Source organism: Terrimonas ginsenosidimutans (assembly GCF_022012415.1).
GTDB classification, from domain to species: Bacteria; Bacteroidota; Bacteroidia; order Chitinophagales; family Chitinophagaceae; genus Terrimonas_A; species Terrimonas_A ginsenosidimutans.
On record NZ_JAKLTR010000021.1, the window covers coordinates 1 to 57671 of the forward strand.

Here is a 57671-nt window from a genome sequence, read left to right on the forward strand (position 1 = left end):
ACCGTTGACCGTTGACCGTTGACCGTTGACCGTTGACCGTTGACCGTTGACCGTTGACCGTTGTTGGAAGCTAACTGCCTAAGGTAGGCTGTTTTTCAGGTCGTTTTTGAAATAGTTACTGACATCTTCATTCTTTTCATTGTATTTCGGACAACGGTCAACGGTCAACGGACAACGATCAACAGACAACGATCACCCTTCATGTTTTTTCCCTCAATTAGACTACATTCGGCTCCCGGTTAAGCGCAAGTATCACAGAGAAAAATCATCTAATCAAAAAACTGAATTGCAATGAGAAAACCCAAATTCCTGTACGAATTGGTTTTTGCGTGGGCTCTTGTTTCCGTAGCACCCAGCCTCTCCGCACAGGAAACCTTTCCTGTCAATGGAGTAGCTGATCCAAGACACGGACATTATGCCTTCACAAATGCCACGATCGTAAAAGATGGTTCTACAACCATCACCAATGCTACCCTTGTTGTTAAAGACGGAAAGATCACTGCGGTAGGCGCCGGTTTGAAAGTGCCTGCTGGTGCAGTGGAAGTAAACTGTCAGGGTAAGTATCTTTATCCATCGTTCATCGACATTTATGCAGACTATGGTATCCCCGCGGCACAACGTGCGGCTGCAGGTGGTGGCGGTTTCGGCGGCGGTTTTGGCGCCCAGGTGGCTACACCGGCAAAAGGACCTTTTGGCTGGAACCAGGCGATCAAGGCGGATGCTGATGCGACCAAACAATTCGAAGTGGATGATGCAAAAGCTAAACCTCTTCGCGATGCTGGATTCGGAACAGTGCTCACGCACGTTCGCGATGGTATCGCAAGGGGTACGGGTACCGTGGTCACACTGGCGAATGCCAAAGAGAACCTCGTGATCCTGAAAGACAAAGCTTCTGCACACTATTCGTTCAGCAGAGGAACTTCTACGCAGAGCTACCCAAGCTCCATGATGGGAACGATCGCATTGTTGCGTCAGTCTTATCTCGATGCACAATGGTACAAGTCCCAGCCTTCCAGCGAGGGATTCAACCTGTCGCTGAAATCCTGGAACGATAACCAGGGGATCCCCCAGATCTTCGAAGCCAATGATAAATGGAACAACCTCCGCGCTGACCGTATCGGCGATGAGTTTGGCGTTCAATACGTCATCAAAGGTGGCGGAAATGAGTATCAGCGTATCAGGGAAATGAAAGCGACCAACGCTACATTCATCGTGCCGCTGGAATATCCACAAGCACAGGATGTTGAAGATCCGACAGAAGCGCGCTTTGTTTCATTGAACACCATGAAACACTGGGAACTTGCTCCAACGAATGCAGCTGCATTTGAAAAAGCAGGCATTCCGTTTTGCTTAACTACTTCTGATCTCCGCAGCGTAAATACTTTCTGGGCAAATCTTCGCAAGGCGATGGACTACGGCCTGACTGAAACGAAAGCGATGGAGGCATTGACCAAAACTCCCGCTACCATTCTCGGGATCTATGATAAAGTAGGTAGCCTGGAAGCGGGTAAACTGGCGAACTTCCTGATCACATCCGGACCATTGTTCAACGAAAAAACAGTGATCCTTAAAAACTATGTACAGGGGATTGCTTATGGCGTTAAGGACGACGTAAGCGAGATCGCCGGAACTTATAACCTGACTGTTAACACGCCTGCCGGCCAGGAGAAATATACGCTTGATGTAAAAACAGCAAGTAATATCTCGATGTATGGTAAAGACACCATGAATGCCCGTTTTACGTTTGATGGCAAGCTGGTTAAACTGAGCTATGCCCCACAGACCCGTCGTCAGCGCCCTGCCGGTGCTCCTGAAGGTGGCGCTCCTGCTGGTGGTGGAAGACCTGGTGGCTTCGGTGGTGCCGGTGGCGGTGCCAATGCGGCATTGCCCGCAACAGCTGTTCGCCTGAGCGGTGTTGCAAATGGCACTGAATGGAACGGTACCGGTACGGATTCTTCCGGTACGGCTTTCAGCTGGACTGCTTCACTGATCAAAGCTGCAGAGATCAAACCTGATACAGCAACACGCAAACGCGAAGTTCCTGTTCTGGGTAAAGTGGTATTTCCTTTCGAACCATTTGGTTGGGAAGAAGACCAGGCTCCAAAACAGGAGACCATCCTGATCAGGAATGCTACCGTTTGGACGAATGAGAAAGATGGCGTTCTGCAGAATGCGGACGTTTTACTGAAAGGCGGTAAGATCGCTGGTGTAGGTAAAAACCTTTCTGACGCTGGTGCGCGTGTAATTGACGGAACAGGCAAGCATGTTACGGCTGGTATCATTGACGAACACTCACATATCGCCGCGGCATCAATCAACGAAGGTGGTCAGAGCGTAAGTGCGGAGGTTCGTATCGCAGATAACCTGAACCCTGATGATATCAATATCTATCGCCAGTTGAGCGGCGGTGTTACAAGCTCACATATCCTGCACGGATCTGCGAACGTGATCGGAGGGCAGACCCAATTGATCAAACTCCGCTGGGGAGCAAACGATGACGGTCTGAAATTCAAGAACTGGGATGGTCAGATCAAATTTGCATTGGGTGAGAACGTAAAACGCTCCAGCTCTACACAAGGCAATACCCGCTACCCGGATACACGTATGGGTGTTGAACAGGTGCTGGTTGATGCGTTCACACGTGCAAAAGACTACCAGAAAGCATGGAAAGACTATGATGCAAATAAGGGTAAGAAAGGATTTACCGGTGCTGCGCCACGTCGCGACCTTGAACTGGACGCATTGGTGGAGATCCTGAACAATAAGCGTTTTATTACTTGCCACTCTTATGTACAGAGCGAGATCATGGGATCTATCGAGGTGGCAAACAGAATGGGTTATAAATACAACACATTCACACACATCCTCGAAGGTTATAAAGTAGCCGACAAGATGAAGGAACATGGTTCTAACGCTTCTACCTTCTCTGACTGGTGGGCTTACAAAATGGAGGTTGAAGATGCGATCCCTTACAATGCAGCCATCATGCACAATGTTGGTTTGAATGTTGCGATCAATTCTGATGATGCTGAAATGGCGCGTCGTCTGAACCAGGAAGCTGCCAAGATCGTAAAGTACGGTGGTGTATCTGAAGAAGAGGCGCTGAAAATGGTAACCCTGAACCCTGCTAAAATGCTGCACGTGGATGACCGTGTTGGTAGCCTGAAAGTGGGTAAAGACGGTGATATCGTTGTTTGGAGCGATCATCCGTTGAGCATTTATGCAAAATCATTGTATACGATCGTTGACGGTACTGTATTCTTCGACCGGGCTAAAGATGCAGAATTGCAGAAACTGGTTGACGTTGAAAGAAACCGCCTGATCCGCAAAATGAACGGAGAAAAAAGAGGTGGTGCTGCGGTGATCCCTGCACAACCAAGCTACCAGCTGATGTTCACCTGCAGCGATCATGGTCACAGCCATGGTCTGCTTGTAGTGGATGCCGAAGAAGGTGACGTTTTAACTAATGAATAAAACAACTGAAATGAGAATATTATTCTTCATCTTATCAATTGGCCTGTTTGCCTCTGTTGCGAACAGCCAGTCAAACGTTCTGCCGGCCAAGCCGCAGACCGCGCCGATCTATATTAAGAATGCCACGATACACGTTGGTAATGGCAAAGTGATAGAAAATGGCACTATCAAAATTGTAGAAGGTAAGATCGCGGAAGTAGGGGCTGATGTAGCTGTTCCTGCCGGTGCGAATGTTACTGATGCAAAAGGCAAGCATGTATATCCTGGTCTGGTGCTGGCTTCCAGCAACCTTGGCCTGGTGGAGATCTCTTCAGTACGTGCATCATCGGACGTTCGTGAAATGGGAGATATGAACCCAAGCGTGCGCTCTATCGTTGCGTACAATACTGATTCAAAAGTGATCAACACGCTGCGTTCCAATGGTGTGTTAATGGCGAATATCGTACCCCAGGGAAGCCTGCTGGCAGGTTCTTCATCTGTGGTACAACTGGATGCCTGGAACTGGAAAGATGCGTCTTACGCAACTGATGAAGGTATGCATCTTTATATGCCAATGATGATGGCTCGTCCCCGTTTTGGCCGCGGCGGCGGTGGTGGTGGCCGGATGGGCGGTGGCCCTGATGGCAACACGGATCCGGTAAAAGCGGATCTTCAGAAAGTGGAAGAAGTAAAAAGCTTTTTCCGTGAAGCAAAAGCTTATAATGCGGCGACAACACATGAGGAGACCAACCTGAAACTGGAAGCAGTGAAAAACCTGTTTACCAAAAAGCAAAAGCTTTATGTACACGCGAGCACGGTTCGCCAGATGCTTGTTGCGATCGATTTTATCAAAGAGTTCGGATTTGAAGTGGTTATCGTTGGTGGCAGCGAAAGCTACCAGATCGCTGATCTGCTGAAACAGCATAATGTTTCTGTGATCCTGCAACAGCCTCACAGCCTGCCTACCGGCGAGGATGATGATGTTGATCAGCCTTACAAAACGGCTGCTGCACTGCAGAAAGCGGGCGTTCTGTTTGCGATCTCTGATGACGACAGCCAGACTCGTGGCCGCAACCTGGCCTTCAATGCCGGTACAGCCGCTGCATACGGCCTCGGTAAAGAAGAAGCCCTGGCTGCCATTACACTCAATGCTGCAAAAATGCTCGGCGTTGGTGACAAAACAGGAAGCATTGAAGTGGGTAAAGACGCCAATATCGTGATCAGTGAAGGCGATCTGCTGGATATGAAGAGCAGTAATGTGACAGATGCGTTCATTCAGGGCCGTAAGATCGATCTGAGCGATAAGCAAAAACAGTTGAACGACAGATACAATCAGAAATATAACCTGAAGAAACCGTTCTAAGGGAGATGTTAGTTTAAAAGTTTAAAGGTTTAATAGTTTAAATGTTAGCCGCGTCTTGGTCAACTTTTAAACTATTAAACCTTTAAACTTTTAACGACTTTCACGCGAACGCTCACAGGAGGAAAAAAGCAAAGGTCCCGCCAGATGGCAGGACCTTTGCTTTTTTTCAACCGTCCATTGTTGAATATGTTTAATTCCCGGAGGAATGCTTGATCAGTTTGTGTGTTATTCCGTGTTGCTGATACAAATGTATTGCAGGATTTACCATTGTGCAATAGGAAAATTACTATAAATAAGGGTTTTTCTGTACCATGTTGAGTTTCATCAACTAACAAACGTGAGATTTTTAAAAAAGATCTGATGCGGGTAGTAAAAGCTGTGTTAAAGTCTTGCTGGGGCTGAGTTTCGCCATTATTGATGGAATAAAAAAGCCCCCGGAAAGTATCCGGGGGCTTGATTTTTTCAACCGTCCATTGCTGAATATCTTGAAATCCGTGAGGATGTTTTCTTACTTATGTGCTAGTGAAATCTCGCATCGAAGGTAATGCAGAATTTACGGGTGTGCAATCGTAAAGTTACTATTTAAGGGAATTTTCTTAAAGGGAGAGACTACCTACTGTATACCATGGGCGGCCCACCACTGACTTTACTGTATGAAATGAACAACTTCCGAACCGGGAGCTTTCAGTACGGTCTGCGCGAGCTAGTCTATTGCTTGCAAACATCCGTGTACACGGTCGGGGGCTGGTGGTCCGCCTGCAGCCTTCCGTATATAAGCAAAGAGCCCCGCCAGAAGGGCAGGGCAATTTGTGTCGGTATGAAAATAAGCTTATTGTTTAACTACTCTTTCGGATGCGATCACAGTGTTTTCGCTGATCAACTGAACCAGGTACATACCTTTTGTCAGAGAAGCGGCTTCAGTGATAGCTATGTTGTTATATCCTGTAGTTACGTTGACTGCTTTGCTGGCCATTACTGCTCCATTCATGCTTACGATGCGAATGCTGATCTTTTCACGAACAGTTGAGTTATAACTGATGTTCAACTGGCTGGTGAAAGGGTTTGGAGAAGCCTGAACGCTCATGGCTGTTTTGTTAGCGAGACTCAGCGATCTTGTTTCAGAGATCGATACCTCGTTTGTTGTTTCTACTGCACGGATGCGGTAGTATACGGAGCGGTTATTTGTATTAACCTGTTTGTCTTCGAACCTGTAGTTTTTAACACCTTCGATGCTGTTGATCGTGCCGATCGTTGTGAAGTTAGCGGCATCATAGCTGCGCTGGATGTTGAATATTGTTCCAGAAGTTTGTTCTGAAGCCCATGTCAATACTGGTGTATTGTCTGTAAGGCTTGCAGTAAAGAAGTCCCATTTTACTGGTAATACGGTTGTTCTTGCTTCAGCAGCACAGGTTGACTGTGTGCGGGTAGTGTCTGGAGCAGCAAGGTTTGTCCATTTTGCGCTTGAGTTAACGTTACCGTTCTGGATGTCGAAGATGCGTGATGTGCTTGTCCTTGTCGCATCAAATATGTTCATTTTGTCGGTTCCACCGCCGTTTATACCTACAGTTCCGCTATTTTCAGTCACACCAGTGAAGTACCAGTCGCCAGTACCAGCCATTGTACCACTGTTCACGAAGTCAACACTTTTAACGACACCTGTAGAAGAGTTGGTGAGTGTACCCCAGTTAGAGATCCTGGAGTTGGAAGCGCCTCTTGCAGTAGTGCTCCAGAGAAGGCCGTTGTTATACAGGCTTGAGCTGTTTGTGATCGGGCCGTCGATAGCAAGTCCACAAGAGTTATTCAGCACGGCTCCGCTGTTGAAAGCGATGCCTTGTGACTTGAATTTACCGGCATTGTTAAGGGTAGAACCGTTTACGGCAAGGTCTCCGGCGATCTCCAACCTGTTGTTATTGGTGAGGGTCGCGTTGCTGTTCAATTGTACGGCACCGCCGCTGTACAAGGTACCTCTGTTCACTACAGTACTGGCATTGATGGCCACACCGCTTTCAAAGCGAAGGGTAGCGCCATAGTAGTTAGTCCATAACTGAGGGCCTTCATTCAGTTGCATTCCCTGTGCGAAGGTCATATTGCCGTAGTTTTCAACACTGAAGCCACCGTTAGTGCCAAACCAGTTATTGAATCTAACGGTACCAAGATTTTTCAGGGCTCCGCGTGGGTTATTGACACCGCTTGGTTGGAAGCTTGCGCCTGCGGCAACGGTAATTTTAGCACCGTTATCAAACTGGCCGATATAGCCCTGGTAAACGCCTGATCTGATGATAAGACTATCTCCTGCTGCAAGGTTATAGCTTGTGTAACCGCCATTATCTACGAGTGTGCGCTGACCGGCTGCGACAACTGTGCTTGTTAGTGCTATAGTAAGGGCAAAAAGGTTCCTGAGCGTAGAATTACACTTCATTTTCAATTTCTTTAGGGTTTCGAAAAAATTTACGGAGTTAAGTGGGTATGGTCTTTTGCGGCAGGATCTGGATTACTTATTACTTACTTCGTAATTATGGTGCAAAACTAGTGTGGGATTTACGGAGGCGCAAGAGTAAAAGTACGATTTGCCGGAAAAGATCATTTTTATTGACATTAGTCAATTAATAAGGGTAGATACTTAGTTTTTGATGGTTAACACTTAAAGAATATGGCATTTTTGTGGTCGTTCTTGGGTAGTATTTACGGTATTTTTACGGTCGTTGTTACACTATCAACGTTTAAACAATGATTTGTGGCATGCAATAATGTATTTTATATATGACCTCCGGTGGGTATGAAAAACCCCATTTTTGCGCCAGAACGACTGAGGATTTACCCTTAATGGATATTTCGGGTTTCATGTGTATGATGATGAAAGTGGTTTTAGCTGTCGGAGGGGCTGCGCAGGTTCGATCGACGGTGGGTTTATGCAGCGAAACGGGTGAGGAGCGGGGGGGACGGGATGGATGAAAGTTTAAAAGTTTAAGAGTTTAAAAGTTTAAGAGTTCACAGGTTTCAGAGGTTTCAGAGGTTTCATAGGTTCAGAGATTTAATGAAATCCAGGTGTTTATGCCTTGCCCGGGTGCGCGTTACTATTCCCGTCGCGCACTGATTCATTCGCATCCCCGCGCTGATTAAGTCATCGCCGCGCGCGCAGGCCAGAAATGGGCATACGACAGCAATCGCATTGCTGCGTTTGACTGTCGTCGCCCACTTTTCATTTGCATAATTCCACAATTCCTATCTCACTATTCCTTTTTTGATCATACTAATAAATGAAAAAAAACGCACCGCCCTTTTCAGGACTGCCCTCCTCCACCAGTCCTGAAAATGACGGTGACTAAGAAATTTCTCTGTTGTAAATATCGGTTTAGGCAGAAGGGAATCCATGGGAAAAAGACAAGATCTCCCGGGAAAATAACGGAAGTATAGCGATGAATAAACGCGCGCCAACAAAAGCTGAGAAGCTCATCTCCTGATTTTTACACCTGGTCTTTTACAAGTTCGGCCCAGTCGGTGCTGGCAATGTCGTTAAGGATCTTTCGGTATCAGATCGATGGCCGTTGGCCGTTTGCCGAAATCACGACAAAAGGAGATCTATTGAGTTTATCGAATTTCCCTGTAAGGAGAGGCCGCTTTTTTTCGGGGACTGTCAAACTGCGGAGCCGGCCATCGGCCATCGTTGATCGGCCATCGTTTGATCGGCCATCGAACAAACCCCAGACAACTCATCATTGAACTTAACGACATTGCTGTCCCCAGGGTGATCCATCCTGCGCGGCAACCTTTTACTTAGTTCATTTGAAGCGAAGACCGTGAGAAAAAGGATGTTCTTCTTTATCCGGCCCCATGAACTATACTTCCTGGCTGGGTGCGCGGGGAACGCGCCCGCATCGCTTGTTGCCGATAGTTGTGGTACGGCCAACCTTCAAGCTGTTGAACGTCCTTCCTTCAGTTTTAAACTTGATCCGTCTAATGACAACTGCATAAAAAAAACCTCCTGGTCAGGAGGTTTTCTTTATCGATGTATGTTCTTGTTTTATGACTTAAGCGTCTTTTCCATGGCAGTTTTTAAACTTCTTACCGCTACCGCAAGGGCAAAGATCATTTCTGCCAATCTTAGGCGCCACTTTAACCGGCTCCTGTTTTACAGTAGTATCAGGGCCGCCGGGCTCGAAGCGATCGCGTTCGTTTGCTGCGTAATCCTGGCCAGCCTGATCAACCTCTTCCTTATTTGCTTTCATCTTGCTATAGTCAGTCTTTTCCACGCGTCCTTCTTTCAGCGGAGCTTCCTGCTGCTGTACAGGGATGGAAGCATGCGTCAGGAATGATACGATGTCTTTATTCACATCGCCGGTCATATTCTGGAACTGCTGGAATGCTTCTACTTTATAGATCACCAACGGATCTTTTTGTTCAAGGTAAGCTGTTTGTACGCTTTGTTTAAGATCATCCATTGCACGCAGGTGCTCTTTCCATGCGTCGTCAATCACCGCGAGGGTGATCGTTTTTTCAAGGGAAGAAGTCAGCTCCACGCCTTCAGAATTAAGGGTCTTATCCAAACCAGCCAGTACGTTCAAACCTTTTCTTCCGTCAGTAAACGGAACAACTACATTCTCGATGTGAGCTCCCTGTGTTTGACGGATATTACGGAATACAGGAATTGCCTGTGTTTGTACAGATTGTTTGTGTGCGGTATAGGCAGCTGTAGCTTCGTCATACAGTTTATCTATTACCGTATTCAGATCGCCTTTTTTAAATTCTTCTTCAAGGATGGATGTATCGAGACCGAAGTTGACGATACAGGCCATTTTAAAGCCTTCGAAATCTTCCTGTTCACGGAATCCTGCGATCAGGTTTTCCGCAACGGAAGTGAAAGCGAAGTCGATATCGAGTGCGAGACGATCGCCGAATAATGCGTGCTGGCGTTTGCTATAGATCACGCTACGCTGTTTGTTCATCACGTCATCATATTCGAGCAGGCGTTTCCGGATCCCGAAGTTGTTCTCTTCTACTTTCTTTTGCGCGCGCTGAATGCTATTGCTGATCATGCTGTGCTGGATCACATCACCTTCTTTGTATCCAAGTTTATCCATCATGGAAGCGATACGTTCGCTGCCGAACATACGCATCAGGTCGTCTTCCAGTGATACATAGAATTGTGAGCTGCCCGGATCACCCTGGCGACCGGCACGGCCACGTAACTGGCGGTCTACACGGCGGCTTTCGTGGCGTTCTGTACCGATGATCGCCAAACCACCCGCTTCTTTCACCCCAGGCCCGAGTTTGATATCGGTACCACGACCAGCCATGTTGGTGGCAATGGTAACCGCTCCGGGGAAGCCGGCTTCGGCGACCACCTGTGCTTCTTTTGAGTGTTGTTTTGCGTTCAAAACATTATGCGGGATCTTCTTCTGCTGGAGCATGCGGCTGAGCAATTCACTGATCTCAACGGAGGTAGTACCTACAAGCACAGGTCTCCCTGCATTGCGTTGAGCCTCCACTTCATCAATGACCGCTTTATATTTCTCACGTTTTGTTTTGTATACAAGATCCTGTTTATCGTCACGAACCATTTTCAGATTGGTAGGGATATTCACCACATCCAGTTTGTAAATGCTCCATAGCTCTGCAGCTTCAGTTTCCGCAGTACCGGTCATACCACAAAGCTTGTGATACATACGGAAGTAGTTCTGCAGGGTAACGGTCGCATAAGTTTGTGTAGCCGCTTCGATCTTTACGTTCTCTTTTGCTTCAAGTGCCTGGTGCAAGCCGTCGCTGTAACGACGTCCTTCCATGATACGGCCCGTTTGCTCATCGACGATCTTGATCGCGCCGTCCATGATCACATACTCCACATCTTTTTCAAAGAGTGAATATGCTTTCAGTAATTGCTGTACCGTATGGATACGATCTGCTTTCTGAGAGTAGTCGTTCAGGATAGCTTCTTTGGTCTGCAGTTTCTCTTCCGCAGTGCCAGCGCCTTTTTCAATCTCAGCGAGTTTAACACCGATATCAGGGAGAACAAAGAACTCAGGATCTTCACCGCTGCGGGTGATTGCATTCAATCCTTTTTCAGTCAGGTCTACTGAATTTTGTTTTTCATCTATATGGAAGAGCAGGTCTGCATCAACGATGTGCATATTGCGCTGCTGATCCTGCAGGTAATAGTTCTCTGCTTTTTGCATTTTCACTTTGATCCCCGGCTCACTGAGAAATTTGATCAGCGGACCGTATTTGGGCAAGCCGCGGTATGCGCGGAAAAGTTGAAGGCCGCCTGTTTTAGGATCGTCTTCTCCTTTCTCGATCATTTTTTTTGCTTCATTGAGGGCAGTACGAACGATGCGTTCCTGCTCCGCGAACAGCTGCTGGATCCTTGGCTTGTGAATATGATATTGCTGATCTTCTCCGCGTGCAACAGGTCCGGAGATGATCAAAGGGGTTCTGGCATCATCGATCAGTACGGAGTCAACCTCATCCACCATTGCGAAGTGATGTTTGCGCTGTACCATTTCCTCAGGAGTATGCACCATGTTATCACGGAGATAGTCAAACCCGAATTCGTTATTGGTACCATAGGTGATATCTGCGAGATATGCCTGTCTTCTTTCCGCGCTGTTTGGCTGATGTTTATCGATGCAATCAACTCGCAATCCAAGCCATTCGAAAATAGGACCGTTCCATTCCTGGTCACGACGGGCGAGGTAATCGTTCACCGTAACCACGTGTACGCCTTCTGCCGCCAGTGCATTGAGGTAGGCTGGTAAGGTAGATACAAGGGTTTTACCTTCACCGGTCGCCATCTCAGAGATCTTACCGGAATGAAGAACTGCACCACCGATCAGCTGTACATCATAGTGAACCATGTTCCAGGTCACCTGTCCGCCGGCAGCAGTCCAGGAATTCTGGAACACTGATTTATCGCCCTGTATCGATATATAGTCTTTTTTTACACTAAGCTCTCTGTCGAGCTCTGTTGCGTTAGCAACAACTTCTGTATTTTCCTTGAAGCGGCGTGCGGTTTCTTTTACAGTTGCGAATGCTTCGGGGAGTAATTCGCCCAGCACTTCTTCGATCTTCTTATCGCGATCCTTTTTCAGCTTGTCTACTTCCTGGTAGATGGCGTCTTTACCGCCAAGATCACCAAAAGGCAGTTCTTCCGCCTGCTTGTTCTTAGCGGCAATAGCTTCATCTGTTTCCTTTAAATGTTCTTTAATGCGCTGACGGAACTCCAGTGTTTTATTACGCAGTTCATCATTACTCAACGAAGCATAGGAGGCAAAGAACTGATTGGTCTTTTCAACCAGGGGCGCGATCTTTTTTACGTCCTTATCTGATTTGTTCCCACCAAAAAGTTTCGAAAGAATACCAAGCATGATTTATCGGTTATGGGGTATTGTATGAAATCTTGTTATTTAAGCATTTAGCATGTCAAAAAAGGTGCTAATCAGGCCAATAGGCCAATTTGGCAGCTATTGGATGCGAAGGGCAAAGATAACGGGGATTTGTGGGATTTGTTGGATTAATGGGAGGAGAACGCAGCGTTCCTGCCGGTGGCAAAAAAACACCGGATCCCGCCTGCTTTTGCGGTAACTTGTGTCCCAAATCTCCCCTACTTGACAAGGCATTTCCATAAAGTTTGTTTCCCGCTGATCTTGCTGCTGACAGCCGTTTTGATCGCCTCCTGCAATAATGGTTCGCCACAGCGGGCAACTGATACGGCGGGTGATTTTTTATACCTTGACTATCAGGCGACTGGCGAAGATGGGGTAAAGGAGGCGGTTGTCCGGATCCAATTCCATCTTGCAGGGCCAGAAGGGCCTGCCTTACTGTTAGACACCCCTGCCATGGTGCTGTTTGACGGACTTCCCATGACGGAAGGCAAATCCAAAATGAATGGCGGCTATTACGAGGCGGCATTCCTGCTGGATGAAGAAAATAATGAGCATTTTATCACGTATCGCGATCAGGCGGGTCATATATATAATGATACTTTCAGCTTTCCCTTCTTCCGCGTAGTCAAAGAACTTCCTCAGGCAATAAGCCGATCTAAAGGTTTGCAAATCAACTTCTCAGCGCTTGATTCCGGAACGGAGATCCACTCGATGCTGACCGACACTTCGTTTTACGGCAGGGGAATAGACCGCGTCGATTCGGTAACCGGTAACCAGATACATTTTACTGAAACAGAACTTCTTGCGTTGGATAATGGCCCGATTCATCTCGAATTTTTCCGTGAAGAAGAGCATTACCTGCAGCGGAATGGGAGGCTGCACGGGCGTCTATACCTGTCCTATAATGTAAGCAGGGAGTTTGAGTTGGTGGGGAAGTGAGGGGAGGAGGGGTGAAGGTTTAGAGACTTTAGAACCTCCCAAACCTCCTAAACGTCCCAAACCTCATACCTTCCATTTTCCACATTCGTAAAATATCTTTTCCCTCACAAATATGGAAAATCACCATCCCGGGCATACCTTTGCGGCCATAAGAATGCAGTCCCCTGCATGGACTATTATAAACTGTTAAAGATCAACACGCAACATGCCCGGTCAGTTAAAAGAAGTACGTAACAGGATTCAATCAGTACAAAGTACACAGCAGATCACCAAAGCCATGAAAATGGTGAGTGCGGCAAAATTGCGCCGGGCTCAGGATGCTATCCTGCAGATGCGTCCTTATGCGAAGAAACTTCAGGAAATGCTGAGCAATATCGTGAGCAATAGTGAAGGTGAAGTTGGTATGTCCCTCGCGCAGGAGCGCCCGGTTGATAAGGTGTTGCTGATCGTGCTTACCAGCGACCGTGGTTTGGCCGGCGCATTCAACACCAACGTGATCAAGGCTACGAAAGCGACGATCGCTGCTAAATATGCAGCACAGCAGGCGGCAGGTAAGGTAACGATCTGGAACCTTGGTAAGAAAGGGTATGAACATTTTGCAAAACTCGGCTACAAGGCAGACGCAACCTATAAAGACACTTTCATCAACCTGTCCTTCGAGAATGTTCAGAAGATCGCTGCAGCGGCTATGAAAGCTTTCCAGGAAAAACAGTTTGACGTGGTAGAAGTAGTGTACAGCCAGTTTAAAAATGCTGCAACACAGCGTTTTGAAGTTGAACGTTTTCTGCCAATTCCGAAAGTTGAAAAGAAAGAAGGCGCCAAAAAAGCAGATTTTATCTTTGATCCTTCTCAGGAAGAGCTTCTTGCTGAGCTGATGCCAAAGATCCTTAATACCCAATTATTCAAAGCAGTACTTGATTCCCATGCATCTGAGCATGGTGCACGTATGACGGCGATGGATAAAGCGAGCACGAACGCCAATGAAATGCTTCGCAACCTGAAGATCTCTTATAACAGAGCCCGTCAGGCAGCGATCACTACAGAGCTGACAGAGATCGTGAGTGGTGCGGCCGCCCTTCAGGGATAATTAAAAAGTCAACATTAAGCATTAAAAAAGCTCCTGAGCCGGCAGTTAATCTGCCTTCAGGAGCTTTTTTAATGCTTAATGTTGACTTTTTAATTTGTTATGCACAAAGAGTCGATTTCAGCCTCAATTATGTGTATAATCTCATTTGCCCCGCTTGACATCGGTCTGTAATTTGCCCGACACTACAATAGAATTTTTGTTATGGAAATAACCAATCTGATACCGCATATTGAAGCGTTGATCTTTGCGAGCGATAAGGCGCTCACTTCGCTGGAAGTGACTGACCTTGTGAACAATGCATTCGGGTTTATGGAAGATAAGATCACCCTTGACCAGGTAGAAACTGCTCTTGAAGGTATTCAGGAGAAATACAATACCGAATTCTATCCGTTTGAAATCAGACAGAGTGGTGGCGGCTGGCAGTTCCTTACTAAAAAGGACTATCATAAAACTATCGCACAACTGAACGGCGATAAATTCCTGAAGCGTCTTTCTGCCGCTTCCCTGGAAACCCTTGCGATCATTGCCTACAAGCAACCGGTAACAAAAGGAGAAATAGAAGCTATCCGTGGGGTAAGTTCTGATTATGCTGTTCAAAAATTGCTGGAGAAAGAACTGATCGTGATCAGCGGCCGCAATGAAACTCTTCCGGGGCATCCGCTGGTATATGCAACATCCAAGAATTTCATGGACTACTTCGGGATCAATACAGCAGATGATCTGCCAAAGATCAAAGAAGTTCTTGCTGAACAATTTGTTCAGCCAACAGTGATCAAAGACACGATTGCGGAGGAAGAGGCCGGTCCTCAAAACACCGATACACCAGATGCAGAGAATGGCGAAACGCCAGCGTTTGAAAACATCAGTGGAGAAGGCGAACAAACAGAAGGGGACGGAGAAGATGAAATGATGCTGTCTGTGGCAGAAAATGGAGAATTGGTAGAGAAAAATGATGATGAGGAAGAGGATTAAGGATACTGCCGCGCCGGGTTAGCGGTTCACAAATCTTTACTTTCAGATTATCGTAATAGTATCGCAAAGAGCGCCAAGAAGTCGCAAAGAACGCAAAGAATTACCTTGCGGTTTCTGGGACTTCTTGGCGCTCTTTGCGATACTATTACGCCAAAGCACTACTGCCGGAACTTCGTTACAGGGATTTTTTTTTATCTTCGCGCGCTATGTCCGAACAACTAACTCCACAACAACTCATTGCCGCTGCGAAAGAATTCGGCACTCCCTTGTACGTTTATCATGCTGATAAGATCAAAGAACAGTATGGCAAGCTTACCACTGCTTTCAGCGGAAGTAATGTCAGATTTTTTTATGCCTGCAAGGCACTCACGAATGTGAATGTGCTCAGGTATATCGAATCGATCGGTGCATGTATAGATTGCAGCGCGATCAATGAAGTGAAACTTGCTTTATATGCAGGGTTCCCTGCCGAACGTGTGCTATACACATCAAATGGAATTGCGTTCGACGAAATAGCAGAAGCAAAAGAACTGGGTGTTAATATCAATATTGATAGCTTATCAAATCTTGAAAAGTTTGGTAAAGCTTACGGGCACACATATCCTGTAGGGATCCGTTTACGGCCCAATATCATGGCAGGAGGAAACCTGAAGATCTCGACAGGCCATGATAAGAGCAAATTCGGTATTCCTGTTGAACAGCTGGATAAGATCCTGACTGTCGTAAAGCAATACGACATTTTTATCGCTGACCTGCATATCCATACCGGCAGTGATATCAAAGATGCCGATGTGTTTGTGAAAGGCATTGAGGTTTTGTTTGATATCATCCCTCATTTCCCGGAATTGAAATCCGTCGATCTCGGTGGTGGTTTTAAAGTGCCTTACAAAGAAGGCGACGAAGAGATAGATATCAACCTGCTTGGGCGTAAAGTGAAAGAGGCATTTGACAGCCATCCGCAGGCGAAGAACCTGGAGATCTGGTTTGAGCCGGGCAAGTTCCTGGTGAGCGCGTGCGGTTACCTGCTGACGCAGGTGAATGTATTAAAGGAAACAAAAGCGACCACTTTCGCGAGTGTGAATAGCGGCTTTAATCACCTCATCCGCCCGATGTTCTATGATGCTTACCACCGGATCCAGAATATCAGCAACCCTGATGGTGCTGAAAAGAATTACTCGATCGTCGGTAATATCTGCGAAACGGACACTTTTGCCTGGGACAGGCCGATGAATGAAATCCGCGAAGGCGATTATCTCGTATTTTATAATGCTGGTGCATATGGTTTCGAAATGTCTTCCAACTTCAACTCCAGGTTCAAACCTGCAGAGGTGATGGTGAAAGGAGAAGTTATGTCTCTGATCAGAAGGAGAGATGTAATGGAAGATCTGTTGAGGAATGTGGTGGAGCAGGAAAGCGAAAGAGATTAAATGAACTGATTGGCGCAGGAATAACGCAAAGGACATAAAGAACCGCAAAGGTCGCAAAGAATATCATGATCGATAACCTTTGCGACCTTTGCGGTTCTTTATGTCCTTTGCGTTGCTCCTACGCAGTTAAATAAAAGACGGATCATTCATGTTATCCGGATTTACCACTACACCATTGCCGATGTTTACTTTTAACCCGTTTGCCCGAGATCCTCTCCCGGGTAATGTCGATTTAATTCCCCGGTCATTGTCGTTAAAAAAATTTTAATGTTATAAAACCAGTTGGTATATCAATTGCGTATGTACAATTACCAACTATTATCTCCCCTCTTTTCAACACTTACTTTTTTATCACATTCTAAATTTCTGCGTATGTCAAAGATCATTGAATCGGGCAAGGGCTTCGTATTGCCTGATGATAAAGTACAGCAGTCTGTATCGAGAAGAAAGTTCCTCGGTTATGGTGCTGCTGCTTCCGCGTTGGTAATCGGTATTGCGGCCTGCAATAAAGATGATGATAACATGCCCTCCAATGGAATAAACCTTGGTAGTGGTGATGCTGGCATTCTTAATTATGCGTATGCGCTTGAGCAATTGGAAGCTGCGTTTTATACGCAGGTGATTGCATCTCCGTATTCCGGAGGCTCTGTAGCGGAGATGGCGCTGATTAAGGATATCCGCGATCATGAGATCGCGCACCGTGAATTCTTTAAGAATGCGCTTGGCTCTGGGGCAATTCAGGCACTGGAGCCTGATTTCAGCTCAGTTAATTTTTCAAGTCGTGAAAGCGTGCTCAATACTGCCAAAGCATTTGAGGATCTTGGAGTATCCGCTTATAACGGAGCTGGTAAACTGATAGTAAAAGCAGATTACCTGGTTCTGGCCGGCAAGATCGTTTCTGTAGAAGCACGTCACGCTGCTTATATAAGAGATATTATCTCTAACGGAACTTTCGCAGACAACACCGTTGTAGATACCAACGGTCTTGATAAAAGCCGCACCCCTGCTGAAGTACTTACAATAGCAAACACATTCCTGAAAACAAAAGTTACCGGAAGTAATTTACCAACCTCTTAAACTTCATTATATGAACCTCAAACATATTTTCAACGAAATAGAAAAGGTGGATCCTGAAGTGTATGAGCGTCTGGACACCCGTCGCAGTGCAATGAAGCAGTTCAGCGGCATTGCCGGCAAACTCGCACTGGCAGCAGTTCCTATCGCACTGGGTAGTATGTTTAAAAAAGCATACGGGCAATCAAATTCTACCTTATTTAATATCCTTAACTATGCGCTTACGCTTGAATATCTTGAAGCAAAATTTTATTCAAATGCTTTGGCAGCTGCTACAGCGGGTAATCTGGCCATTCCCACAGGCGCTCCCCGTACCGCTATACAGACCATCGGTGCGCATGAAACCGCGCACGTTGCCTTTCTGAAAACCGCGATCACTTCATCCGGAGGAACAGCAGTACCTGAACCTACCTTTGATTTTTCTGCTGGTAATGGTTCGAATAACGGCCCGTTTGCAGCGGTATTCACCAACTACGCATTATTCCTTGCCGTTGCGCAGGTGTTTGAGGATACAGGCGTGCGTGCGTACAAAGGTCAGGCTGCCGAGCCAGCATTGATGGCTAATAATGATGTGCTGACTGCAGCGCTGAACATACATTCCGTGGAAGCCCGTCACGCTTCACATATCCGCCAGATGCGTAAAACAAACGGTGGGCTGGTGCCAGCTGGTGTGGACGTGAAACCTTGGATAACACTTAAGCAAAGTGGTGTGGATTCTGCGGCTGTTCAGGCAAGTTATGATGGCGAAGAAACGACCACACAAGCGACGATCCAGATCGTTAACATCAATGGTCAGACCATCTCTGCCAATGCTGCCTCTGAAGCATTTGATGAGCCGCTGACGATGCCGCAGGTGCTGGCTATTGTGGATCCTTTTATTGTGTAGGATCGTTGCACGCATGAGATTTTTTTGACCAAAGATTTTGCTGGTGTAACATAGGTGACAAATAAAAGTGCCGTCCCGGATCATACCGGGACGGCACTTTTCATTTAGTACATCTACATTTTTATCCGTTCAACTTTTGTTGTGACAGTTGTCTTGGCACTCATCGGCATACTGTTTCCCATTACTTCAGTTGCGCCATTAGAGTCTATATTGCAGATCTTCTCTTTAATGATACCGCTTGCCTTATCAGCAATGATCTGCCCGGTCATATTATTCTTCATCGTTGTGGAGGTTTCCATGCCCATCATTTCAGTAGTGGACGTAACGGTGGAAATTGTCTTGAAGTCAATGGTGATGGTAGAGTCGCTTACAGAGCTGAGCTTGTAGGTAGTAATGCCGGATTCGTTGGTCGCTTTAAACGTTTCCTGCCAGCTTTCGCCAACTGCAACACCGCCTTCGGGTAAAATGGCAAAAAAACTTGCCGAACCTTTCTGGGGAGCATATACAACGCTGGTAAGTTCTTTCAGCATATTGGCAATGATGGTAAAACGGGCATCGGGTTGTTCCAGCGCAATCTTCTCCGGTCTGACCATTAAGGTTTTACCATTTCTGTCGATGATCATATCAAACTCTTTTGATAAAATATCTTTGAATGGTTTTCCAAACTGTCCGTTCAGGTCCTTTTCATTATCTGAGTCGAACTTTCTTTTCTGGCCCATTCCATCAAAGTCGAACTGCATGCGTCTGATCTTGTGATGGAGTGTGGTATTGTCATCGGTGCTGTTTGACACTTTGTAATGGTGATCAGCGTTGCCGGCCACTTTGAAATCTATTGCCTGGCCCATCGCCTGCTGTGCGATCGTTTGGTCCAAAGAAACGTGGATGGCAATCGAGTCCCCCTGCTGGAAATCCAGTTTCGAAGTGATCTTCTGAGAAAACACCACGGAGGCGCCCAGGGTGAAAACGGATAAGGTAGCCAGTAGCTTTTGCATAATTCTCAAATTGGTGAATTATGCGAAATACGGGAATTACAGGGATATTATAGATTAGTATTTCTTAAAAGTGCCTGTCCCTGCCTGTATTATCGCGCCTTTAACGATTTGAAATCCCCTTTCTCTTTCCCTCAAACTTCTTACATTTAAGGTGCGCGAATCCTGGAACGCGTATTTCGCGATTGATGTCTTCACCTGGCGAAAATGAGTTTCCATACCGCAGTTCCCCTGATCCGTGAAATTAGCCTGTATTAACTAGCGTATTAAAATTGACGAGCATATGCCCATCCGAATGACTGATGATCCCAGGGATCCCAACCAGAATGACTACAATAATGACCGTGGCGGTAGAGGTCGCTCGAATTTTCCGGGTGGCGGAGGCCTGGGAGCGTTACTACCGCTGTTACTGGGTTTGTTCAAGGGAAAAGGAATTATAGTGCTTGTCATCCTTGCCGGCGCGGCTTATTTTTTTCTGGGCCGTGGAGGAGGTGGGTTTAATATCGGGGATGTAGCGCAGAACCTGTTTTCGCAAAGCGGATATAGTTTCAATCCTAAAGAGTTTGAAAAAGCTTCGATATATGAAGGTCAGGAAGACGATGCTTCGAAAAATCCTTTGCCGGAAGCGGTATCACTGCTGAAATTTGCCCCGCAGCGCGGTGATCAGGGACAACAGGGAAGCTGTGTTGCCTGGAGTAGTGCCTATGCAGCCAGAACTGTTCTGGAAGCGGCGTCTACGGGTGTTGATCCGAACCAGATCAAATTCAGCCCGTCTTTTATGTATAACCAGATCGGGCTGGATGATTGCCAGGGCTCCTATATCCAGCGGGCAATGGATCAAATGACCAGCCAGGGCGCATTGCCGTTAAGTGAGTTTCCTTATAACGACCAGAATTGCACCAATACGCCGAACAGCAGCCAGAAACAGCAGGCGGGCCAGTATAAGATCCACGGCTTTACAAGACTCACCAATGGTGATCGTCTTAGCTCCATTAATGTCCGCGCGGTAAAAGAGCACCTGGCCAAAGATGCTCCGGTCGTGATCGGAATGATGGTCGGGCAAAGCTTTATGCAGAACATGATGGGCCGGGAACTCTGGCAGCCGGAAGGAACGGACGCATCGCAGGTTGGCATGGGCGGTCACGCTATGTGTGTGATCGGTTATGATGACCGGAAATTTGGCGGCGCTTTCCAGATCATGAATAGCTGGGGGCCCAACTGGGGTAAAGATGGAGTGGGTTGGGTCCGCTACGGTGATTTCAAGAATTATGTAAAAGAAGCCTATGGTGTGGATCCGTTACCGAAAAGAGGGCAGGTAGCAAATATTCCACTGGAATGCACCATCGGTCTTGTGAACAATGAAGATGGCAGATATGTTCAGTTAAGGACAGCGGGTGCCAACAATTTTCAGACAGTAACACCGATCCGTCCGGGCACGCGTTTCAAAATGGCTGTAAGAAATGAAACCGAGTGTTATATCTATATTTTCGGACAGGATGAGAATGGATCGAGCTATGTGCTCTTCCCTTACCCTGAGAAAAATGGCGGTTCAAAATATTCACCCTATTGCGGGATCACCGGTTATCGTCTTTTTCCAAAAGACAAATCAATGGAAGCGGATACTATCGGAACGAGAGATTTTATAGCAGTCGTGGCAAGCAAAGAAGCATTGGATTATGATGAGATCAATGCGGCCATCAGCCGCAGCAGTCAGCCGACATATGCGGGCAAGGTAAATCAGGCCTTGCAAAAGATCCTGATCCGCTCTGCTTCTTTCAGCAACACAAATGACGGGCAGATCTATTTTAAAGTAGATGCAAACGATAACAAGGCTGTTGCGTCGATCGTGTCCTTTGATAAACAAAAATAAAAGAGTAATAATGATGAAGAAATGCATTTTAGCGCTGTCAATTTTTATCTGTGCATCAGCAGCACAGGCCCAGGACCTTTCAAAGTTCAATTTGTATAAACCAGATGAGGACGCAGAAAAAGCAATTGCAAAGACAGTAAAAGATGCGAAGGCTGCGGGTAAGCAGGTCTTTATTCAAATAGGAGGGAACTGGTGTATCTGGTGTTTACGTTTCAATGACTTTGTAAAGACTGATAAGTCGATCGATTCAATAGTAAACCAAAACTATATCGTTTATCATCTTAATTACAGCAAGGAGAACAGCAACAGCAAATTGCTGGCTAAATACGGATTCCCGCAAAGATTTGGGTTCCCCGTTTTTCTTGTACTGGATGGAAATGGTAAATTGTTGCACACACAGAACTCGAGTTATCTTGAAAGCGGTAAAACTTACGATGCAGACAAAGTGAAAGGATTCTTTTTAGACTGGACAAAGAAGTCGCTCGATCCTGCAGAATACAAAGAGAAATAATCATGAATGAACATACATCTTCGTTTATACGACTGCTGACAAACCCTTTGAAGTTCCGTTTGTTTCTATTGGCTAAATTGCCCAGTGCGTTTTTTTCCGGAGTGCGCGTTCGTTATATGGATGAAAAGCGTTGTGAAGCGAGTGTTCCTTATAAATGGTTTTCGCAAAATCCTTTCAGGTCAACCTACTTTGCCTGTCTCGCCATGGCGGGAGAACTGACCACAGGCGCATTGGGTATGGCGCATATCTATAAGAGAAAGCCATCCGTGTCAATGCTGGTGGTTAAAATGGAGGCGGCGTATTTCAAAAAAGCTACCGGCCGCACCACTTTCACCTGTGAAGATGGTGAACAATTTCGCCAGGCGATCGAAGATGCCATTGCTGCAAACGAATCGCGGACAGTAGAGGCTAAAACTACAGGGCGAAACAAAGAAGGGGAGGTTGTTTGTGAAATGATGGTCACCTGGTCATTCAAAGCCAAGAGCAAATAAAGAATTGCGCAGGCATTGCAGTATGCACTATAAAGTATCACTAAAAAACGAACAAGAATGAAAATTGCTTTCCATGGAGCCGCCCGTACCGTAACAGGCTCCAAACATCTGCTGACATTAAAGAATGGAACAAAGATCCTCCTGGATTGCGGAATGTTCCAGGGGCTTGGAAAAAATACTGATCCTCTTAACCGTGATTTTGGTTTTGATCCTGCCGAAGTAGATGTAATGATCCTCTCTCATGCGCATATCGATCATTCCGGTTTGATCCCCCGGCTTTGTAAAGAAGGGTTTCGCGGCAAGATATTTTGTACTCCGGCTACGCTCACTTTGGTCAACATCCTGCTGGAAGATTCAGGAGAGATCCAGGAAGATGATGTCAAGCATTCCAACAAGCGCCGCGCCGCGCAAGGGCTTCCTTATCTGCAACCGCTTTACACGGTCGAGGATGCGAAGCGTAGCATGGATCAGTTTGTAAAAAAGGAATATGGTAACTGGTTCCCGGTGATCGATGGAGTGGAAGCGATGTTCACGGATGCAGGCCATATCATCGGTAGCGCCTGTGTTCATCTTAAAGTAATGGAAAATGGGAAGCAGACAAGCCTAAGTTTCAGCGGTGATGTTGGGAGATACCGCGATGTCATTCTCAAATCTCCGGATGTATTTCCGCAGGCTGATTACATCCTGCTCGAATCAACTTATGGCAACAGTCTCCATGATCCGGGAGACAGCACGCCGGAGCTTTTGTTGAAGTGGATCAAATATACCTGTGGAGAAAAGAAAGGTAAGCTGATACTGCCGGCATTCAGCGTCGGCCGTACGCAGGAGATCCTGTTTGCACTGAACCAGCTGGAACTGGAGGGACATCTGCCTCCGTATGATTATTTCGTAGACAGCCCATTGAGTATAGAAGCAACTGAAGTAGTAAAAAGTTATCCTCAATACTTCAATAAGAATATCCAGAAAATACTTGCTTCCGATGATGACCCTTTCATGTTCAAAGGGCTGAAATATATCAAATCTGTTGAACAGTCAAAACTGCTGAACTATCGCAATGAACCGATGGTGATCATTTCTGCAAGTGGAATGGCAGATGCCGGACGTGTAAAACATCATATCAGTAATACGATCGAAAACAGCCGCAACAGTATTGTACTTACCGGTTATTGCGAGCCAACCTCTCTCGGCGGCAGACTGATGGCGGGCGCGAAAGAAGTAAGCATCTTTGGCGTGGAGCACCAGGTAAACGCGGAGATAGGATCGATCAGGAGCATGAGTGCGCATGGAGATTATGAAGACCTGAGCCAATGGCTTGCCTGCCAGGACCCCCGTCAGGTAAAGACGCTTTTCCTCGTGCATGGCGAGTACGATGTACAACAGGAATTCAGAAAACGGCTGGTAAAGAAAGATTTCCTTGACGTGCAAATTCCGGAGAGACATTATGAGATCGGATTAACGTAATACGTTAAGGAAACAATAAAGAGAATGAACATGCCGGGGCCTGCTGTCCCGGCTTTTTTCGTCCCTTACCGGTAAAAATTATCCGGTAAAACAACAAGTGCTGGAAGAAAGACCACAGTTTGCCACCCCGGGAAACTCCTGTGTATTGATATCCAATGACTAGCAACTTTCACAAGTTGTTAATAAACGCGGCACCATTTTTTTCGTTTATATACTGGACATTTTTCAAAAACAGTATTTAAAGGAAAAGGAGATTCTATGAAGAAGAGTTGGTCGCTGTGGAGCTTGAGTTTGGGTATTGTCTTCTTGCTTGCAAGTTGTACTCCCTCAGCGCATATTGAAAAAGACGATACGACTGATTTTACTCAGTACAAAACGTTTGCATGGATAGAAAAGGATGGAAAAGCAAAGGCTAACAACAACAATAGCCTGGCGGAACAAAAGATCAAAGATGCTGTCAACCAGGAACTTCAGAAGACAGCAGGCTGGAAGGAAGCAAAAAGAAACCCGGATGTGTTACTAAGCTATGATGTGTTGGTGGAAAGGTCTGTGAAACAAACAACAGATCCTGTGTATTCAAGACCTTTTACCCGTACTTTCTATAATCCATATTCACGCAGGTTTATTAATGTTTGGTATCCCTCGCAATTCATGGGGTATGATAACAGTGATGTGCCGGTGCGGGAAGGTACGGTCACCATCTCAATGATCGATGCAGATTCAGACAAGACTGTTTGGCAGGGCTGGTCAACTGCGGAAGTAGACAGCCGTAAAATGACGTCAAAGGAAATCCAAAGCAGTGTAAAAGCCATCTTCCGGAAGTTTGATATAGCTAAGAGATAGGAAAAGAGGATGGTTTAAAAAAAATTTCGACAAGGACGGTTTGATAAGCGAAGGGTAGGGAGTGAAATGAGGAATAAGAGGGTCGGTATACTCTTTTCCTTCTTTCTTCTCTTTACCCTTTTTGCATGTACAGGAGGGGAGAAATGAGTAAGAAAAATAAGAGGACGGCAAACTCTTTTTCTCTTTCTACTCTTTACCCTCTTTGCTTTATTTTTGTACGGATGTCAACCACAACTCCTATACTTGAGATCGGGAAATCTATAGCGAATGTTCCCTTCGAGATCCATACTATGGAGTGGCTGGAGCAGAACAGGTGGCAGCAGAATGCGATCCCACACCGGCACAACTACTATGTGGTGATCTGGGTGAAAAAAGGGACCGGTGTACATTTGATCGACCTGGATAAATTTGAATTGCAGGATAATACTGTCTATTGTATCTCTCCGGGGCAGGTTCATCTGCTCAAACAGAACGGCGATGCGGAAGGATATGTCATTTCTTTTACAAATGACTTTATGGGCACCGAAGAATCCAATCTTGAACTCCTCTTCAGCAGCGGGCTTTTTAATACGTTCTCGCAATCTCCCGTGATTAAAGTAGAGAAAGACCTTGCGGATGAATTGGACGATACGGTCCACCGGATGATGAAAGAGTTCGCGAATTTTTATATCCTCCGGTCGGAGATCCTGCGCGGCTTTCTCAAAATATTCCTGATCTACCTTACAAGGCAGTTCGAAAAATCAAGTCAGCAACCGGCACAGTCAAAGAATATTGACCTGATGCGCCGTTTCCTTGCATCGCTTGAAAAGAACTACACTACCAAAAGAATGGTGACGGATTATGCCGATGAACTTGTTGTTACACCAAATTATCTGAATGAGGTGGTGAAGAAAGTTTCCGGTTTTCCGGCAAGCCATCATATACAGCAGCGGATCATCCTGGAAGCAAAAAGACAGGCAGCCTATTCGGGCGTGACAATGAAAGAGGTCGCCTATCATCTCGGTTTTGATGATATGGCTCATTTCAGCAAGTTTTTTAAGAACGCGTCCGGTTTGAGTTTCACTGACTTCAAAAAGAGCCTGCAGGTGGCGTAACGTATGTTGTTGGTGAAGCGGGTCTCCCGATTTCTGCAGGTTTGCCTTACTGAAAGATATCGCTCAACAATTCCTTAAAGAAGATCAACAAAGCCAGCTGCCCAATGCGGCATAAAACTTGACTATTTCTAACGCAATATCCCGGGATGCGCTAATCTGACAAGGAAAGAACTGTTTGATGCATTTATTGTAAGATCCATTCGTCAGATCTTTGTACCAGGGAAGAAAAAATTCTTAAACAAGATCGTATGTTATCACCCGGAACAACAGCCCCAGACTTTACATTGTATTCAACGCCAGATCAAAAAGTATCTCTTAGCGAGTTTAAAGGAAAGCGTGTGATCCTTGCTTTTTATCCGGCAGACTGGAGCCCTGTTTGTGGCGACCAGATGGCTTTATATAATGAAACGCTTCGGTTCTTTCACAAGCATAATGCTGAAGTGATCGGCATTTCTGTTGATGGCAAATGGTGTCATCTTGCTTTCAGCAAAGACCGTAATCTTCATTTTCCTTTGCTCGCTGATTTTGAGCCAAAAGGAGCAGTGGCTGATCAGTACGGTGTGTTTGACGAGAAATTGGGTGAATGCAAACGCGCCTTATTCGTTATCGATGAGGAGGGGATTATCCGCTGGAGTTATTTATCCCCCGTCGGCGTAAATCCAGGAGCTGATGGCATACTCGATGCGCTTGAACAAATGGATGCAACTGTACAAAAATAAAAACTCAAATTATGTCTTTAAGGCCACCTGTGTCAGAACAGGATCATATCCAGGGTAACCCCGGGGCAGCAATCGAATTGGTTGAATACGGCGACTATCAGTGTCCTCATTGTGGTCACGCATATCCAATCGTTAAACAGCTGCAGGAAGCTTTAGGCGATAAACTGAAGTTCATCTTCCGCAACTTTCCTCTTTCCGAGATACACCCGGACGCAAGGCTTGCCGCAGTGGCTGCCGAGGCAGCATCCAGGCAGGGGAAATACTGGGAAATGCATGATATCATCTTTGAGAACCAGGAGCAGCTTAAAAAATCAAATCTTTTGGAATATGCCCGGCAGATTGGCCTGGATCTTCCCCGGTTCCAAACCGATCTTGAGTCCTCAGACCTTATGGACATTGTCGAAGAGGATTTTGAAAGTGGAGTCAGAAGTGGTGTGAATGGAACACCAACCTTTTTTGTGGATGGCCGTAAGTATGGAGGCAGCTGGGAGCCGGAAGCATTTGCCGCGTTCCTGAACTCCCGTTTGAAGGAAGCGTGAGGATCGAAAATTTTTGAAGTCTGCCGGTTTACAAGTTGCAAGTGCTTTTGATAATTCAAAGGCGGTAAAACTGGCAAACTATTGAACTTTTAAACATTTGTACCTTTGACCTGTTAACGGTAATCTTTCAGTACAAAATTCTCTCCCATGGCTCAGGTCCGCCTTCTTCGTCATGCTACACTTGTGATTAAAATAGACGGCTCAAGTTTTCTTGTAGATCCGTTGTTAGCAAAAAAGGATACGCTGGACCCGATCATCTGGACCAGCAATAATATCCGTAATCCTATGGTGGACCTTCCTGTTAGTGAGGCGGAATTGGCGGAGATCATTGATTCGGTGGATGGCGTGATCATCACTCATACACATAATGACCACTGGGATGATGCGGCACGTTCCCTTGTCCCTAAAGACAAACTATTGATCGGCCAGCCGCAGGACCGCCCGAAGTTGCTGGAGCAGGGCTATACAAATGTGACAAGCATCGACAAGGAAACAACCATCGGCGGCTTGCGGATCATCCGTACGGATGGGCAGCATGGAACCGGCGAGATCGGCGCAATGATGGCGCCCGTATCCGGATTTATCCTGCAGGGAAACAAAGAAAGTATATATGTCGCAGGCGATACCATCTGGTGTGATGAAGTAGCCCAGGCCATCCTGCAATACCAGCCAGATACGATCATTCTGAATGCCGGTGCAGCTCAGTTCGATAAAGGTGAGCCTATTACCATGACCGCAGATGATGTATTATCTGTTTGCCGGAACAGTAATGCCACCAGGATCATCTGCGTGCATATGGAAACGATCAATCATTGCTATCTGAAACGGGATACGTTGAGGAAAGCGATAGAAAAGGAAGGGCAGTCCGGCAGATGCATTGTGCCGGATGATGGAGAGATCCTGAAGTGATGTTCCCCTGCATCACCCTCCTGCTTTTTTCCCGGCTACCGGTCACCTCCACCGGTATTCGGCCCATTTTCCGGGACAACAGGCTGCTTTCCACTCTCAACGGACCTCAAACGATGATATATACAACGTTTACCAGAGTTTAGCAATTGCCGTCCTGCAGTATGGCTTTTAGTTTTGTGCTATCGAAATCAAACATCAAGCACATAATTAAAAGCACACAAAATGAAAAAGACTATCAAGGCATTATTAGCCCTCTCTATTCTCGCTACACTTTCAGTTACTGCTAAAGCACAGAAACCTTCTACGGATTTATTGAATCCCACGAATCATACACTGGTATTGATCGATCATGAAAGCCAGATGGCTTTTGCGGTTAAAAATATTGAGACAGAGATCCTGAAAAACAATACCGCGATCGTTGCCGGAGCTTCCAAGATCTTTAATGTTCCCACCGTTGTTACAACCGTTGCGGAAAAATCTTTCAGTGGCCCGGTATTCACAGAGATCCAGGACGTTTACCCTCAGGCAACTTCCAATTACATTGACAGAACTACCATGAATACCTGGGAGGATGTAAATGCACACAAAGCAATCACGGGAAAAGGTAAAAAGAAAATTGTACTCGCCGGCCTTTGGACAGGCGTATGTATCGTAGGTCCTGCGCTCTCTGCAAAAGCTGAAGGTTATGATGTGTATGTGATCACTGATGCAAGCGGTGATGTAAGCAAAGAAGCGCATGAAATGGCTATCCAGCGAATGATACAGGCTGGTGTAAAACCGATCACTTCTATTCAGTACCTGCTGGAATTACAGCGCGACTGGGCAAGATCTGAAACATATAAAGCCGTTACTGACCTCGTAAAAAAATACGGTGGAGCTTATGGCGTAGGAATCCAGTATGCGCATGAAATGCTGAAACACTAATCCCTTCTTTGAGACTAAACAAGGGCGGCAAACACGGATGGATCAAAATAATGATTGGCTTAGAATAAACCGTGTTTGCCGCCCTTTTTACTTCCCTTTTCAATTCGACTGACATGAAAGCTTCCCTTTTGACACTCTTTACATTTTTTTCACTGGCCATCTTTGCACAAAAGAAGGCCGATCTGATCATCATCAATGCTAAAGTGACCACGCTGGATGATCAGCAAATGAATGCAGAAGCCGTTGCTATTTCAGGAAATAGAATACTGGTAGCAGGTACAACAGCATCAGTACTGGCAACAAAAAATAAACACACGAAAGTAATTGATGCCGGCGGTCGCGTAGTGATCCCCGGTTTATTTGATAGTCACTTGCACGTGATCAGAGGCGGCCGGTTCTATAATACAGAACTGAGATGGGATGGTGTTACCTCCCTTAAGCGTGCCCTTGCTTTATTAAAAGAGCAGGCAGAACGTACTCCGGCTGGTCAATGGGTGCGGGTTATTGGCGGATGGAATGAATACCAGTTTGAAGAAAAGAGATTGCCGACAATTCAGGAGATCAATGAAGCGACTGGAGATGTTCCCGCTTTTATTCTTTACCTGTACGGAAAAGCATGGCTTAATAAAGCCGGCATTCAAAAACTGAACATCACAGGCGAAACGCCCAACCCGGTTGCCGGGTTGATCGAGAAGGACAGCGAAGGAAATCCAACCGGTTTGCTTGTAGCAGAACCGAATGCATTTATCCTTTATTCCACGCTGGCAAAACTGCCTGAGCTGACCAATGAAGAAAAAATCAATTCAACTCTTCAATACATAACAGAACTCAACCGGCTTGGCGTAACGGCCGTAATGGACGCCGGCGGTGGTTTTCAGAACTTCCCGGACGACTATGCAATTACCGATTCACTGAATAAGCTCGGTAAAATAACTGTAAGGCTTCCTTATTTTCTTTTTGCACAAAAGAAAGGCACCGAGCTGACCGACTATAAAAGATGGATAAATATGGTGGATATTGATCATCCCGCATCCAACGATGTAAATGGTGTAGATTATCACGTAACGGGTGGTGGAGAAAACCTTGTGGCAGACGCAGCCGACTTTGAGAACTTTCTTTTCCCAAGGCCTGATCTGCCTGCATCAATGGAAAGTAATCTTAAGTCAGTGATACAGCTGCTTGTAAAGAACCGCTGGCCTTTCCGCATCCATGCTACTTACAATGAAAGCATCTCGCGTGACCTGGATGTGATCGAAGCAGTGAATAAGGAAACTCCTTTAAATGGGTTGGTATGGCTGTTCGATCATGCGGAAACTATCAGCGACGAGAATCTGAAGCGCGTCAAAGCGCTTGGCGGAGGGATAGCTATCCAGCATAGGATGGCTTACCAGGGAGAAAGTTTTATTCATCGCTATGGCAAAAAAGCAGCACTGGCATCTCCTCCGGTAAAACGTATGCTCGAGTTAGGGATCCCTGTTGGGCTTGGAACAGACGGAACACGTGTGGCCAGTTACAATCCATGGGTATCGCTCTACTGGATCACTACCGGAAAAACGGTCGGCAACACGCAGGTGATGGCAAAAGAGAATACAATTGATCGTTTAACAGCACTTCGCCTCATGAGCACAGGTGGCTATTCGCTGGTCAGAGAAGATGACGTTAAAGGAAAGATCAAGGCCGGCTACTTCGCGGATCTTGTGATACTGGATAAAGACTATTTCAATATTCCTGCAGATGAGATCAAAACAATTACGGCAGCGCTGACATTGGTTGACGGAAAGGTCGTTTATGGAAAAGGTCCATTTCAATCGATCGCGCCTGCTCCATTACCCGTCATCCCTGCGTGGAGTCCGGTGAAATTTTACGGAGGTTACCAGGATAAATAAACTATAAAAATTGTTCAATGAAAAAGGCGATCTATCATATCACTTCGGTATTTCCGGCGGCTACTTCATTTCATCTTACAATGCTGGTGTTCCGTATACTGGTCTCTGTTCAGCTAATGACTACGCATGGATTAAAAAAACTGGGTGTCGGTGTAGAACAGGCAGAGAATATCCCTAACCCGTTAGGATTGCCCGAGCAGTTGAACAGCTACTTTGCAACTGCTGCGAACCTGTTCTTTCCTGTATTGGTCATATCAGGCTTCTTTACCCGTCTTGCCGCTTTGCCTATTCTGGCGGTAACAATGACAGGATACTTCGTATTGCACTGGAATGATTCATTGCTGGAAAAAGATATGCCTTTTATGTACAGTGTTTCTTTTTTACTGATCCTCGTCCTGGGTCCGGGAAAGTATTCGATAGATCATCTGATCAACAAAAAAATTTCATACTAAGCAATCATGATCCGGGAAAATACAGTAAAGCGGTACTTATGTGTAATGCTTGCGATCATTTTCATTCAGCCGCAGCTGCAGGCTCAGGTGAAGCCATTTAAAGCGCTTAGGTATGATGAAGATTACAGCTATCTCTCAAAAGACACAAGTGACAACTGGTATCATCGGATGAAATATTCCCGGCTTTCTGCGGCCGGGTCATCTTACGTAAGCATCGGTGGCGAAGCCCGCATTCAGTATTTCAATTTAAAAAATGAAGATTGGGGCGATGCGGTGCGCGATAAAGATGGGTTTGTTTTGTCGCGATATCTTTTTCATGCAGACCTGCACGCCGGTAAAAAGTTTCGTTTGTTTACCCAGTTGCAAAGCAGTTTGGCAAGTGGAAAACCATCATTTAGCCCTGTTGAACAAAATGAAATGGAATTGCACCAGGCATTTGCTGATTTTAACAGTAAGGTCGGTAGTGGAAATTGGCTGCTGCGTTTCGGCCGCCAGGAAATGTCTTATGGATCACAGCGTTTGATCTCTGTGAGAGAGTTGCCAAACAATCGTCAGTCATTCGACGGGTTGAAGACTTCATGGAAGAACGAACTATACCAGTTGGATATGTTCTACACATATTACGTTCAGGCGAAGAAAGGTATATTTAACGATGGAGTGAATGATGATATCAGGCTTTGGGGTGCATATCTGACGCGTAATAAAGTCAGGGCGCTACAAAATATTGACCTGTATTATCTCGGGATCCGGAAAAGGAGTGCTTTATTTGTTGACGGAAGTGCGACCGAACTTCGTCATTCAGTCGGCACGCGGATCTGGCAGAACAAAACGAACTGGCAATATGATCTTGAAGGTGTGTATCAATGGGGCGGGTTCGGACAGCATACAATATCTGCCTGGACTGCTTCTGCCAATGTTTCGCATACCTTCCCGTCTTCAAAGATGAAACCCGTACTTGGATTGAAAGCAGAAATTATCAGCGGGGATAGGCAAACCGGCGACGGTCGCCTGAATACATTCAATCCGTTGTTCCCAAAAGGCGCTTATTTTGGTTTAGCGGCTTTGATCGGCCCCTCGAACCTGCTCGATATACATCCGTATATCGAACTTGCCGTTGCAAAGGATCTTTCCTGGCAAACGGACTATGATGTTTTCTGGAGGAAAAGTATTGAAGACGGAATTTATGGTCCGAATGTGCAGATCATTTACCCCGCAGGAGTGAGTGCGAAGCATATTGGCCAGCAATTGGGGACAGCGTTAGTGTACACACCAAACCAGTTTTTGAACCTGCGTGGGGAATTTACCTGGTTCAATGCAGGCGGTTACCTGAAGCAGTCAGGAGCAGGGAAAGATATTTTAATGGCTGGCGCAACTGTACAGTTCAAATTTTAAAAACCATTTCTAATTAAATAAAATCAACGATCATGCAAACGAACATTGGCATCAAACAGGAGTTTATTTCAGAGATTGCTCATTCATTGAGTGTATTTCTTGCAGACGAATTTGTATTGTATACGAAGACGCGTAATGCACACTGGAACGTGGAAGGTCCTGACTTTTACAACAAGCACAAATTCTTCGAAGAACAGTATGAACAACTGGATGAAGTGATGGATGATGTGGCCGAAAGGATCCGCGTGCTGGGTCACTATGCACCGGCAACCTTACCGGAGTTTCAGGCGCTCACGCATCTGACAGGCAAATCAGGAAGTAAGAATGACGGGATTGGTTTCATTACAGAACTGCTGGCGGATCATGAAAGCCTGATCATCCGGTTACGTCAGAACATCAACCGTTTTGCGAATGAGTTGCATGATGCGGGAACGAGTGATTTTATTACCGGCCTGATGGAAAAACATGAGAAGATGGCCTGGATGCTTCGTGCGCACCTGGTATAAAACAATTCAAGAATATTGACAACTCTATTATAATTTCGCCGGGTATGGATGAGCAAAATTCTATGATCTGGATGATCGATCCTGTGCACACAAGGCTCCGCTTCGGGGTCCGCTACCTGATGCTTACCGCCGTGTCAGGATGGTTCACAGAATTTGAAGGATCTGTCATTACCAAAGAGGAGGATTTCAGCGCATGCGAGATCCGCTTAACGATCTATGCCAATTCCATTTATACGGGAAACGAAGAGCGTGATAATCATTTGCGCTCCGCGGACTTTTTTGATACAAAAAGATATCCCACGATCGGCTTCCGGTCCACCTCTGTTACTGCTCATGCCGACCATATACAAGTAAATGGCGAGCTTACCATTAAAGATGTCACACAGCCAATCGGGTTCAACGTAATACTGCTCGGCCTATCTGCGGATCCCATGGGCAATTCAAAAGCCGGATTTGAAATGGATGCCGTATTCAATCGCCAGGATTTCAAGATCAGCTGGAACCAGGTGATCGATAAATTCGGGGTGATGATCGCTGATGAAGTGAAATTGCACGGGGATGTGCAGTTGCTGCGAATTTCGTGAATCGTTGAATCGTTGCATCGTTGTCCGTTGTCCGTTGACCGTTGACCGGAATACTTCGTCGAATTTTTCGCCATTCGAAAGTATGATCAAGCGAAGAGAGCGCTAACGACCGCTTACTAACGGTCAACGGTCAACGGACAACGGTCAACGGACAACGGTCAACGGACAACGGTCAACGGACAACGAATCAACGATTCAACGATCTCCTACACCAGCCCGTTTCAGGGATTTATACATCACTATCAGTAAATCCTACATTGCCCGCCACCCATTTTACCCTGACATTTGTGAAGGATTTGAAACAATTGATCCTCAATCAAAAACAAAAGGAGTTTATATGGAAAACAAAATATTGGGCTTGCATCATATCACGGCGATCGCCGGTGATGCCAAACGCAATCATAATTTTTATACATCTGTCCTCGGCCTGAGACTGGTTAAAAAAACCGTCAACTTTGATGACCCCGGCACCTACCATTTCTATTACGGAAACGAAACCGGCGCTCCCGGTACGATCCTGACCTTCTTCCCATGGGAAGGAATCAGGCCTGGTTATACCGGCACAGGAATGGCTACAGAGATCGGATATTCTGTACCTGCAGGTAGCCTGGAGTTCTGGAAAAATCGTTTGACGGATAAAAAGGTTAAGCAAGGGGAAATAACCGAACGATTTGGTGAAATACTACTGCCATTCCAGGACCCTGACGGATTGAAATTGAACCTGATCATTCCCGGTAAAGAAGATGCACGTGCCCCATGGACAACAGACGCTGTGGGTACAAGCGAGGCAACACGGGGTTTCCACAGTATCGTTCTGACATTGAAGAATGTTGACGCAACAGCAAAGATCCTGACCGATATCTTCGGATATACGTTGCTGAAACAGGAAGGAAACCGTTACCGGTTTATTACCACCGCTGTTGAAGATGGCGGAGTAGTCGATCTGATCGAAGAACCCGATGGAACCCCAGGCCTGAATGCCGCAGGAACAAATCACCACGTAGCTTTCAGAGTAAAGAATGATGAGGTGTTGATGGCTTTCAGAGAAAAGATCGTTGCGGCGGGACATCATATCACGCCGAAAATTGATCGTAACTATTTCTTCTCACTGTATTTCCGTGAACCAGGTGGCGTGTTATTTGAGCTGGCTACAGATAATCCGGGATTCGCGGTGGATGAAGAAGTGAGTGAATTGGGAAAAAATCTGAAACTGCCGGCACAGTATGAAGCCCGCCGGAAAGAGATAGAAAAAGTATTACCGGTTTTGGTTGACTAAGCAGGTTGCAGAACGTTCACCGGCTTTCACCGGTGAACGGACTGCAATTCCATATAACAAAAGCATCAAAATGAAAACACAGATAGTTTCAGCCGGAGAGAGTCTTGACACTGCATCGAAAGTGTTGATCATGGTACATGGCCGGGGTGGAACGGCAAGCGATATACTTACGCTGGCCCCACATCTTGAGATCGATGGATTTGCATTGTTGGCTCCGCAGGCTTCTCAATACACATGGTATCCCTATTCTTTCCTGGCCGAGCCAAAGAAGAACGAGCCTTCTCTTTCGGAAGCGTTGGATGCATTGGATGAAACCGTGAAACATGCAGTAAGTGCCGGGTTTAAAAAGAAGGATATTTACTTCCTTGGATTCTCCCAGGGGGCCTGTCTTACGCTCGAATATATTACCCGCAATGCCACTCAATGGGGTGGAGCGGTAGCTTTTACCGGCGGACTGATCGGCGACAGGGTCTATGAAGAAAATTATAAAGGGGATTTCGGAAAAACACCTGTTTTTATCGGCACCAGTGATCCAGACCCACATGTGCCTGTAGATAGAGTGTTGTCTACAACCGCTATTCTCAGAAAGATGAACGCCTCTGTGAATGAGAAGATCTATCCTTTTATGGGACACACGATCTCAGGAGAAGAGCTGAGGCTGGCGAACCAATGGGTGTTCAACCGGCAGGGAGAGAGGGATGAAAGTTTAAAAGTTTAAATGTTTAAAAGTCTAACGGTTTGGGAGGTTTAGGAGGTTTCATTAGCCTTTACATGCTGGACTCAAACCTCCCAAACCTCCCAAACTCCCCAAACTTGCCAAACCTTTAAACTTTTAAACCTTTAAACTTTCAACCTCCATGTTCCCCATCACCCGCATCTATTCCGACACGAACGGTCATTCACATTTTGAGGATCAGGAAATCCAGCTCCGGGATAATGGGGAGATCGGGAAACTGTCAGTTCCTTTTCCCGTGGGATCAGTGATCTTCAGGGAAGTGATTCCGTCTTATGATTATGATTTTCACACTGCACCGCAACGTCAGTACCTGATCTTACTGGACGGTGAGATCGAGATCGAAACATCGCTTGGTTTCAAAAGAAGATTCCGTGGGGGCGATGTTTTGCTGCTGGAAGACGTCTCCGGTTTCGGTCACCGCACCCGCAATATCATTCCCGCCGTCCGGAAATCAGTGTTTATCACTCTTGATCAGTAACGGAGCTGAAGGATAAAAACCTCATTGCGGGTTTGCGTCAGCATATCTTTATCTGCTCACAGGAAGGCCGGACCACGGCCAACTGACTGCGGTAAATGAAATCCGTCCTAACTCCTTGTTTGATAGTCCCATTCGGCGTACTTTTATTCTATACTTCTCGGTTACAGTAGCAGCACACTATAAGAACAGGTAGAAAACGCAGGTAAAATGTACAACTAATCCAGTTGTTTATCCATTGTGCCTGCAATCGACGCCAGTTAGTTTTGCAGGTAACCTTGTTTCTATGCACCCAAGTAGAAAAAAGCGATATATGAATTATGCCCAATTGCTCGACGAGGTTAAACAGGAAGTGACCCACTTTTTTCAGTTGCACGAAAATGATGGATTTACTTATCACAACCTTTCACATACTGAAAGGGTGGTAACAAATGCCGGCTTGCTGGCCAGGCACTACCAGCTCGATGATAAAGACTTTTTTATCGTCACCACCGCAGCCTGGTTTCATGACACCGGCTATTATGTAAATGGAGCGACCGATCATGAACTCCGCGGAACAGAGATCGCCGCAGCTTTTCTGCAGGGAAAAGGGGTGGATGAAACCATCATTCACGCCGTATCCAATTGTATTATGGCAACTTGTTTGCCACAAACGCCGAAAAACCTGCTAGAGCAGATCGTGTGTGATGCAGACCTTTTTCATCTCGGTACAGATGAATTCCCGGAGCAGAATAAAAAGATGCGCAAGGAAGCAGAATGGAGAATGCAGCGTAAGATCTCCAAACACGAATGGCGGCAAAGTACTATCCGTCTTTTCCAGGCACATCACTTTCAAACCGATTACGGGAAATCCCTTCTTACCGGAAAGAAAACGGAAAACCTTCAGCGCTTAAAAGATAAAGAGGCCGGCGAAATTGAAGAATCAGCCACTTCCGTTACAACGGCGCAGCCGGTTCCTAAAGCCGTGAATGTTCCCAAGCCGCAAGGGGAACCTAAAAAAGCCAAAGTTGAAAGGCCTGAACGTGGCATCGAAACCATGTTCAGGATCAGCTCTCAGAATCATCAGCGATTAAGTGATATGGCCGATAATAAGGCGAATATCATGATCACTACGACCTCGATCATTCTGTCAGTACTGCTCAGTGTACTGCTCCGCAAGCTGGAAGACAATCAGAACCTGATCATCCCAACTTTATTGTTGCTGGTAGTGTGTGTGGTGACGATGGTCTGTTCAATCCTGGCCACACGGCCCGCCATACCTCCCGGCATTTTTACACAAAAGGAAATCGATGAAAAGAAAGTAAATCTGCTGTTCTTTGGAAACTTTTACAGGATGAGTTACGATGAGTACAATAAAGGAATGCAGGAAATGATGAATGACCGCGATTTTCTTTACGGCAGCCTTACCCGCGATGTGTATTCGCAGGGAGTTGTGCTGGGCCGCAAATACAGGTTGCTGCGAGCAGGTTACAACGTGTTTATGTATGGAATTGTGGTATCTGTACTGGCATTCATGATCGCCGCGATTTTCTTTTAGTGGTTGACATACCGGTTAATCCCAGGCACTGACGTTTTTTTAATTTTTAATTGTAAGTTTTGAATTCGGTTTTTTTCGATAGAGACCTTAGTTGGCTTTCTTTCAACGGCAGAGTGCTCGCAGAAGCGGCCAGGGAAACTGTGCCCTTGTTTGAACGTATCAGGTTTCTGTCTATATACTCCTCCAACCTCGATGAGTTTTATCGTGTACGTGTACCGGCCATGATGGCACTGCAACGGATCAATAAAGGAGACCTCAGTGATTCTTTGATCGCTGAAGCAACGAATACCATTAACAGGCAACAGGAGTACTTTGGCTATCTTTTGCAAAAAGAAATACTTCCTGAATTACAGAAAGCCGGTTATCATTTATTATACAATGAGCCGATACCGGAACAGCTGCATGCGGACACTATTGAATATTTTTATACACAGGTTGCCGGTTTTCTGCAACCATTTCTTCTTTCGGGAAAGGAAGATTTTTTTCCGGAGAATAATTTGCTTTATCTGACGGCGGCTGTGCAATCAACCGACGGTGACGAAGAATTGTATATGATCAATATACCTTATAACCAGGTGCCCAGATTTTGGAAGGTTGGTCAATACATCGTTTTCCTTGAAGATGTGATCAAACATAATCTCAGCTGTCTTTTCCCCGGAAAAGTAGTAAAAGGCTCATGGAATCTGAAGATCACGCGTGATGCTGAACTGGACCTGGAGGATGAATATGAAGAAGACATCGCGGAGAAGATCGAAAAGCAATTGGCTAAGCGCGATAAAGGATTTGCTACACGTTTTTTATACGAACCGGGAATTCCTTTGCGTCATCTGCAGCATATTGTAGATCGTTTCAATCTTCGCAAGGCATCAGTGGTAGAAGGCGGCCGGCATCATAACCTGAAAGATCTTGCAGCATTGCCATTGTCCGGCGCCGGTATCAGTTATCCCGCGTGGCCCGCTGCTTCAGTACGGCCGGATCATTCAATGCGTTTGCTGGAGCAGCTGTCCGAAGGAGATCTGATGATCCATGCGCCCTATCAGTCATATAGTACCGTTCTTCGTTTTTTTAATGAGGCAGCGATAGACCCTTCTGTTAAAGAAGTATATACAACTTTATACAGGGTTGCCAGTGATTCCCGCATAGCACAGGCGCTGATCAGTGCCGCAAAGAATGGCAAGGCGGTAACAGTGCTGGTAGAGCTAAAAGCAAGATTTGACGAAGCAAATAATATACGCTGGGCAAAGAAAATGAAAGCTGCCGGCGTAAAGATCATATACAGCATTAACGCATTGAAGGTTCATGCTAAGATCGCGCTGATCAAAAGGGAGCACCCAACACATCCTTATGCAGGTTTACTGGCCACGGGCAACCTGAATGAATCTACAGCGCGTTTCTATACAGATCATATTTTACTTACAGCCTTCCAGCCTATGTTGCAGGAAATGGAACTGCTGTTCGGTTTTCTCAGTAAAAGAAAAAAGCCTGATGCGGCCGATCAGATCCCGTTCAAGCATTTACTGGTAGCCCAATTCAACCTGCAATCAGCCTTCCTGGGATTGATTGATCGTGAGATCCTTCATGCAAAGCAAGGCCGCCCCGCTTCCATATTGATCAAGATGAACAACCTGGAGGAGGAAGTGATGATCCGGAAACTATATGAAGCATCAAACGCAGGTGTAGAGGTACGGCTCATCGTCAGAGGTATTTGCCGCCTGGTGCCCGGTATAGAAGGCCAGAGCAGTAATATATCTGTAAAGCGCATTGTTGACCGCTATCTGGAACATGGACGTGTGTTCGTTTTCCACAATGACGGACAGCCAGAATTGTTTCTTGGTTCCGCAGATTGGATGAACAGGAATATTTACCGCCGCATTGAAGTTTGCTTTCCTGTATATGATCCCGCGCTGAAAGAACAGTTTCTGCATATCGTCTCACTGCAATGGCAGGATAATGTACAGGCTGTTTGGATCGATGCGACACAAAGCAACAAGCCAGTGAAAGATGATCAACCACCAGTACGCTCGCAGGAAGCCATCTACCAGTGGCTTTCTGATCAAACCCAAACTGTTTTACCCGAAAAAATGGAAGCATGATACGTCGTTTTAAAAGCTTGTTTGTAGCGGCCGCATTGATATTACTGATCAATAGCTGTTCGTCAGAAGAATCCGAAGGCAAAACGCCGAAAGAGTATAACCTGAACAAACCCGAACGCTTTGCCATGCCGGAAAGCTTACTCGAGATCTCCGGCATCGCTTTCAATAAAGGGATCGCTGATACGATCTATGCCATCCAGGATGAAGAAGGAAAGCTGTTCCGCTTGGCATGGGGAAACAAAAAGCAATTCCATGGTAAATTCTGGAAGAGCGGCGACTATGAAGATGTTTCAATCCTGAGAGATAAAGTGATCATACTGAAAAGTAACGGATCCCTTTTTTCTTTCCCATTCACTGATGCGATCTATGACGAGATCGATAGTGTAAAGGAATACCAGAAATTGCTGCCGGAAGGCGAATACGAAGGAATGTATGGTGATGAGATCTCCGGAAAACTTTACCTGTTGTGTAAGAACTGCACAATCGATAACAACGATAACGTAACAGGGTATATCTACCGGGCCGACAGCGATTCGCTGGTGTTTGCGGGACAGTTCAATATTGATGTTGATCCGATCAAACCTTTTTCGGGAAAGGTCAAGAAAGGCCTTCGTCCTTCGGCAATAGCAAAGAATCCAGTAACACGGGAATGGTTCATCGTTTCTGCGGTCCATAATCTGCTCGTGATCACTGATGAGAACTGGAAAGTGAAAGTGGCATACCCGTTAAATGGAAATACCTTCAATCAGCCCGAGGGCATTGCATTTGACTCCGCAGGCAATCTGTATATCTCCAATGAGGGAGACGATATTTCTGCCGGGAATATCCTGAAGTTCCAACGATTGACGCCATAGCCGAACCAACAAAATCAACTGCATTATGAGACAACTATTTTTTTTAACCGCGCTACTGGCAACAACCTTTTTGTCTGCACAGGATAGCGTCAGGTACCGCGTGATCCTGGTGGGGGATGCGGGTGAGCTGAATAAGGAACAGCAGAAAGCACTGCAACATGCGTCAGCACACGTGCTGCCGGGAAAGACAAGTGTATTCTATCTCGGCGACAATATTTACCCGAAAGGAATGGAACTGCCGGGTAGCGGCAAGGTTCAGGGAACGATCGATATCCTGCGTTCACAATACGAACCTATGCGTTCGAAAGGAGCGCCTGTGTATTTTGTACCGGGTAACCATGACTGGGATAAATCCGGCCCTAATGGCCTTGCCAAAATAAAACTTCAATGGCAGTATCTCGATCAGCTTGGAGATTCCTTATTGAAAATGATTCCTCCAAACGGTTGCCCTGATCCTGTAGCGATCAATCTCACCGATAAACTTGTCGTGATCGCCTATGACAGCGAATGGTGGCTCTATCCCTTTGATAAAAAAAATGAAGATGGAGAATGCGATTGCCAGTCGCGCGAAGATGTTGTCGCAAAACTTGAAGAACTAAGATACCGGAATCGTGATAAGATGGTGATCCTGGCATCACATCATCCTTTTGCCAGTTATGGAGTGCATGGAGGCAAGTATACTATAAAAGATCATATTTTCCCATTAACAGTAGCGAGCAAGAACCTTTACATCCCCTTACCCGTTATTGGCTCATTATACCCTTTTCTACGGTCAACCTTTTCAAATCCGGAAGATCTCAAACATCCCCTTTACAGAGACCTGGCAAAGAGAGTTACAAAAGTATTCGGTGATTTTCCCAATGTTGTTTATGCCGCTGGGCATGAACATGGCCTGCAATTGATCAAAACTGACCGCCTTCAGGTGGTTAGCGGCGCGGGAGCTAAACATACTGCTGTTAAAAAGGGACGGAACTCTCTTTTTGCGGATGCTACACAGGGATACGTAACCGTTGATCAGATGCTGGATAACAGCCTCCGGTTCACGTTCTATATTTATGAAAATGATGCGGTGAAGACGGCATATACTTATTCAATGCCGTTTACCGCTGTTACACCCGAAGTGGAACTTGCCGGAAAGGTGATCACAGCTGATAGCATGACGGTGCAGGTTCGTCCTTCCTATGACAAACCCGGAGGATTTCATCGTTTTCTGTTTGGTGAGAATTACCGGAAGGAATGGGCTGCTCCTACAAATCTTCCGGTACTGCGCATCTCTGAAATGTATGGTGGATTAAAACCTTTGCAACTTGGCGGCGGTATGCAATCGAAGTCACTTCGTGTAGCCGATCCTACCGGCAAGGAATGGGTGATCAGAAGCGTTGAGAAGATCCCGGATGGACTACTGCCTCCGGAGCTTCGCAGCACATTTGCGCGCGACTGGCTGGATGATGTAACGAGTGCACAACATCCTTTCTCTGCGTTGATCGTTCCGCCTATAGCAAACGCGGTGAAAGTGCCACATGCAAATCCGGTGATCGGCGTTTTATCTCCCGATAAAAACCTCGGCATCTATCAACGCACATTTGCCAATATGATCGTGTTGTTTGAAGAACGTGAGCCATTAGGAGAATCGGATAATTCCGAGAAGATGAAGAAGAACCTGCAAAAGGATAATGACAATACCATCCAGGCAAAGGAACTCCTTCGTGCGCGTATGCTCGATGCCCTGCTGGGTGATTGGGACAGGCATGAAGATCAGTGGCGTTGGTTCGATACAGAGAAAGGAAAAGAAAAAACATATGCAGGCATACCACGTGACCGTGACCAGGTGCTGCATCTTACACAGGGATTGTTGCCCAAACTTGCGTCGTCAGGATTTATATTGCCTACGCTTCGCGACTTCGATTCAAAACTCAGCCATGTAAAATGGGTGCTTTTTAAAACCCGGTTTGTGAATGCATATCCTGAAATGCAATTCACCCGCGACGAATGGAAAAAGCAGGCTGAAAAATTTGCCGGCCAGGTAACAGACTCAGTGCTGGAAGCAGGCTTACTGCGCTTGCCGAAGCCAAGCTATGATCTCCGCCATGACGTATTGCTGAGTAAATTAAGATCACGCCGCGAGCGCCTGCCGGAAGCAATGCTTGAGTATTATGATTTCATCCATAAGATCGTTGATATCCGCACAAGCGATAAAAATGAATTTGTGGAGATCAAAGATGCTGAGGATGGCGGATTGAATGTACGCATCAATAAGATCGACAAAGAAGGAGTAGTGAAGGCTGAGCTGATGAATAAGACATTTTCACCTGATCTTACCAGGGAAATCCGTTTGTTTATCGGTGCAGGAAAAGATAGTATACTGATCGATAATAAATCATCAAAGATCAAACTGCGGTTGATAGGGGGTAATGATCAGAAAAGCTATAATGTTGTTGAAGCTAACAAAACGGTTCGTTTATATGACCGGGATAACGGCTCTGTGTATACGGGGAATGTTTCCTCCCTGAAGAAACATATTTCAAATGATAGCCTGAATACCGCGTTCACGCCAGTTAATCTTTATAATACCTGGATTCCCCTGGTGGTGTTAGGCGTTAACGTGGATGATGGATTTATTTTTGGCGGTGGATTCAGGTTGCTGAAACAGGAAGGCTTCCGTAAGTATCCATATAGCAGCATGCATCAGTTGCTGGCAGGTCATTCATTCTCTACGAAAGCGTACCGCGTAAAATATAATGCTGAATGGATCCAGGCGGCGGGCAAAGCAGATATCACATTGCAGGCTTTGATCAGGGCGCCGAACAATACGATGAACTATTTTGGAAGGGGAAATGAAACGGAATATGACCGTAAAACATCAGATATCCGTTTTTACAGAACCCGGTTCAGTACTTATCAGCTGGATCCGGCATTCCGCTGGAGAGGTGCAAAAGGCTCTGCATTCAGTGTCGGACCTTCAGCTTATTATTACACATTTGATGCGGATGACAACGCCGGGCGCTTTATCAGCAATACCGCGCAAGTGGGTTCTTATGACAGCTTAACACTGGATCAGAAAAAACTGCATCTGGGGGTGGTCATGACCTATGTAAATGATAACCGCAATAATAAAGTGATCCCGCAGTGGGGCTCATTTATCAATATCCGTCTGCAGGCGTATAAAGGAATGGGGATGTATGCGAAGGATTTTGTTCAGCTGATCCCCGAAGTGGCGCTGTATAAAAATCTGAACCGCCGGGCGACCATTATCCTTGCGGAGCGTTTTGGCGGAACGGTGACATTGGGCAAAACGGCTTTCTACCAATCCGCTTTTCTCGGCGGTCAGGAAAACCTGCTGGGATACCGCCAGTTCCGCTTTGCCGGTCAGCACAGCTTTTATAATAACCTTGAACTGCGTATCAAACTGGCGGACCTGGTCAACTATATCCTCCCCGGCCAGTTTGGCATTACAGGCTTCTGGGATGTGGGTCGTGTTTGGCAAAACCCTGACAATTCCAGCAAATGGCATAGCGGAGTAGGAGGTGGTATTTATTTTGCACCAGCATCGATGCTTTCCCTGAGCTTTGTGATGGGAAACTCGTCAGAAGGATGGTATCCCTATTTTACGATGGGACTTCGGTTTTAAGTTATGCAAGCAAAAATTCTTGATATAGTGCCAATTCCGTTTCCGCCGCCCGCGCCGGAAACATTGATCTCTTTTGCCCCATTCGTTAATTACCTGAAAAAGAGGAAAGAACAATCCGATTGTCATAAAAGCAAGTTTTTTTCTTATGTGATCGAGGAGTTCGAAAAGAATCCCGAATTGCTTGGTGAAGTGAAACCGGCGGATGTTGAGCAGTACGCGAATCAAATGCAACTCATCTATCTGAGTCTCTCACCAATGGTGGAAGATGAGGAAAATCATTTCTGGGGCCTCAGCCTGCCCATGCGCCCGGTACTCATGTATACAACCAATGCCCTGTACCGTTTCGCACAGGATATGATGGCAGATAAGGTTGCCAGCGATCAGATCCCCGGCACCCTCGAAGAGCTGGCAAAGGAAAAGCTTGAATACAGTTATTCGTTCATCCTGGAAAGGCTCTACGGAATGACCAATTTCCTCAACCGCTATTTCATTCATTCGGTGGTTGACAGGAAAACGGGGTTGACGAAATATTACAAACAAAAGCTTGATACAAGGTTCATCGATATAGCCACCACACGCCCATTGCCGGAACTCAACCTGGCAACGCTGAAGTCGAAGATCAATGACAGTCGCGATGTATTGCCGCTGCTCCAGGAACTTCTTCCGCTTGATATGTTCCGATTCACCGGTTTTGGCATAGCCAGTATTGAAGAAGTGACACCCCAGTATGCCCTGGAGAACATCAAAGGCCTCCTGCTTGATCACTCTTCTCTCAAGGAAGACGATTACTATACCAGGTTCACCGATTCGTTAAAGTCATTGATAGGCAGTACCGATGTCGAATTCGGTGCATTGCCTTTTCTTGAAGTGAATGGAAGACCTGTGTTCATTGATGGTGCCTGTTTCAATAGTGTGCTGATCAATTCGGCAAAAGAACATGCGTCGGGCGAGAAGTCCTATGCAAGCCTGGCGGAAGAGTATGCAAAGAAACCCAAGGTGACATTTATCCGGGATATTGCGGAAGAAGATGAAGGGCGACATGAAATGATCCGCGCCCTGAAAGTCGCCGGTGTCCGCTCATTCGCCATGCTCCCGGTGTTTTTCAATAATGCACTCGTCGGTGCGGTAGAGGTTTACTCAAAAAAGCCGGGCATATTGAACGAGGCATTGCTGTCTCAGCTGGAACCAGCAATGCCGTTGCTTTCACAGCTGCTGAAAAATACGATCGATCAGTTCAATGACTCGGTGGAAAAAGTGATCAAGGAAAAGTTCACCGCCGTTCAGCCTTCCGTACAATGGAAGTTCAATGAAGTAGCCTGGCATTACCTGCAGAACGAACATCAGCCTCAATCAAGAAAAGAAACAGAAGATATTGTCTTTGAAGATGTATATCCGCTTTACGGGGCGGTTGATATCCGGAATTCGACAGTCGAGCGCAACCAGGCACTGAGAAAAGATCTCCGTGTTCAGTTCACGGTGTTGATGACGGTATTAGAGAAACTTCGCAAGGTCACAGGTTTCGGCCTGCTTGACGAAAAGATCTTTGTTAGCCAGCAATGGCTTAACAAGATTGAAAAGGATAATAGTGTTTTTAACCAGGAGATCAAGCTGAATGAATTCCTGGAGAACGATATGGTGCCGTTCCTGCTGCAGTTCATAGATAATCAGCCGGAGCTCACGGCCATCGCAGACGAATACTTTTCTGCTATCAATGAAAAGCATGGTGCTGCATATGAAAATCGTCGCGCGCTCGAGTCTTCGATGACAACAGTGATCTCATCTGTCAATAATTATTTCGAAATGTTGAAAGACGAGATCCAGCAGGCATATCCGTGCTACTTCGAAAAATTCAGAACGGATGGTGTTGAATACGATATCTATATTGGCCAATCCATCACCCCAAATAAGCCATACAGCAATATTTACCTGAAGAACCTGCGCCTGATGCAGCTTACTTCAATGGCCGCCATTGCCCGGTACTCCCACTCGTTACTGCCTTTCCTCTCACGAAAAGTAGAAACAACCCAACTGATCTTTATTCATTCACATCCCATTGATATCCGCTTCCGTAAAGATGAAAAAAGATTTGATGTGGAAGGGGCGTATAATATCCGTTATCATATAATCAAAAAGCGGATCGATAAGGTGAATATCAAAGACACCAGGGAGCGATTGACACAGCCGAACAAGATCGCGTTGGTTTACTTTAATCAGAAAGAAGCAGATGAATACATCTCCTATATTCGTTATCTACAGGGCGAAAAGCTTTTAAACAATGACCTTGAGTATCTTGAACTGGAGGAGCTTCAGGGTGTTTCCGGATTAAAAGCCTTGCGTGTGGGTGTTAACCTGAGCGCGGAAGAAAAAGCCCCAGCGGTTTCCTGATATAAAAACACTGTCGTTTAGTTAAGGATTTTCCCGAAAGTTCATTCGATGACCGATGACCGTTGGTCGAAATACATTTGCCCACTAGTGTCAATACCATATACCAATTAGCCGCAATCGCTTCCATCCAAATGCGGCACCCGGCCATCATTCATGGGCCATCGAGCTGGTGTGGGACGATCTCTTAACTAAACAACATTGGATATAAAGCGGGTTATTTTTTTGGAATTAACACGAGCTTCCCCTCCATTGTATACACTTCTATGTGCTGACCGTAGTGAAACCCAAACTTTTCCAGCCAGGCTCCGCTGATGCGGATCTCCGGCACTTTTGTGCAATCCCAGCGCGTCGTACGGATCATCTGCTGGATCTTTAATGTGCGTGAGGTAATTTCTTTATCCGGACTATTCAATGTAGTCGGCAATAGAACTGACGTTTCCATAGTTTATAAGTTTTGGTAAGGAGCCCGGCGGACTGTAGGGTGGTATGTCACAGACGGCCGGCAGCTCCTCCTGTGTTTGGAACACTTCAAAACTATAAACACAGCAAGGCTGCGGCAAGGGAAAAAAACAATGTTCTGACGTTTTTTCCCGTAGAGATTAGATGTTTTTTATAGGAAAGAGTACTTAAAACGCTAATAGCCCAATAGCATAAAGTGTGAGGCAGCTGATACGCTCTTCTGTCTCTACCGGATTACGAACTTCACCCTCATGTCTGAATGTGTAAGAGTCACAAAAGCAACTCTTAAACCCTTAAACTCTTAAACTTTTAAACGCACTTCTCCAGCTTTAGAACCTGATCTCCCTTTACCTTACTCCTCCGCCAGTTCTACCTGCGCCTTCACCATTTCCCTTCCATCCCATCCGTCATCAACACCGGCGCGCAGTATATCGCGGTCTGCACGTAAAGTTTCTTCCAGCTCTTCCACATATTTTTTAACCGCGATCACATATTCATCCGGGTTCCGGATAGAGCTCAGGTATTTTAACCGCCGCTCATCTTCTTTGAAAAATGTTTTTGCCAGTCGTGTTGTTTCATGTGCACGATATCCAAGCAGTTTCATTGCGTCTACGCCCATGCGCAGGCTGGTGTCCAGTGTTTCCCGGTAGATATGCATCATCCCCGCATTCATAAGGTCATATGCATCGTTCCTGTTGGTAGCCCTTACCAGCATCCGCAGGTTAGGGAAATGCTTTTTGATGGTCTGTATCATCTCCAGTCTTTTTTCTTCATCCCCAATAGCGATAATGATCAGTTTTGCCTGTTTTGCTCCGGCGATCTCCAGCAACTCATGCCGGCTTGCATCTCCATAATAGACTTTGAATCCCATTCTGCGTAAGAGGTCCACGTTGTCACTGTCTGTATCGAGTACCGTCGTATTGATATTGTTCGCTCTTAAAAAGCGGCCAACGGTGTTCCCGAAATGGCCAAACCCGGCGATGATCACAGGATTTTCTTCAGCTTCCACATCATGTTCCCTACCGGGTTTATGTTTATCAGGGTCGCATAGCCTGGGCTGGATCCATTTATCATTGACCAGCATTACTAACGGAGTTATTACCATGCTTAAAGCCACCACTGCCACGAGCGTGTCCATGATCTCTGTAGAAAGGATCCCGGCGTCTCTTGCCGCATTGCTTAATACAAATGCAAACTCTCCAACCTGGCTCAGGCCAAAGGCAAATGTCAGGTTTTGCGGAGTGGCGAGTTTGAACAGCTTTCCAAGTCCGGTGAGTACGGCCATCTTTACGATCATCACGGCGCCAACCAGTCCCAATATCATCCATGGCCTGGAAAGTATCAGGTGAAAATTGATCGATGCGCCCACCGCAATAAAGAATAGTCCCAATAATAATCCCTTGAACGGATCAAGGTCGCTTTCCAGCTCATGCCTGTATTCGCTATTGGCAAGTACAACACCCGCGAGGAACGCTCCCAGCGCCGGGCTTAGTCCGACAGCATTCATCAAAGTTGCAGTACCTACCACGAGCAGTAAAGCCGTTGCGGTGAAGATCTCCCGGAGACCGGTTTTCGCGATCAGCCTGAAGAAGGGGCGAAGGAGGTAGCGACCGCTGATGATCACTACTGCTACTGAACCCAGTACAGCCAGTGTTTGTGCCCATCCGGGCCATTCGGCCAGTAATCCGGTCTCTTTATGACCTCCTGTGGCGCCGGAATGGCTCACCGCCAGTAAAGGAAGTATAGCCAGCATGGGGATCACCGCAAGGTCCTGGAAGAGCAATACGGCAAAAGAACTTTCTCCTGCAGATGTTTTCAGTTGATTCTTTTCGGAAAGCGATTGCAGAACAATAGCCGTTGAAGAAAGAGAAAGTATCATACCAAGCACCAGTGCCTGTTTCCAGTCAAGTTGAAGAAGCATAACAGCACCAGCGAGTACCAGTGTAGTGATGCCAACCTGTAAACCGCCCAGCCCGGCAATTGATCTGCGCATCCGCCATAAGCGGGAAGGTTCCAGTTCCAATCCTATAATAAAGAGCAGCATCACCACGCCGAACTCAGCGAAGTGCATCAGGTCCTGTCCTTCTTCCCCGATAAAATGAAGGCCCACCGGTCCGATAATAATACCGGCAAACAGGTAGCCGAGCACAGAACCCAGCCCCAGTCTTTTAGCGATCGGCACCATGATCACTGCCGCTGCCAGATAGATCATTGCCTGAAAGAAGAATGTTTGCTGCATGTAGTTGATTTTTTATAGACGATGACCAGTGGCAGATAGCCGTTGGCCTGATGTCGCGTATGCTAAAGTAAAAGTTTAATGAAATGGTGTTTTCGCTGCTGTTCCTGTAATGATGCATTCGGCCATCCATTGTCAAATGATAACAGTTTGGTCACTGATTAAGTTCTCATCCTTCTATTCCATGTCCCAGGCTATTGATCACTTCCAGTCCTCGATAGTTCTCCGGCTGTATTCGTCCGGATGCCAGCCCGCTCAGGATGTCCGCATACATAAGGCTTTCGTCATCAATGTCGTTCGATTTTTTACGATGAGTTCCGTACACAACAAACGGAGGCATATACTCCATGCGGCAAAGAGAGGCCGTTTGCCGGTAGGGTAGCAGGAATTGACTGATCGGGAAGGAGTTGTGCCCTTCAGGGGTATAAGCGTTTTCCCCGCCTCCGCAGGAAATGGCGCTAAGCATCTTTTTCCCCTGGAGCGCAAACCCCTTCGGACCATAGGCCCAGTTATATTCCAGTACCAGGTCGAGCCACTGCTTGATGATCGCCGGTCCGCTATACCAGTAAAAGGGATGCTGCAATACGAGGATATCATGCTTAAGCAGAAGATCCTGCTCCCGCTTTACATCTATGTGAAGATCGGGATATTGTTCATAAAGATCGTTTATCGTGATCCCGTCCAGCTTTTTACAGGTTTTGACCAGGGCCTTTTGAATACGGGACCTGTAAAATGATGGGTGTGCAAATTGAACAAGTACAGAGGGCATAACTCAGAATGTGTGATTTTGACCGAAGGTACGCAAAGAGGGAGAAGGAAGAGAAAGAGGGTGGGGGGAAAGAGATGTACAGAATTAAGGGAATAAGGTGTTTTTGGGCGATAGCAGGGTGTTTAAAAAAAAACGGGACCAGAATAGAAATTCAGTCCCTTTTTAAAATCCAATATCCTATGAAAAACCAAGGCAAGATTAAGAAGTAAAACGAAACGAGTCAATACCCTTTTATGGGTATTTAAATGCAGGGAAAGGCGCAGAATGCTCATGAACCTTCACGTTATAGGGTATAGGAGGTTTCCCGGCGTCATAAAAACGAAACAATTGCGTGCAATTTTGGACCTGCACGATTTTAAACCAATGCCGTTTAGTTAAGGATTTTCCCGAAAGTTCATTCGATGGCCGATGGCCGAAAATACATATACCCACTGGTGTCAATACCCTATACCAAGTATTCAACAACGGCACCTATTCTTCAAATTTTATTGGACAACGGATAATCGCCCTTTGATCTCGGGGCGAATAATGCGGAGACCTTTCGTTTGTCTCCTGCCGGCAATTTTCTGCCTCGCCGAACAAACGATGATCAACGCACGCTGCAATTATTTCGCAAGTATTCTGGCACTAACGCAATCGGTAACAGGATTGTTTTCGACAATGGAACAAACGTCGGCATCGGTACAACCCATGTCAGTGAACCCGGTTTCAGGCTCGTTGCTGAAACCGGCAAGCGCACACGTAAAGTGAAGCAGCTCGAGCTACATGGGACGACTATGTCTTTGAATCTGACTACAAACCAATGTCGTTTAGTCAAGGATTTTTCCTAAAGTTCATTCGACTGCCGATGAAAGATGCCCACATTGGGAATGAAGCTATTGCTGTAAAAAATGGGAAGATAAAGAGGAAATCTGCTTACCTTAGGCTCACTGACATTGCTCCTCACCATCTATTAAAAGTTGCACCGATGAAAGTAATTGTTCTGAGCATTTTCCTGCTTTTGTTTGCCATTGCATGCAATCCGGATGTCTCTTCTATGAGTATCAAAATGAACTTCAGCGCTGCGAATGACAGATCAATTCCTGTTCTTTATTTTGTCAGGGGAAATACTGATTCAACAACCCTCGCTAACGCGGTCGTGCTGCAGGTGAACGGAGACATATTTGAAGAGGTACATAATATCCTGAAGGCAAAACTTTCTGAACCCACGCTGTACGAAGAACAGGAAAATGTTGTAACAGATGAATCGGGAGAGCCAAGTGCGGCATACTCAGTCACCGATCCTGCCATGGCGGTTATCGTAATAGACGATATTATTGAATTGTTGCAGGAAAAGAAATACTCATCCGGATTGGTGGAGTTGGAAAAAGTAAAAGACCTTTTGAAATAGTGCTGTCTTTCATATATCGAAGCGTACTTTTGTTGATGCGATGCTCAATGTTTCTCTTCTGGATATTAAATTTTCAGCAGATTCATATATCAGGGCTTAGAAGACGGGTGAAGAAAGGGAAACGTGAATATGCGAAGTTTGAACAGACACTTCCTGAAAGCTTTGAGTTTGAAGAGATAAGCCTGTTATCTGATGAAACAGGATATCTGAAAATATAGGCATTTTTCACTTGTTTCTCAGATTCATATCTGTAATATGTGCTATAAAGTTGTAGATGTAAGTTATATACAAGAGCTTCTAAGGCAAGAAAAGAGAAATTTAAACGATTTCAATCGTCAAATTCCTAATAATCACGTATATGTATATTCACTATCTTCTGGGAAACAGGCATTATTAGCTGCGGGGTTTGGCAATATTTCTCAAGGACTTCTATTCGATAATGATAGCTGTGTACAACAGTTTGTAGATGCTGATAGATATCCAATAGATAATCCTTTTCCAACTATTGAGGAAATCTATCAGGAACATATACAAGACATTGATCAGGGTATTCAATATGGAGTCGCATTTCTTTCTGCAAGGTTTGGGACGAATGACGAGACGACCGATGCCGAGATGCTAAGTAATATACTTCTTAAAGCCAGAGCAAGTAATCTGAAACCAATGAAGCCAGAGACTTTCTACGCTGGTTTATTGCTAGGTGAATATGTCAGGCAACAGAAAAAGGGACGATGGCTATTGATAAAAAAATATGGACCATTTAATCCATACTATACACCCGCCATGCTACTAAAAGACAACTCTATCATTATTTTGAGGAATATAGTTGGCTCTTTTTTTTCAAATAAATCAATAACGCCAAAAGACTACATGAACCTGTTCTTTATTTCAAAACCTACTTTAAAGTTAAACGAAGGGGATTTTGAAGGGAGCATAATAAAATAAATAACTCGTTTTGTATCGACACGCTAAATTTCACTCCTCCTCCAAATCCTCACTCAACACATAATCCTCCAGCGAACCATCTTCCTCAATCGCTCCAGCCTCCGGCTCTGAGGTGTGGATTCAGATATATTACCATTCCAATTATTAGTAAATTAATCTATAATAATTCAAAAAGAAGAAAGATTCGAAAACCATCCGTCCAGAAAGGAATTCACTGGAAATTACTTTAAGGTAAAAGTAATCAAGGACGAAAACGGTCTACTTTAGTATATGACGGATTGTCTACGGAATGTCTCGTTTTTATCGCTGGCGATGCGTTTTCAACCAGATCTTTTTCAGACATTCATTTCATTAGGAACAGTACTGACTCCGTAATTGCTATCAGGCTTGGTAATAAAAATCTGTTCTCAAAAATCTTTTATAAGAGACCTTAATTTTCTATCAGTTAAAAAAATAGAACCTTGCCCAGGAATCAAGCAATTAGTTAAGCTTGTTACCTCTTGCGAAGGAGAATTTAATGACAGGAATTAGAAGCGGCTATGATTCTAGAAAATCAACAATAGAGGAGTATTCTAATGAGGGCTGGCGTTGGTTTGAGTATGTAAGAAGAAAGGCTCTGAAAGTTATTGATAACCAAATTGCTCCTGGCCTTTCTGGAAAGATGAAGAAGATTTTTGATATATTTAGGCCGCTGGCGGGTGAATTGTTTTGGTCTGCAAGGCTTAGCGGCGGGGATCCAGTCGGAAAACTTTCACTTTATTCTAAAGGACTTTATATTAATAGTTTTATGTTGCCAATTTATTTAATCTACGCTGGAGCAAGTTTCGACTTTACAAGACAATGAATAAAAAAACTGTACTTATATTAATATTGCTATTAGGGTTAGGTAGTGTTTTTTATTTTATACTTGAAATTCCTTTTAGTACCTCTTTAAGAGTATTTGTTAGACGACACTACTTCATACTGGGAGTTATCATAACCATAATAATTTTTGTCGGGATATTGGCATGCACTAAACCTAAGAAAGCATTCTTGATAATAGCATTGCTAATTATTTTCAGCATAGTTATTTTCGATGTTCATTTCACGGCTCGGTTCTATCGTCATTATTCAGCGAAAATCGTGGAAAATATTAGACATAACATTGATCTCGTGAAAATAGAAAATCCAAGTATTTTCTTTTGTACGACGCAGTATCAAATAGTTAAACAGGGGCGTTTATTTTCCGAAGTGTTATTAAATATAGGATGCAACAATTACAAAATTTTGCCATCGACGGAGAATCAAGTGAAGGTTGTTATAGAAAATAAACCATTTTTTGAATCAGGGAAACTAAGGTATGATACAATAACAGTTATACCTTAGTTAAAGTAGATGCCTGGCACATTAAATGAATAATCTACGAAGCCGCGTTGAGCAAGAGACGTCATAGAACAGATAGAGTTGGTTACCGATCTGGCTTCCGTTCCAATTATTAGTAAATTAATCTATAGTAATTCAAAAAGAAGAAAGATTCGAAAACCATTCGTCCAGTAAAGAATTCACTTAATGAGGCAACGCAAAAACTGGAGTTCTTCGACTGAAAAGGAGCACTGGGCATAATCCCAGGTTATAAATATGCATTTGCCGAAGGCCCTGTTTTTGATCTAAGGACTCAAACACAAGGGTGGGGAGATCGAACCGGACAAATAGTGTCCAGAGAGATGATGGGCGTGTTGGCCCTTACATCTATGCAGAAAGATATGCTAAGAATGCAAAAGGCTTTTCTGCAATGAAATCCCGATTTCGTCATGCCGGAAAAAAATACTGCGACTATCTCTGCGGTGCCTAAACCTCCGCCGTTAACAAAGGATCAGATCCTGATGATGCAGATCGCTAACGCCGCAAGAAAGAATGTTACGGTTATTCAGGAATCCGAAGAGATGGTGAAAGGCCCGGTAAACGATTTCGTTATTACGATGAAAGCGATGGGGCAGGAATTGGAGGGTATGAAAAGTCCGAAATAACAGATCTTTTTGGAGAAAGAGTTGAATATGATAAAAGAATTTCGGCCGGTTTGAATATACTTAGTCTTCCTACAATGTTTGTAAATCCGGAATTGAGGGTTGCCGAGGCAATAGCTACAGAAACTGCTGCCGTTACCAAAGCGGGGTATACCAATGCAGAATTGGTTCAACGACCAGCAACATTTGTAGATTCGTACGTGCCTGCTGGTAAGAATGCCGGAGCGACTGGGACACTCAAACATGAAGCGGCTACTAAATGCCTGAGAAGGTATCAAAAATTTTATGGTGATCGAGGATTAGATTTTAAAGTTAGAAGAGGTGACACTATCTTAGATGTATTAGATAACACCAATAGTGTTATCTATGATTGGAAGTTTGGGTATCAAGGTGGAAAACAATTCAGGAACTCAATAGTTCTGCTCAGATGATTAGATATCGGGCAGGTGTGTGGGTTACCTACGGAAATAATACGACCATGAGTATTGAAAACAGAGTAAAAAAAGAGATTGCAAAAAAATGGGTAACGGAATTTCCTGAGCTTAAAATATTTGCTCAAAATAAGTTATATAAGGTCGTAGGACCGTTTGTCGGTGGGGTAGAGATTTTTAAGCAACCAGGATCTGACGATTACAGACCTTATATAGCATGGTATCCTCTTTGGAAAAGTGATATAAAGGAATGCTTTAAAGAAGAAGCAATTTTACAAGAGGTAAGGAACTCAAAGGGAATTCTATGCGATATTCCTTTTGAAGAGAATGATAAATATTTTGCCGATGTCGCTGATAAAGTAAAACAGATACCGAGTTCTCTTTTATTCGGAAACGTATTTCTTTCAAACGTTTTTGAGTTAATTGACCGCCAGTTTTCCCATACCTTGGTTAAGTCTAGTCCGGTAGAACAAGCAAAGTTATTACAAGTAAAGCTTTTCAGTGCCTTATATGTCAACGGCATAAGCGCCGTCGAAAATGTCTTTGAGGAGGTAATTAAAGCTTCTCTTAACTGGCGCCTTGATTTATTTGAGTGGAAATATGGAAAACTGGATGATTGGTTGCAAAAGTTAAAAGAAGTTCAATTAAGTCGCGATGAAATTATGCACAGAATAAGAATTAATAAGGAAGACAAGATAATCAGGCAACTTAATTCATTCGAGTTAATCGGATAATTTTAAATCTAGTCATGACGGCTATGACTCTTGCTTAAATTAAAAGCACACTTTAGAAGAAATATTGCCCCTAAATAGGTTAATCGTATTCTAGTTTATTGTGATGGGAATATGTAAGGCAGAACAAAAGATAATGGCTATTGATAAAAAATAGAAATCGTTTAATCTATCCCATACACCTGCCATCTTGCCAGACAAACAATTCTATCATTGTTTTGAGGAGTATAAGTCAGTTTTTTTTTCAAATAATCAATATCGATAAAAGAATCAGTCTGTTTTTCATTTCAAAGCTTCCTTATAAAACTAAATGAAGGAAATTTGAAGTAAAGGAATATAATAAATCAGGATCGCCTTTTGCATTAATACAATCATTCACTCCTCCTCCCAATCCAACTCCTCGCTCAACACATAATCCTCCAGCGAACCATCTTCCTCAATCGCTCCATCCTCCGGCTCTGAGGTGTGGATTCAGATATATTACCATTCCAATTATTAGTAAATTAATCTATAGTAATTCAAAAAGAAGAAAGATTCGAAAACCATCCGTCCAGTAAGGAATTCACTGGAAATTACTTTAGGGTAAAAGTAGTCAAGGACGAAGACGTTCTACTTTTAGTATATGACGGATTGTCTACGGAATGTCTCGTTTCTATCGCTGGCAATGCTTTTTCAACCAGATCTTTTTCAGACATCCATTTCATTAGGAACAGTACTGACTCAGAGAAGACCTGTGCTTCGCAACTTCTGGACAATGTATTATTATTCAGAAGCATCAACATTAAGTTTTAATTTCATGATAATATTCTTTTGCTATTGCTCGGTAAATATTTTAACTATGTTGACGAATTATGAAATTATGTCTGTTGAAACAATGTTTAAGGACATTGATGATATTAATAATCAGTTTATTGAACAGGACAGTACGACGTTGGCAACGATATACAGGGGTAATTCTGGAATTTACTACCTAATGCCAGCTGTTGGACCGTACGGAATTAAGGCCCGAAAAGAAGTTCTGGATTCAATCCTTGAAAGTGGTGTAATCCCAATCGAAGAGAACCCTCCAAATCCATTCGTGAAAGCGAAAAATGAATTAAAGAAAATCGATGAAAACATACAGTTCTATTTATCCGAGCTAAATAGTAAATTGGATCTTGCGATTACAATGGAACTACTAGCCGACGAATCGTTTTATTCAATTATCAATACTAAGGTTAATGCATTAGATGGAGAAGACTCATATAGAACGCTTTTCATTCCTCTTGGCGTTGTAGTGGGGGAAATTGTTCGAATTCGCGAAAATGGTGAGTGGAGACTCAATAAAAAATATGGATACAACCCATATTTTATACCCTATATTACAAATGGTAAAGGTTACTTCCTTCCTTGGACTAAACTGGCGGACATGTTACTGGAAAAAAAATTTGATATTAAAAAATACTTCAAAGAAATAACCAAACAGAAGTCTTTCTTTTAATTTGGAGAACGTAAATAGATGTTAAAGTGCGTTAAACCGGATATTGACACACTTATAAACGTCTAATATATTATTCCCTCTCACTCTTCCTCCTCCCAATCCAGATCCTCACTCAACACATAATCCTCCAAAGATCCCTCCTCCTCAATCGCTCCATCCTCCGGTTCTGAATGCTGCTTCAGCGGCAGATAAGCTGTAAATAGTACAGGAGATTCAGTGAATTGGCGGGCGGCGATTTTAGTGTTAGTCATAAGAAGAGTTTGTATTAGGAAATGGTATAAAAATCTTATCATAAACCGGTCCAGCCTGACCGGCTGTAACTGAATAAACCGTTCAAATAATTCAAAAACAGCAAAGTGAATTCCCGGTTCATCTTTTCCACATTTTCAATGGAAGATGACCAGCCATATTAATTGGGCTTTTTTTCCTCGCATGTCTTTTTTGTTACACATATAATGGAGATGAGGTGGCAATAGTGTAGTCGTAATCGATATGG

At 45.1% G+C, this 57671-nt stretch carries 45 protein-coding genes; 38 read left to right on the forward strand and 7 right to left on the reverse strand.

The window, feature by feature from the left end; genetic code table 11:
* The first annotated feature begins 291 nt into the window (after nucleotides 1–291).
* Both LZZ85_RS24155 and LZZ85_RS24160 read left to right on the forward strand, forming a co-directional pair.
* The gene (locus LZZ85_RS24155) at nucleotides 292–3474 is read left to right on the forward strand and encodes an amidohydrolase family protein (protein WP_237876155.1); all 3183 of its coding nucleotides are present in this window, start codon (nucleotides 292–294) and stop codon (nucleotides 3472–3474) included.
* 10 nt (nucleotides 3475–3484) lie between these two features.
* A complete protein-coding gene (locus tag LZZ85_RS24160) occupies nucleotides 3485–4816 on the forward strand; it encodes an amidohydrolase family protein (protein ID WP_237876157.1) in 1332 nt (443 codons plus the stop codon).
* An 829-nt stretch (nucleotides 4817–5645) separates the two neighbouring features.
* Here the strand turns inward: LZZ85_RS24160 and LZZ85_RS24165 are convergent.
* Nucleotides 5646–7235, reverse strand: a complete 1590-nt coding sequence (locus LZZ85_RS24165) for a T9SS type A sorting domain-containing protein (RefSeq protein ID WP_237876159.1) — start codon at nucleotides 7233–7235, stop codon at nucleotides 5646–5648.
* 1609 nt (nucleotides 7236–8844) lie between these two features.
* Nucleotides 8845–12174: a preprotein translocase subunit SecA gene (gene secA / locus LZZ85_RS24170; protein WP_237876161.1), complete on the reverse strand. Its 3330-nt coding sequence runs from the start codon at nucleotides 12172–12174 to the stop codon at nucleotides 8845–8847.
* A gap of 240 nt (nucleotides 12175–12414) precedes the next feature.
* Here secA and LZZ85_RS24175 point away from each other — a divergent pair, with 240 nt between their 5' ends.
* The 6 genes from LZZ85_RS24175 (at nucleotide 12415) to LZZ85_RS24200 (ending at nucleotide 18577) form a co-directional block, all read left to right on the forward strand.
* Entirely contained in the window at nucleotides 12415–13131 is a 717-nt protein-coding gene (locus LZZ85_RS24175) for a hypothetical protein (protein ID WP_237876163.1), read from the forward strand.
* 205 nt (nucleotides 13132–13336) lie between these two features.
* A complete protein-coding gene (atpG, locus tag LZZ85_RS24180; protein WP_237876165.1) occupies nucleotides 13337–14218 on the forward strand; it encodes an ATP synthase F1 subunit gamma in 882 nt (293 codons plus the stop codon).
* Between the two features lie 201 nt (nucleotides 14219–14419).
* A complete protein-coding gene (gene scpB / locus LZZ85_RS24185; RefSeq protein ID WP_237876167.1) occupies nucleotides 14420–15190 on the forward strand; it encodes an SMC-Scp complex subunit ScpB in 771 nt (256 codons plus the stop codon).
* A gap of 206 nt (nucleotides 15191–15396) precedes the next feature.
* On the forward strand, nucleotides 15397–16617 hold the full coding sequence (gene lysA / locus LZZ85_RS24190) for a diaminopimelate decarboxylase (protein ID WP_237876168.1): 1221 nt from the start codon (nucleotides 15397–15399) through the stop codon (nucleotides 16615–16617).
* A gap of 372 nt (nucleotides 16618–16989) precedes the next feature.
* A complete protein-coding gene (locus LZZ85_RS24195) occupies nucleotides 16990–17694 on the forward strand; it encodes a ferritin-like domain-containing protein (protein ID WP_237876170.1) in 705 nt (234 codons plus the stop codon).
* A gap of 10 nt (nucleotides 17695–17704) precedes the next feature.
* The gene (locus LZZ85_RS24200; RefSeq protein WP_237876171.1) at nucleotides 17705–18577 is read left to right on the forward strand and encodes a ferritin-like domain-containing protein; all 873 of its coding nucleotides are present in this window, start codon (nucleotides 17705–17707) and stop codon (nucleotides 18575–18577) included.
* A gap of 113 nt (nucleotides 18578–18690) precedes the next feature.
* Here the strand turns inward: LZZ85_RS24200 and LZZ85_RS24205 are convergent, their stop codons facing one another.
* Nucleotides 18691–19569: a DUF6263 family protein gene (locus LZZ85_RS24205; RefSeq protein WP_237876173.1), complete on the reverse strand. Its 879-nt coding sequence runs from the start codon at nucleotides 19567–19569 to the stop codon at nucleotides 18691–18693.
* 280 nt (nucleotides 19570–19849) lie between these two features.
* On the opposite strand from LZZ85_RS24205, the gene LZZ85_RS24210 reads away from it, so the two are divergent.
* The 23 genes from LZZ85_RS24210 to LZZ85_RS24320 all read left to right on the forward strand — a co-directional run bounded on the left by LZZ85_RS24210 (nucleotide 19850) and on the right by LZZ85_RS24320 (nucleotide 46731).
* A complete protein-coding gene (locus LZZ85_RS24210) occupies nucleotides 19850–21436 on the forward strand; it encodes a C1 family peptidase (protein ID WP_237876175.1) in 1587 nt (528 codons plus the stop codon).
* 10 nt (nucleotides 21437–21446) lie between these two features.
* A complete protein-coding gene (locus tag LZZ85_RS24215) occupies nucleotides 21447–21947 on the forward strand; it encodes a thioredoxin family protein (RefSeq protein WP_237876176.1) in 501 nt (166 codons plus the stop codon).
* A gap of 2 nt (nucleotides 21948–21949) precedes the next feature.
* The gene (locus LZZ85_RS24220) at nucleotides 21950–22438 is read left to right on the forward strand and encodes a DUF4442 domain-containing protein (RefSeq protein WP_237876177.1); all 489 of its coding nucleotides are present in this window, start codon (nucleotides 21950–21952) and stop codon (nucleotides 22436–22438) included.
* A gap of 57 nt (nucleotides 22439–22495) precedes the next feature.
* Nucleotides 22496–23899, forward strand: a complete 1404-nt coding sequence (locus LZZ85_RS24225) for an MBL fold metallo-hydrolase RNA specificity domain-containing protein (RefSeq protein WP_237876178.1) — start codon at nucleotides 22496–22498, stop codon at nucleotides 23897–23899.
* A 258-nt stretch (nucleotides 23900–24157) separates the two neighbouring features.
* Nucleotides 24158–24742 carry a DUF4136 domain-containing protein gene (locus LZZ85_RS24230; RefSeq protein ID WP_237876180.1) on the forward strand — a complete coding sequence of 195 codons (585 nt, stop codon included), beginning with the start codon at nucleotides 24158–24160 and terminating at the stop codon, nucleotides 24740–24742.
* Between the two features lie 221 nt (nucleotides 24743–24963).
* Complete coding sequence (locus tag LZZ85_RS24235) at nucleotides 24964–25836, forward strand: helix-turn-helix domain-containing protein (RefSeq protein WP_237876181.1); 873 nt, start codon at nucleotides 24964–24966, stop codon at nucleotides 25834–25836.
* A 248-nt stretch (nucleotides 25837–26084) separates the two neighbouring features.
* Nucleotides 26085–26555 carry a peroxiredoxin gene (locus tag LZZ85_RS24240; protein WP_237876182.1) on the forward strand — a complete coding sequence of 157 codons (471 nt, stop codon included), beginning with the start codon at nucleotides 26085–26087 and terminating at the stop codon, nucleotides 26553–26555.
* Nucleotides 26556–26566: 11 nt separating this feature from the next.
* Nucleotides 26567–27094, forward strand: a complete 528-nt coding sequence (locus LZZ85_RS24245; RefSeq protein WP_237876183.1) for a DsbA family protein — start codon at nucleotides 26567–26569, stop codon at nucleotides 27092–27094.
* A gap of 147 nt (nucleotides 27095–27241) precedes the next feature.
* Nucleotides 27242–28003: an MBL fold metallo-hydrolase gene (locus LZZ85_RS24250; RefSeq protein WP_237876185.1), complete on the forward strand. Its 762-nt coding sequence runs from the start codon at nucleotides 27242–27244 to the stop codon at nucleotides 28001–28003.
* A 222-nt stretch (nucleotides 28004–28225) separates the two neighbouring features.
* Complete coding sequence (locus LZZ85_RS24255; RefSeq protein ID WP_237876186.1) at nucleotides 28226–28927, forward strand: hydrolase; 702 nt, start codon at nucleotides 28226–28228, stop codon at nucleotides 28925–28927.
* Between the two features lie 113 nt (nucleotides 28928–29040).
* Entirely contained in the window at nucleotides 29041–30813 is a 1773-nt protein-coding gene (locus LZZ85_RS24260) for an amidohydrolase (protein ID WP_237876187.1), read from the forward strand.
* Between the two features lie 17 nt (nucleotides 30814–30830).
* Nucleotides 30831–31265, forward strand: a complete 435-nt coding sequence (locus LZZ85_RS24265) for a DoxX family protein (RefSeq protein ID WP_237876188.1) — start codon at nucleotides 30831–30833, stop codon at nucleotides 31263–31265.
* Between the two features lie 6 nt (nucleotides 31266–31271).
* A complete protein-coding gene (locus LZZ85_RS24270; RefSeq protein WP_237876190.1) occupies nucleotides 31272–32657 on the forward strand; it encodes an alginate export family protein in 1386 nt (461 codons plus the stop codon).
* Between the two features lie 32 nt (nucleotides 32658–32689).
* Nucleotides 32690–33163, forward strand: coding sequence for a Dps family protein (locus LZZ85_RS24275; protein ID WP_237876191.1), 474 nt, complete (start codon nucleotides 32690–32692; stop codon nucleotides 33161–33163).
* A gap of 44 nt (nucleotides 33164–33207) precedes the next feature.
* Nucleotides 33208–33747 (forward strand): YceI family protein, encoded by a 540-nt coding sequence (locus LZZ85_RS24280; RefSeq protein ID WP_237876192.1) that lies wholly within the window; start codon nucleotides 33208–33210, stop codon nucleotides 33745–33747.
* 337 nt (nucleotides 33748–34084) lie between these two features.
* Complete coding sequence (locus tag LZZ85_RS24285) at nucleotides 34085–35023, forward strand: ring-cleaving dioxygenase (protein ID WP_237876193.1); 939 nt, start codon at nucleotides 34085–34087, stop codon at nucleotides 35021–35023.
* Between the two features lie 70 nt (nucleotides 35024–35093).
* Nucleotides 35094–35741 carry an alpha/beta hydrolase gene (locus LZZ85_RS24290; protein WP_237876195.1) on the forward strand — a complete coding sequence of 216 codons (648 nt, stop codon included), beginning with the start codon at nucleotides 35094–35096 and terminating at the stop codon, nucleotides 35739–35741.
* A gap of 139 nt (nucleotides 35742–35880) precedes the next feature.
* The gene (locus LZZ85_RS24295; protein ID WP_237876196.1) at nucleotides 35881–36237 is read left to right on the forward strand and encodes a cupin domain-containing protein; all 357 of its coding nucleotides are present in this window, start codon (nucleotides 35881–35883) and stop codon (nucleotides 36235–36237) included.
* Nucleotides 36238–36547: 310 nt separating this feature from the next.
* Nucleotides 36548–37771 (forward strand): Pycsar system effector family protein, encoded by a 1224-nt coding sequence (locus LZZ85_RS24300; protein ID WP_237876197.1) that lies wholly within the window; start codon nucleotides 36548–36550, stop codon nucleotides 37769–37771.
* Nucleotides 37772–37830: 59 nt separating this feature from the next.
* Entirely contained in the window at nucleotides 37831–39864 is a 2034-nt protein-coding gene (ppk1, locus tag LZZ85_RS24305; RefSeq protein WP_237876198.1) for a polyphosphate kinase 1, read from the forward strand.
* Nucleotides 39861–40718 (forward strand): SdiA-regulated family protein, encoded by an 858-nt coding sequence (locus LZZ85_RS24310; protein WP_237876200.1) that lies wholly within the window; start codon nucleotides 39861–39863, stop codon nucleotides 40716–40718. The genes ppk1 and LZZ85_RS24310 overlap by 4 nt, the downstream gene beginning before the upstream one ends.
* 25 nt (nucleotides 40719–40743) lie before the next feature.
* Complete coding sequence (locus LZZ85_RS24315; protein WP_237876201.1) at nucleotides 40744–44346, forward strand: BamA/TamA family outer membrane protein; 3603 nt, start codon at nucleotides 40744–40746, stop codon at nucleotides 44344–44346.
* Nucleotides 44347–44349: 3 nt separating this feature from the next.
* Nucleotides 44350–46731: a GAF domain-containing protein gene (locus LZZ85_RS24320; protein ID WP_237876202.1), complete on the forward strand. Its 2382-nt coding sequence runs from the start codon at nucleotides 44350–44352 to the stop codon at nucleotides 46729–46731.
* Between the two features lie 214 nt (nucleotides 46732–46945).
* Here LZZ85_RS24320 and LZZ85_RS24325 read toward each other — a convergent pair whose 3' ends face one another.
* The 3 genes from LZZ85_RS24325 to LZZ85_RS24335 all read right to left on the reverse strand — a co-directional run bounded on the left by LZZ85_RS24325 (nucleotide 46946) and on the right by LZZ85_RS24335 (nucleotide 50195).
* Entirely contained in the window at nucleotides 46946–47173 is a 228-nt protein-coding gene (locus LZZ85_RS24325) for a SymE family type I addiction module toxin (protein WP_237876204.1), read from the reverse strand.
* A 369-nt stretch (nucleotides 47174–47542) separates the two neighbouring features.
* A complete protein-coding gene (locus LZZ85_RS24330; RefSeq protein WP_237876205.1) occupies nucleotides 47543–49429 on the reverse strand; it encodes a monovalent cation:proton antiporter-2 (CPA2) family protein in 1887 nt (628 codons plus the stop codon).
* A 166-nt stretch (nucleotides 49430–49595) separates the two neighbouring features.
* A complete protein-coding gene (locus tag LZZ85_RS24335) occupies nucleotides 49596–50195 on the reverse strand; it encodes an NAD(P)H-dependent oxidoreductase (RefSeq protein WP_237876206.1) in 600 nt (199 codons plus the stop codon).
* 967 nt (nucleotides 50196–51162) lie between these two features.
* On the opposite strand from LZZ85_RS24335, the gene LZZ85_RS24340 reads away from it, so the two are divergent.
* From LZZ85_RS24340 to LZZ85_RS24370, 7 genes are all read left to right on the forward strand, one after another.
* Complete coding sequence (locus LZZ85_RS24340; protein WP_237876207.1) at nucleotides 51163–51585, forward strand: hypothetical protein; 423 nt, start codon at nucleotides 51163–51165, stop codon at nucleotides 51583–51585.
* Between the two features lie 255 nt (nucleotides 51586–51840).
* The gene (locus tag LZZ85_RS24345) at nucleotides 51841–52530 is read left to right on the forward strand and encodes a hypothetical protein (protein ID WP_237876208.1); all 690 of its coding nucleotides are present in this window, start codon (nucleotides 51841–51843) and stop codon (nucleotides 52528–52530) included.
* A gap of 490 nt (nucleotides 52531–53020) precedes the next feature.
* The gene (locus LZZ85_RS24350) at nucleotides 53021–53374 is read left to right on the forward strand and encodes a hypothetical protein (protein ID WP_237876209.1); all 354 of its coding nucleotides are present in this window, start codon (nucleotides 53021–53023) and stop codon (nucleotides 53372–53374) included.
* Between the two features lie 946 nt (nucleotides 53375–54320).
* A complete protein-coding gene (locus LZZ85_RS24355) occupies nucleotides 54321–54536 on the forward strand; it encodes a hypothetical protein (RefSeq protein WP_237876210.1) in 216 nt (71 codons plus the stop codon).
* 50 nt (nucleotides 54537–54586) lie between these two features.
* On the forward strand, nucleotides 54587–54964 hold the full coding sequence (locus LZZ85_RS24360) for a hypothetical protein (protein ID WP_237876211.1): 378 nt from the start codon (nucleotides 54587–54589) through the stop codon (nucleotides 54962–54964).
* Nucleotides 54965–55011: 47 nt separating this feature from the next.
* Complete coding sequence (locus LZZ85_RS24365) at nucleotides 55012–55698, forward strand: hypothetical protein (RefSeq protein WP_237876212.1); 687 nt, start codon at nucleotides 55012–55014, stop codon at nucleotides 55696–55698.
* An 856-nt stretch (nucleotides 55699–56554) separates the two neighbouring features.
* Nucleotides 56555–57175 (forward strand): hypothetical protein, encoded by a 621-nt coding sequence (locus tag LZZ85_RS24370; protein ID WP_237876214.1) that lies wholly within the window; start codon nucleotides 56555–56557, stop codon nucleotides 57173–57175.
* An 80-nt stretch (nucleotides 57176–57255) separates the two neighbouring features.
* Here LZZ85_RS24370 and LZZ85_RS24375 read toward each other — a convergent pair whose 3' ends face one another.
* A complete protein-coding gene (locus tag LZZ85_RS24375) occupies nucleotides 57256–57426 on the reverse strand; it encodes a hypothetical protein (protein WP_237876215.1) in 171 nt (56 codons plus the stop codon).
* Between the last annotated feature and the right edge of the window lie 245 nt (nucleotides 57427–57671).

Bases quoted from the DNA above. Each gene is read 5' to 3' on its own strand.
- LZZ85_RS24155 (WP_237876155.1), top strand. From the start codon at position 292: ATGAGAAAACCCAAATTCCTGTACGAATTGGTTTTTGCGTGGGCTCTT.
- LZZ85_RS24160 (WP_237876157.1), top strand. From the start codon at position 3,485: ATGAGAATATTATTCTTCATCTTATCAATTGGCCTGTTTGCCTCTGTT.
- LZZ85_RS24165 (WP_237876159.1), bottom strand. From the start codon at position 7,235: ATGAAGTGTAATTCTACGCTCAGGAACCTTTTTGCCCTTACTATAGCA.
- secA (WP_237876161.1), bottom strand. From the start codon at position 12,174: ATGCTTGGTATTCTTTCGAAACTTTTTGGTGGGAACAAATCAGATAAG.
- atpG (WP_237876165.1), top strand. From the start codon at position 13,337: ATGCCCGGTCAGTTAAAAGAAGTACGTAACAGGATTCAATCAGTACAA.
- scpB (WP_237876167.1), top strand. From the start codon at position 14,420: ATGGAAATAACCAATCTGATACCGCATATTGAAGCGTTGATCTTTGCG.
- lysA (WP_237876168.1), top strand. From the start codon at position 15,397: ATGTCCGAACAACTAACTCCACAACAACTCATTGCCGCTGCGAAAGAA.
- LZZ85_RS24195 (WP_237876170.1), top strand. From the start codon at position 16,990: ATGTCAAAGATCATTGAATCGGGCAAGGGCTTCGTATTGCCTGATGAT.
- LZZ85_RS24200 (WP_237876171.1), top strand. From the start codon at position 17,705: ATGAACCTCAAACATATTTTCAACGAAATAGAAAAGGTGGATCCTGAA.
- LZZ85_RS24205 (WP_237876173.1), bottom strand. From the start codon at position 19,569: ATGCAAAAGCTACTGGCTACCTTATCCGTTTTCACCCTGGGCGCCTCC.
- LZZ85_RS24210 (WP_237876175.1), top strand. From the start codon at position 19,850: ATGCCCATCCGAATGACTGATGATCCCAGGGATCCCAACCAGAATGAC.
- LZZ85_RS24215 (WP_237876176.1), top strand. From the start codon at position 21,447: ATGATGAAGAAATGCATTTTAGCGCTGTCAATTTTTATCTGTGCATCA.
- LZZ85_RS24220 (WP_237876177.1), top strand. From the start codon at position 21,950: ATGAATGAACATACATCTTCGTTTATACGACTGCTGACAAACCCTTTG.
- LZZ85_RS24225 (WP_237876178.1), top strand. From the start codon at position 22,496: ATGAAAATTGCTTTCCATGGAGCCGCCCGTACCGTAACAGGCTCCAAA.
- LZZ85_RS24230 (WP_237876180.1), top strand. From the start codon at position 24,158: ATGAAGAAGAGTTGGTCGCTGTGGAGCTTGAGTTTGGGTATTGTCTTC.
- LZZ85_RS24235 (WP_237876181.1), top strand. From the start codon at position 24,964: ATGTCAACCACAACTCCTATACTTGAGATCGGGAAATCTATAGCGAAT.
- LZZ85_RS24240 (WP_237876182.1), top strand. From the start codon at position 26,085: ATGTTATCACCCGGAACAACAGCCCCAGACTTTACATTGTATTCAACG.
- LZZ85_RS24245 (WP_237876183.1), top strand. From the start codon at position 26,567: ATGTCTTTAAGGCCACCTGTGTCAGAACAGGATCATATCCAGGGTAAC.
- LZZ85_RS24250 (WP_237876185.1), top strand. From the start codon at position 27,242: ATGGCTCAGGTCCGCCTTCTTCGTCATGCTACACTTGTGATTAAAATA.
- LZZ85_RS24255 (WP_237876186.1), top strand. From the start codon at position 28,226: ATGAAAAAGACTATCAAGGCATTATTAGCCCTCTCTATTCTCGCTACA.
- LZZ85_RS24260 (WP_237876187.1), top strand. From the start codon at position 29,041: ATGAAAGCTTCCCTTTTGACACTCTTTACATTTTTTTCACTGGCCATC.
- LZZ85_RS24265 (WP_237876188.1), top strand. From the start codon at position 30,831: ATGAAAAAGGCGATCTATCATATCACTTCGGTATTTCCGGCGGCTACT.
- LZZ85_RS24270 (WP_237876190.1), top strand. From the start codon at position 31,272: ATGATCCGGGAAAATACAGTAAAGCGGTACTTATGTGTAATGCTTGCG.
- LZZ85_RS24275 (WP_237876191.1), top strand. From the start codon at position 32,690: ATGCAAACGAACATTGGCATCAAACAGGAGTTTATTTCAGAGATTGCT.
- LZZ85_RS24280 (WP_237876192.1), top strand. From the start codon at position 33,208: ATGGATGAGCAAAATTCTATGATCTGGATGATCGATCCTGTGCACACA.
- LZZ85_RS24285 (WP_237876193.1), top strand. From the start codon at position 34,085: ATGGAAAACAAAATATTGGGCTTGCATCATATCACGGCGATCGCCGGT.
- LZZ85_RS24290 (WP_237876195.1), top strand. From the start codon at position 35,094: ATGAAAACACAGATAGTTTCAGCCGGAGAGAGTCTTGACACTGCATCG.
- LZZ85_RS24295 (WP_237876196.1), top strand. From the start codon at position 35,881: ATGTTCCCCATCACCCGCATCTATTCCGACACGAACGGTCATTCACAT.
- LZZ85_RS24300 (WP_237876197.1), top strand. From the start codon at position 36,548: ATGAATTATGCCCAATTGCTCGACGAGGTTAAACAGGAAGTGACCCAC.
- LZZ85_RS24310 (WP_237876200.1), top strand. From the start codon at position 39,861: ATGATACGTCGTTTTAAAAGCTTGTTTGTAGCGGCCGCATTGATATTA.
- LZZ85_RS24315 (WP_237876201.1), top strand. From the start codon at position 40,744: ATGAGACAACTATTTTTTTTAACCGCGCTACTGGCAACAACCTTTTTG.
- LZZ85_RS24320 (WP_237876202.1), top strand. From the start codon at position 44,350: ATGCAAGCAAAAATTCTTGATATAGTGCCAATTCCGTTTCCGCCGCCC.
- LZZ85_RS24325 (WP_237876204.1), bottom strand. From the start codon at position 47,173: ATGGAAACGTCAGTTCTATTGCCGACTACATTGAATAGTCCGGATAAA.
- LZZ85_RS24330 (WP_237876205.1), bottom strand. From the start codon at position 49,429: ATGCAGCAAACATTCTTCTTTCAGGCAATGATCTATCTGGCAGCGGCA.
- LZZ85_RS24335 (WP_237876206.1), bottom strand. From the start codon at position 50,195: ATGCCCTCTGTACTTGTTCAATTTGCACACCCATCATTTTACAGGTCC.
- LZZ85_RS24340 (WP_237876207.1), top strand. From the start codon at position 51,163: ATGAAAGTAATTGTTCTGAGCATTTTCCTGCTTTTGTTTGCCATTGCA.
- LZZ85_RS24345 (WP_237876208.1), top strand. From the start codon at position 51,841: ATGTGCTATAAAGTTGTAGATGTAAGTTATATACAAGAGCTTCTAAGG.
- LZZ85_RS24355 (WP_237876210.1), top strand. From the start codon at position 54,321: ATGCCGGAAAAAAATACTGCGACTATCTCTGCGGTGCCTAAACCTCCG.
- LZZ85_RS24365 (WP_237876212.1), top strand. From the start codon at position 55,012: ATGAGTATTGAAAACAGAGTAAAAAAAGAGATTGCAAAAAAATGGGTA.
- LZZ85_RS24370 (WP_237876214.1), top strand. From the start codon at position 56,555: ATGTCTGTTGAAACAATGTTTAAGGACATTGATGATATTAATAATCAG.
- LZZ85_RS24375 (WP_237876215.1), bottom strand. From the start codon at position 57,426: ATGACTAACACTAAAATCGCCGCCCGCCAATTCACTGAATCTCCTGTA.